A 51117-nucleotide genomic window follows, 5' to 3' on the forward strand; every position below is an offset into this window, starting at 1 on the left:
CCCGGAGCCCGGCCCCGCCAGGGCCATGAGGGGTACCTCGTGGGGGGCGGGGGGGCGGGGCGGCCGGCGGCCGCGCGGCGCCGGGGGGCGGCGGCGGCGGCGGGCCGGTGGGGTCAGGACTTGGCGATGCCGATCTTGGAGAAGTCGACCTCGAAGGCGCCGATGTTGTGCGCCTCGGCGATCCCGGTGATCCACTTCTGGGCGAGGATCCAGTCGTTGTTGTTGGACAGGTGGTAGTAGCAGCCGTTCTTCGTGTATTCCTGCGCGGCCCTCACGTAGAGGCTGGTGTCACCGGTGGCGACGGCCTGGTCGAGGGTCGTGTTGACCGACGGCACGTCGCACTGCAGGAAGTCGATGCCACCGGACTTGTCCCAGAAGACGTGGCCCCACATGTAGGGGTCACCGCCGTCGGGGCCGTTGGAGGCGTCGATGAAGGTGTCCGGGCCCTTGGTGGGGTCCTCGGACCAGGAGAAGACCTGGTCGGTGGTGTAGCCCTGGACCTTCGCGTCGAGGCCGTCCGCCTGCAGGGCCGCGGCGATGATGTTCGCCATCTTCTGGCCGTTGGGCTGGTTGGTCTGGAAGCCGACGGTGAGGCTCTTGTCGGTCGCGGTCTTCGCGTAGGCCGCCATCACCGACGGGTCATAGGTGATGTCCTGCTTGTCCGTGCCGGCGGGGAGCATCCCGCGGGCGTAGCTGGTGGTGGCCGGTGTGGCGAACTTGTCGCCGAGGACCTGGGAGACCAGCTGCTTCTGGTTGATCGACTGCAGGAACGCCATCCGGGCCGGCTGGGTGGCGAAGAAGTCCTTGTTCGGGTTGGTGGTGATCTGCGCGGTCGCCATCATCGGCAGGAAGTAGTTGTCGACCGGGCGGCTCGCGTAACGCGGGATCGCCGAGGACGGCAGCGCGTTGACGAGCAGCTGGACGTCCCCCTTGTCGAAGGCCAGCTCCAGCGCCGAGACGTCGGTGTAGACGGGCAGCCGGATCGTCTTGAACGGCGAGGTGCCGCCCCAGTACTTGGCGTACTGCGTCAGCACGTAGAGCCGGCCGACCTCGGCGGTGGTCAGCTCGTACGGCCCGGCCCCCAGGTCGTGGGTCTTCAGGTAGGTCTGCGCCTGGTCGGTGCCCGCGTGGTCCTTGAGGCCGGTGGGGGAGAGCATCTTCGGGCCGAACGGCGAGGCCAGGTAGTTCAGGAACGCCGAGTTCGCCGACTTGAGGTGCACCACGGCGGTCAGGTCGTCCGGGGTGTCAACCGAGGCCACGATCGCCGCGAGGTAGGCCGGGCCGCCGTTGATCGACGCCATCCGGGCGATCGACGGCATGACGGCCGCCGAGGTGAACGGGGTGCCGTCGTGGAACGTCACGCCCGAGCGCAGGTGGAAGGTGTAGGTGAGCTTGTCGGCGCTGACGTCCCACGAGGTCGCGAGCTGCGGGGCGATCTTCACCTGGTCGGTGTTGGGCGCGTAGGTGACCAGGCCGTCGTAGACGTTCTTCATGATGGCGATGCCGTTGCCGGCGTAGAAGGTCGCCGGGTCGGGTGGCATGCCGATGTCGCCGAGCAGGCCGACGGTGAGCGTGCCGTCGGTCGGCGGCTTGCTGGCCGGGCTGGCCGAGGACGAGCTGCCGCCGCCGCAGGCGGCGAGGGTGGCCGCGAGCACGGCCGCGACCGCGGCGGCCGCGGTTTTGGCCGCGCGCCGTCCGAGGGTGCGATTCATGGGTGAAGGTCCAATCAGACGAGCGGAGGGCGGACGGGCGGGGCGGGTGTCGACGGGCGTTGTCGACCGGGGGCGTGAGGCGGGGTTCAGGGGACGGCGGCGTTCGCAGGGCCGGCCGGGGTCTAGAGGGCCAGGCGTGGGTCGGCGAGGGTCTGGAGCACGTCGACGACGGCGTTGGCGACGATGTAGATGGCGCCGAGCAGCAACGTCACCCCGGCGATCGCGGGGAAGTCGCCGCTGGCGATGGAGTCGCCCAGGTAGGAGCCGATCCCGGGCCAGCTGAAGATCTTCTCTACGACGACGACGCCGGCGAACATCGAGCCGAGCTGCAGGCCGGACATCGACAGCGCCGGCCCGACCGCGTTGCGGGCCACGTGCCGGGCGACGACGGCGCTCTCGCGCAGGCCCTTGGCCCGCGCCGTGCGGACGTGGTCGGCGCGCAGCGTGGTCTCGACGCTGGAGCGCAGGATCCGCCCGATCGCGATGGCCGGGGCGATCGCCAGCGCCAGCGCTGGCAGCAGCAGATGGCGCAGCGCCTGGCCGAACAGCCCAAGATTCCCGTGCAGCACGCTGTCGAGCAGCAGGAACCCGGTCGGCGACGACGTGTCCGCGCCCCGCCCGGCCGCCGGCAGCCAGCCGAGGTCGGCGTAGAACACGACGATCCCGAGCACCCCGAGCAGGAACACCGGCGCCGACGCGGCGACGAGCAGCAGCCCACGGACCGGCGCGCTGCCGCGCACCCGCAGCGCCCCGGAGAACGCGTAGCCGGCGCCGAGCAGCGCCGCGAGGACGAACGCGGCGAAGACCAGCTCCAGCGTCGCCGGGAAGAAGTCCGCGAGGTCGGTGCCGATCGAGCGCCGGGTCCGCAGCGACGTGCCCAGGTCGCCGTGGGCGGCGTGGCCGACGTAGCTGAAGTACTGCTCGAACAGCGGCCGGTCCAGGCCGAGCCGGTGACGGACCTCGGCGATCTGCCCGGGTGACGCCTTGGCCCCCAGGTAGGCGGCGGCCGGGTCGGAGTCGGACAGGTGCTGGAGCACGAACAGCACCAGCAGCAGCAGGAGCAGCAGCCCGACGGCGATCCCGGCGCGGTGCAGCGCGAACCGTCTCATGACCGGCCTCCCAGCAGCCGGCGCAGCGCGTCCCCGCTCAGGTTCGCGATCAGCGTCAGGGCCAGCACGGCGAGGCCCGGAATGATCGGGACCCATTTCTGGCCGAGCAGCTGGTCGAGGGTGCTCGCCGTGTCGGCGCCGAGCTCGGGTGCCGGCTGCTGCTGGCCCAGGCCGATGAACGACAGGCCGGCGAGCAGCAGGATCACGTTGCCGATGTCCAGGCTCGCGGACACCACCGCGCTCGGCACGACCCCGGGCAGCAGGTGGCGCACCACGATCCGGACCCGGCCGACGCCGGCCAGCCGGGCGGCCTCGACGTGGGGCCGGGCCGCGAGCGCCCGCACCTCGCCGCGGATGATCCGGGCGTAGTACGGCCACCAGACCAGCGAGATCCCGATCAGGGTGTGCAGCAGGCTCGGCCCCAGCGCGGAGACGATCGCGATCGCGACGAGCGCGCCGGGCATCGCGAGGAACAGGTCGGTGGTCCGCATCAGCACCGCGTCGACCCAGCCGCCAGCCGCGCCCGCGATCAGGCCGACCGTCCCGCCGACGACCAGGCCGACGGCGACGACGAGCAGCGCCGACAGCCAGCTGGCCCGCATCCCGAGCAGCACCCGGGACAGCAGGTCGCGCCCGATCGAGTCGGTGCCGAGCAGGTGGTGCGGCGAGAGCGGCGCGAGGTCGAGGTCCCCGACCGGCGACACCGGGTTGTAGGGCGCGAGGACCGGCGCGAGCAGCGCGACGAGGGTGACCAGGCCGAGCAGCCCGACGAGCGCCCGGTCGACCCAGTACGAGCGGCCCCGGCGCAGCCGGCCGGCGACGTCGACGCCGAACCGGGTGGGCAGGGTGGCGACCGTGCTCATGCGGACTCCACGGCATCAAGCGGGCGATGATCCAGACGGGGTACGGCGGCGAGCAGCGCCCGAGTGCGCTCGTGCGCCGGCGCGGTCAGGACGGTGTCGGTGGCGCCGGTCTCGACGACCTCGCCGTCGGCGATGACGGCGATCCGGTCGCCCATCAGCCGGGCCACGGCCAGGTCGTGGGTGACGAACACGACGGCCATCCCGAACCGGGCCCGCAGGTCGCGGATGAGATCGAGCACGGTCGCGGCCAGCGAGGCGTCCAGCGCGCTGGTCGGCTCGTCGCACAGCAGCACCGCCGGTGGGACGAGCACGGCGCGGGCCAGGCCGATCCGCTGGCGCTGCCCGCCGGACAGCTCCGCCGGCCGGGCGGCGAGCACCGCGTCGGGCAGGCCGAGCAGCCCGAGGGTCTCGGTGATCCGCGCCGCCGTCTGGGCCTTGCCCAGACGCAGCGGGCGCAGCCGTTCGCGCAGCTGGCTGCCGACCGACAGCCACGGGGTCAGCGACGAGCCGGCGTCCTGGAAGACCATCTGCGCGCCGCCGCGCACGACCGCGGTCCCGTCGGTCGGCTTCGTCAGGCCGGCGATGACGCGCAGCAGCGTCGACTTGCCCGACCCGCTCTCGCCGACGACGGCAACCGCCTCGCCGGCGCGGACATCGAGGTCGACGCCGCGCAGCGCGTGCACGACGTGCTTGGGGCCCCGGCCGCTCTTCGCGGTGAACCGGCAGTGCAGGCCACGGATCTCGACGACGGGCGCACCGGTCGGCTCGGCCGCGAGCGCCGCCTTCGCGGCGGCGGCCGGATGGACCGGGGTGGGCGGCGCGGCCACGATCGGCGCGACGTCGGCCGCCGGGCGCCAGCAGGCCCGCAGGTGGTGCGGCCGGAAACGCTCGATCGGCGGCTGGTCGGTCGCGCACCGCTCGACGACCAGCGGGCAGCGGGTGTGGTACGCGCAGCCGGTGAGCCGGGCGGCGACGTCGCCGGCCTCCGCGGGCAGCGTCCGCAGCGCGCCGGTCCGCGGGGTGTCCAGGTCGAGGCGGGCGCCGAGCAGGCCGGCGGTGTAGGGGTGCGCGGCGTGGTGCAGCACGTCGCCGGTCGGGCCGACCTCGGCGAGCCGGCCCTGGTAGAGCACCGCGATCCGGTCGGTGAGCTGCGCGGCGACGGCCAGGTCGTGGGTGATGAACAGGACCGCGCAGCCGAGCTCGTCGCGCAGCTCACCGAGCAGCGCGAGCAGCTGCGCCTGGACGGTGACGTCGAGCGCGGTCGTCGGCTCGTCGGCGATCACCAGCGCCGGGGTGCCGGTCAGCGCGATCGCGGCCATCACCCGCTGGCGCAGCCCGCCGGACAGCTCGTGCGGGAACGCCCGCAGCCGCCGGACCGGCTCGGGGACACCGACGGCGGTGAGCAGCCGGACCGCCTCGGCCTCGTCGCGGCTGACCTCGGTGATCTGCCGGCCGACTCGCATTGTCGGGTTCAGCGACGTCATCGGGTCCTGGAAGATGACGCCCAGGTTCTGGCGGCGCAGCCGGCGCAGCTCGGCCGGTGAGCCGTGCACGACGTCGGTGCCGGCGACCCGGATCTCACCGTCGACCACCGGGCGGGACGCCGCCGGGAGCAGGCCCATCAGGGCCAGGGCCAGCACGCTCTTGCCCGAGCCGGACTCGCCGACCAGGCCGACGATCTCGCCGGGCGCGATCTCCAGGTCGACGCCGCGCAGCACCGGCGACGTCACCCCGTTGCGGGTCAGCGACACGGTCAGCCCGCGTACGCTCGCCACCGGCCCGGCCGCCAACGTCTCGGCCGCCAGGGTCCCGGTCACGGCGGTCCCGGTCACCGTGGGCTCAGCCATCGCGGCCTCCGGTACCGGCGGGCGGCGGGCACAACGCGGCGAACGCGGCGTGGATCTCACCCGGGCGGGCGAGCCAGGCCCGGTCGCGTCGGGCCGCGATGTGCGCGAGCGCCCGGGTCACCTGGCGCAGCCGGAACGGCACCCCGGAGATGAACGAGTGCAGCACGATGCTCATCACCAGCGGCCCGTCATCGGCGCTCAACAGCTCGTCGAACTCGTCGACGATCATGTCGGCGAACGTCGAGGCGTCGACGTGACGGCCGATCACCGAGCTGGAGTCGTTCAGTTCCAGGGCGTAGGGGATAGACAGCAGCGGGCCGGTCGTGGTGCGCAGCCAGAACGGCCGGTCGTCGGCGCGCAGGTCGAGCAGGTAGCGGTAGCCGGTGGCCGCGAGAAGGTCGATCGTGGCCGGGGTGTGGGTGAGCCAGGGGCTCGACCAGCCGCCGGGGCGGGCGCCCTCCTCCTTCTCGATCCGGCTGGCGACCGCGTCGAGGTAGTCGCGTTCCTGGCCGGCTGGCAGGTCGGCGAGCGAGTCGGAGTTCGAGATCCCGTGCCCGACCAGCTCCGCGCCGGCCGTACGGGCCGCGTCGGTGACCGCGGCGGCCGCGTCGTAGACCTGGGTGTTGAGCAGCAGCGTCGGCGGGATGCCGAGCGAGCCCAGCCGGTCGAGCAGGCGGAACACCCCCACCCGGTTGCCGTAGTCACGCCAGGCGCCGTTGACCAGGTCGGGCGCCGGCACGTCCGGCAGCAGGTCCTCGACGTGGCCCTCGCCCGCCCGGTAGTCCTCCACCCCGATCGCCACGTAGACGGCCAGGCGGCGCCCGCCGGGCCAGCTCCCTGGCGACGGCGAGGTGATCGGGTCGTAGTCGTAGCGGCGTGTCATCGGCTGCCCACCCATCTCGTCATGCCGACGTCGACGGCGGCCGCCTGGCGGACCATCCGCTGGTACGTCGGATACAGCCGTCGCGCTCCTTCGGCCCGGCGGGCGAGCAGGCCGGGACGGGCGGCGGCGAACAGCTCCCTGGCCTCGGCGAGCAGCGCCGCCTCGTCGACGCTGGTGACCGTGCCGTGCTCGGCGACGACGACGCCGTCGACCATGGTCAGCACGACGCTGCCGCCGGACTCGCAGTAGACAAGCTGGCCGGCCAGGTCGTTCAGCGGCGTGAACGCGGGGGAGCGCAGGTCGAGCAGGGCCAGGTCGGCGAGCGCCCCGGGCACGATCCGGCCGAGCTCGCCCCGGCGCAGCATCGCGGCGGCGCCGCCGGTCCACAGCGCGTCGAGCACCTCGGCCGGCGCCGGCCACCGCTCGCTGTCCAGGCCGGTGACGTTGTGGATCAGGCCGGCGAGCTTGACGACGTTCCACAGGTCGGCGGCGTCGTTGCAGATCGCCTCGTCGACGCCGAGGGCCACCGGGATGCCGCGGTCGAGCATCGCCCGCAGCGGCATCACCCCGCTGCCCAGGCGCAGGTTGCTGACCGGGTTGTGCACGACGACCGCACCGGCCGCGGCGATCAGGTCGAGGTCCGCGTCGTCGGTCCACACCGCGTGGATCACGTTCGTGCGGGCGTTGAGCAGGCCCAGGTCGGCGGTATACCGGACCAGCGAGCGGCCGGCGAACCGCGGCTGGGCGTCCGCGAGGACCCGCTGGGTCTTCGTCTCCAGCATGTGCGCGTAGAGCGGGACGTGGTGGCGGGCGGACAGCTCGTTGAGCGCGGCGAAGTACTCGGGGCTGACCCGCTGCGGCGCGGAGATCGACACTGCGGCCGTCAGCCGGCCGCCGGCGGCGCCGTGCCAGGTGTCGAACAGGTACCCGTAGAGCTCCAGCAGCTCGTCGCGCGACCGGGGTCCTGGCGCGTCGAGCGCGGCCCGCAGCTCGGCCGGGGCGAGGCCGTCGAGGAACGGCAGCTTCTCGGTCTCGGCGAGTTCCGGCTGGTCGAGCGCGACGGCGGCGCGAATCCCACAGTCGCGGTAGGCGGCGAGGACCGCGTCGATGATCTCCGGTTCGGGCCAGGGCATGATGAACGCGTCGTCCTGGACGGACGTGGTGCCGGTCCGCAGCATCTCCAGCGCGGCCAGCATCGTGCGCAGGTAGGCCTCGCGCGGGCTCGGCGGTTCCGCGTCGGCCGGCGTCTCGAAGAGCATGAACAGCTCGAGGGGCATGCTCGGCAGGTCGCCTTTGAGATGGTTCGCCGGCGAGTGGAAATGGGCGTTGATCATCCCGGGGATCAGCAGGTGGTGACCGTGACCAGCCACGACGCGGTCCGGGTTCGGGCGGCCCGGGCGGGTCGCGTCGGTGCCGACGGCGGCGATCCGGTTGCCGACGACGAGCACGTCGGTCGGGCCGGTCGCGTGCCCGGGGGCGTCGCGGTCGTAGACGAGCACGTCGCGGAACAGGATCGTGGTCGTCGCGGTGCGCCGGTCTGGCGCGGCGCCAGCCGGCACGGGTGCCGAGGCCGCGCTCACGCGAGCACCGGCCCGAGCCGGTCGGGCGGCGCGTAGGTCGCCACCCGGGACGTCGACAGCCGCTGGGCGAGCAGCCCCTCGACCATGGTGACCGCCGCTGCGACGCCCTCCACCACCGGCACGCCGAGCCGGTCGGTCAGCGGGCCGACGAGGTCGGCGAGGCCCGCGCAGCCGAGCACGATCGCCTCGGCGCCGTCGGCGGCCAGCGCGTCGGCCGCCTCGGCGGCGACGGCGTCCAACAGGTGCAGCGAGCCGCCGTGCACCTCGGCGACGGGCTCCTCGATCGCGCGCACGGTCGCCCGGTGCGCGAGGCCGGTCTCGCGCAGCACCCGGTGCGACTGCTCCCGGGTCCGCGGCGGCAGCGTGACGACGCTGAACCGGGCGGCCAGCAGTGCCGCGGTGAACAGCGCCGCCTCCGTCATGCCGACGACCGGGCCGCGGGCGGTCTCCCTCGCCGCCGGCAGGCCCGTGTCGCCGAAGCAGGCGATCACATAGCCGTCGACGCCGGTGGCCTCGCCGGCCCTGACCTGCTCCAGGACTGCGAGCGCGCCCCACACCTCGTCGGTGTTGCTCTCCACCGACTCGACCCCGCGGGCCGCGGTCGACTCGACCAGCCGGGTTGACGGGCCGGCCACCGCCTCGGCGCCGGCGAGCACCGCCCGGGTCATCGACGCGGTGGTGTTCGGGTTGACGATCATGATCGTCCGCGGCGCGCTCACCGGCTCGCCACCGCCCGGGTGGCGGCCGGTCCGGCGGCTCGGCCGGGCATCGTCCGCATCAGGTCCACGAGGCGAAACGGTATACAACTCGGTGTTTCGGTCGAGAAAAGTTTGGGCTACGTTCCCGGTAGCGCGGGGATCTAGCATTAACGATCATGAAAACGGTATTCCGTCTCACGCCCGGACCGGGCTCTGGCGGGTTAGCGTTGCTAGGCCGGGCTGACCGGTGGCGGCGGTCGGCTGATCGTCCGCCGGCGCGGCCGGGATGCGACCATGGAGCCACCAGGCAGCCTGGGACAGCGGGAGGAGACCCCACACCGATGGTCACGCCGATCACGGCCGACGTGCCCGCGCAGGATCCGGCTGCCCAGGATCGAGTAGCCCAGGATCCAGTGGCCCAGGACCCGAAGGGCCCGGGGGAGTCGCTGTCCCGGCGGATCTACGACCAGCTGCGCGAGGGCATCATCCGCGGCCGGTACCCACAGGGCACCCGCCTGGCCGAGCAGCGCCTGGCCGAGGAGCTCAGCGTCTCCCGGGTGCCACTGCGCGAGGCCGTCCCGCTGCTGGCCGTCGACGGCTTCGTGCGCACGCTGCCCCGCCGGGGCGCCGTCGTGAACACGTGGACCCTGGGCATGGCCCACGAGCTGTTCGACCTGCGGCTGTGCATGGAGGTCGGCGCGGCCCGGTTCGCCGCGCGCCAGGTCGGCCTCGGCCGGTCGGCGCGGCCGCTGCGCGACGTGCTCGAACGCTCCCGCGAGGGCGTCCGGACCAGGGACGCCTACCGGATCGCCGCGGACAGCACCGAGTTCCACGAGGTGGTCGTCGACCTGACCGCGAACACCCTCATGCGCTCGGTCATGCGCTCGGTGACCGGCCGGATGATGTGGCTGTTCTACCTGACCTCAGACCTCGACGCCGACGACGCCCTCGACGGCCACGAGGAGCTGCTCAGCGCGATCGAGTCCGGCAAGGAACGCGTCGCCGAGGCCATCGCGTACGCCCACATCGAGCGCGACCGCGACGAGTCGATGCGCGTCCTCGTCGAACGCCGCGGTATCGCCAACCTGGCGTAACCCCGCTCCCGCCACGCCGGCCCGCCCCGGCCGGACCGGTCCGCCCCGGCGCGGGCCGGTGCGGCCCCCGCCGGGCCGCGGCGGTCCAGCGTGGCCCCGGCCCGGCACAGCCGGCCGGCGGCTGGCGGTGATCGTCTGGCTGGTGGGATCGCCTGGCTTGCCGTGGTCGCCGGCCCGCGGCCATCGTCTGGCTGGTGGTGATCGTCTGGCGGTGGTGATCGGCGGTTTGGCCCTGGCGTGGTCGTGACCAGCGCGTTTTTACAACCACCCGAGGGCCGAAACGGCGATCATGGGTGCGCAGGTGGTGCGCGGTGCGGTGCCGGGCGGCCGAAGGTTGCGGGAGGCCGGCGGGAGGGCTGCGCCCAGGGTCAGCGGGAGGCGCCTTCGATGACGACGAGGGGGATCTCGCGCTCGACCTGGCTCTGCATGTCGCGCATCCGCTGGTTGAAGGTCGCGAGGGCGGTCAGCGGCCGCTCCCGCTCGACGCCCTCGGCGGTCGAGGCCACGGCGGTGTAGCGGTCGACGGTGCCGCTCGCGCCTGGCAGCTCCACGGTCACGACGGGGTTGGCGGCCAGGTTGAGGTACCAGTCGGGGTGCGTCGGCGCGGCGTTGTTGGCCGCCCAGAGCACGATCCGGCCCGGCCCGTCCTCGAAGAACGCCAGCGGCGTGGTCCGCTCCGCGCCGGACCTGGCGCCGACGGTGGTCAGGAGCACCAGCCGCGAGCCTTTGATCATCCCCTCGGTGAGCTGTCCGCCGTTCGCCCTGAACTGCTCGATGACCTCGAGGTTGAACGCTCGCATGTCACTCGGCATCGTCATCGCGCGCTCCTGGCTCTCGTCGCTCGGACGGTAGCCAGGCTACCCGCGGCGGATCAAGGAGCGGCCCGATACGCCCTGGCGCGCACGCGACACCTGCGGCCACCCGCACCCTCGCGACCGGCGGCCATCCCTGCACGGCAGCCGTCCCCTGCACGGCTGCGATCCGCACGCTGGCGGCCATCCCCTGTCCGGCGGTCACCCGCAGTCCGGCAGCTATCCTCTGCGCGGCTGCGATCCACAGTCTGGCGGCCATACGCTTGTCCGGCGGTCACCCGCAGTCAACCAGCCGCGCATGCAGCGGAGGAACCCTCGCCGCCTGCCCCCGTCACGCCTCCATGATCGCCGTTTCAGCCCTGAACTGGTCGTAGGGCAGGCCGGATCGCAACCACTTCAGGGCCAAATCGGCGATCAACTGCCGCCTGAGCCGCCTGAGCTGTGCGGGCCGCGAGAACGGCGCGGGCGGCGTGCTCAGCCGATCCAGTCGCGGAGCCGTTCGACCAGCGCGACGCGGGAGCGATGGTCCGGCGCGAGCGGGGTGACGTTGAGCGTCGTGGCACCCGCCTCGGCATACTCGGCGAGCTTCTCGCGGACCCCTCCCTCAGAGCCCACCAGCGCCGTGGCCCGCAGCAGATCCGCCGGAACGGCGGCCTCGGCTTCCTTCTTCTTCCCATCGAGGTAAAGGTCCTGGATGAGAGCTGCTTCCTTCTCGTACCCATAGCGCTGGGCGAGGCTGTTGTAGAAGTTCTTGCCCTTGGCGCCCATGCCACCGATGTAGAGCGCGAACATCGGGCGCATCAGGTCCAGCCAGCTCTCGGCGTCGTCGCCGATCGCCAGCGGCGCCTGCACGACGACGTCGAGCTCGCCGAGCTCCGGATCGCGCTTCGCCTTCCCGGCCGCGAGCGACGCGCCCCACACGTCGCCGGCCCGCCCCGGGTGGAAGAAGAACGGCTGCCAGCCCTCCGCCTTCTCCGCGGCGAGCTCGACGTTCTTCGGCCCGATCGCGGCGATGAAGATCGGGATGTGGGTCCGCACGGGGTGGTTGATCAGCTTCAGCGGCTTGCCCAGCCCGGTGCCCTGCTCGGGCGGCAGCGGCAGCGTGTAGTGCTTGCCCTGGTACTCGAGCCGGTCCCGGCGCCAGACCGCACGGCAGATGTCGATGATTTCTCGGGTCCGGCCCAGTGGCGCGTCGTAGGGGACGCCGTGGAACCCTTCGATCACCTGCGGGCCGGAGGCGCCGAGCCCGAGGGTGAACCGGCCGCCGGAGACGTAGTCCAGGCCCGCGGCCGTCATCGCGGTCAGCGTCGGGGTCCGGGTGTAGATCGGCAGGATGCCCGCGGCCAGCTCGATCCGCGCGGTCCGGGCGGCGAGGAAGCCGAGCTGGCTGACGGCGTCGAACGAGTACGCCTCGGCCACGAAGACGATGTCCAGGCCGGCCTTCTCGTAGTCCGCGAGCTCCTCGACCGCCTCGGCGAACCCACCGCCGTACGACAGCTGCATCCCGATCCGCACCTGGCCGCGCCTCCCTGCCCAGCTCGGCGCCGTGCACTGCCGCGAACCGCGGCGGCACAGCGATACGAAGCGTCAGCCTAGGCTGATCACCCCCCACCACGCGAGATGATCGGCCCGCATGCGTCATCTGACTGACCTGCGCGGAACCGACCCGCGTGGGCTCGGAGTCGGGCCCAGTCATGCGTTGGGGGTGGGGAACCATCCGGACCCGGGGGCCACCAGGTATGAGTCCAACCTGGCGGCGACGGTGCCCGATGGCCTGTATGTGAGATCCGTCGGAAATGGGGTACTGTTGACATCGACACTGTCGCAGTCGACAGTGGGTCGTGTCGGTATCGGGTTCGTGGTGGTGAAGGCCTAGCGGAGGAGGTGGCCTTTCCTATGCTGTCTCGGCAGGACAGATTCCCGCCGGGGGAGGCCTTCGTGCGATGGCAGGTCCAGGAGGCGAAGCAGCGGTTCGGCGAGATGCTGCGTGCCGTGTCTCGTGACGGTCCCCAGACGATCTCGCAGCACGGTCACGATGCCTTCGTCGTCATCGATATCGATGAGTATCGCCGGCTTACCGGTCGGCGCCGTGACCTGAGGTCGGTCCTGCTGGGGCCGCCCTACTTCAGCGATGAGATGTCCGCGATCATGGATGAGATCGAGCGGGACCGGGGCGCCGACAAGCCGCGTCCTGTCGATCTTCCTGAGGTCGGCGGGGGTGACGAGCGGTGACCTTTTGCTCGACACGAACATCATCTCCGAGACCCGCAAGAGCCGCCCAGACACCGGGGTCGTCGCCTGGATCGGCTCTGTCGAAGCCGACCGCCTGCATCTTTCCGCGCTCACCATCGGAGAGATCGAACTGGGAATTGCCAAGCTGCGCCGACGCCGTGATGATCGGCAGGCCGCGTATTACGCCGACTGGCTGGCTGCCATAGCCGAGGGGTTCGCGGGTCGGATCGTGCCTGTCTCGGTCGAGATCGCACGCCGGTGGGGCCAGACTGGCGAGGTCGACCCCGTGTCCACAGTCGATGCCCTCCTCGGCGCCACCGCGCAGACGTACGGATGGACTCTGGTCACCCGCAATGTCAAGGATTTCGTCTCCTTCGATATCCCAGTATTCAATCCGTTTGCCGGTACCTGATGGTGAGCGCCGCGAGTTGGACGGAGATCGGCATCTCCGCCTGATGGGACGTCCTTCGAGAATGGTTGAGGCGCGCTGGGCCGCCGTGATCGGATGCGCGATGCTCTGGGTCGTGCTGGTAGCGGGTCTGGCCGGGTGCGCGAAGGTTCGGGGGAGTGGGTGCGAGGCGGACCATCCCGTCGTCGCACCGAGGTCGGTCAAGGTCGGCAGCGTGCTCACTGTCACGAGCCTTGACCATCCGTGCGCCCGGGCGACGGCCCCGGGTGGCACGCACCGACTCGTCCTGCGCCAGGTGGGCAAGCCTGACCTCGATCTCGGCTCGGTCCCCATCCGGCCGGACGGCACCTACGTCACGCAGGTCCGGATTCCGGCCGGTGCGCGGCCTGGCCTTGCCTTCATCTCCGTGACCGGGACGCTCCCGGTGCCGTGCGACGACAACGGCGCCGCTTCCTGCGCCGGCTACGTCACCAAGGTCAACCTTGAGGCGCCCTAGGCCGTTCTCACCGGGGCACTTTACGAGGGAGTGCTGACGTCGAGGCGGTAGTAGCGCAGGGCGTCCGCTTCACGGACGAACTCGAAACCGTTCTTGGTCAGCACTCGTTGTGAGGCGACGTTCTCCGTGTCCGTGTCGGCGAGCATGGCGCGCACGCCCGGATGGGACCGGCAAAGTTCCACGAGACGGCCGACGGCCTCGGTCGCGTACCCATGCCCCCGCGCGGCGGGCACGAGGCCATATCCGAGCATGACCTGGCCGTCGTCGTCGGGCGGCCCGAAGAATCCGATGGTCCCGACGGCGACCGAATCCAGGTCGACGCGGTAATTGCCGAACGGCGCCGGGTCCACGCCCGATGAGGCGACGTGCAGAAAGCCGCGCACGCCGTCGCGGTCGTCCTCTCGTGGGAAACCGTCGGCCCACCGGTCCTGGGCGTTCGGAGTCTCGTCGACGATGCGCCTGCTCTCCTCGACCGTAAGCGGATGCAGGCACAGCCGCGGCGTCAAAAGGTCGGTAGCGCGCTGAACCGTCGTCACCGGGCGAGCATATTGGCGCCCGCCAGGCCACAGCCGATGGTCACCGAGTCCGCCCCTCAGTCCTGGCGGGCGCCGCCGACGTGCGCCGGCCGGCCGGCACCTGGCGCCGAGCGGCGTGGCTAAGCCACGCACCGTCGCCAGGCCGGTGAGCGGCATCGCCCAGGTGTCGTGACCTCCCGCCGAACCTCTAGGCTCCCGACGTTCGAGGTCACGTCCCACTTGGCAGTGGCTGACCGTTTCCACTGCGGGTGAGGACAGGACGGCATGACGGCTGGCGCGACACCGACCGACGAGACACCTTCGTCCGCGGGGACGGAGGAACCCGCCAGCGAACGGCCCGACCAGTCGCCGGCCGCCGTGCCCTGGGCCGTCCCGGAGAGCGTGCCCGCCGCCGCGCCGCCCGCCCCAGGGCAACCGGTGCCGGTGCTTGGACAGGGCCAGGCGGCGGTGCCGGGCGGGCCGGTGGGGGCCGAGGCGCCTGATCGAGGCCGCGGGCTGGCTGGCCGTCCGTGGCTGGTCGGGCTGGCCGTAGGTGTGGTCATCGTGCTCATGGCCGCCGCGGTGGTCATCGGCGTCAGGCTGCGCGCCGACGGGGGCAGCTCGGGTGACGTGTCCGCCGCGCTGGCGGCCCCGGCGCGGACGACGACCCCGGCCCCGCCCTCGCCCAGTCCCACCCGGGCCTACGCTCCGGTGCCGGCCGGGGGCCCAGGCCCCGCCTACTCCGGCGCGATGCTCTCGCTGGACGGGATCCAGCCCGAGTACGTGTCGGTGAGCCGGGACGGCGTCCTCTACGTCTCCGGGTACTCCTTCAACCGGTCGACCGTCTACCGGATCGACCCGGACGGCACCGTCACGCCGATCGTCGGCGACGAGAAGGTCTCCTCGGTGGGCGGGGAATCGCAGGCCGGGATATCCGGCGCCGGGCAGGTCGACTGGGACGACGCGGGCAACCTGTACGTCCCGGACATCAACGGCTACCGCATCCGCAAGATCGACACTGCCGGTGTCGTCACCACCGTGGCGGGGGTCGGGCTGGAAGGGGCCTCCGGCGACGGCGGCCCCGCCGTCGAGGCGCAGGTCGGCAGGGTGGAGGACGTCGCGGTGCTCGGCGACGGCACCATCTACTTCGGGGATCTGCAGAGCAACCGGGTCCGCAGGATCACGCCCGACGGAATCATCACCACGGTCGCCGGAACCGGCCAGCCGGGCTTCACCCGCGGCCCGGCGAGCGCGACGTCCGCCAAGCTCGGCGGCCCGAACACGATCGAGGACGGCCCCGACGGCAGTATCTACTTCACCAACATCGCCAGCGGCACCGTCCAGCGGATCAGCCCCGACGGTCGACTGACCACCGTCGCCGGCAGCGGCTACTGGGACATCAGCACCAACGGCCGAACCGGCGAGGGCCGCCGGGCCACCTCGTCGGCGGTACGGCTGACCGTCCCCAGCCTCGGCCTCGGCCCCGACGGATCCCTCTACCTGGTCAGTCCGGGCCGCGCGAACGTGCGGAAGGTCGGCCCGGACGGAGTCATCAGGACGATCGCGGGGACCGGCGGCGAGGGCGCGGACGGCGACGGTGGCCCCGCGACGGCGGCCACCTTCCTGCAGCCCCGGGCCGTCGCCGCCGATGTGACCGGCGCGGTCTACGTCGTGGACGGCGGGAACCAGCAGGTACGCAGGATCGCCCCCGACGGCACCATCACCACCGTCGTCAGGTCCACCGGGTAAGCACCGCGACCCGGGTCCGCGCCACCGCGCGAGACCGCTTGCGTCGGTCCGCGCCGAGCAGGGCGACGAAGCGCGTCAGGGCGCGGCAGTGGTCGGCTGGAGGATCGAGAAGTGGGCGCCCAAAGGGTCGTTGGCGACGGCGAACCGGCCCGGCGGGATGTTGGTGGGCGGGACCGGCACGGAGCCGCCGAGGCGGGCGATCTCGGCGGCGCAGGCGTCGGCGTCCTCGACCTGGAGGTAGACCATCCAGTGGGCCGGGATCTCGGGCGGCCAGACCTCGTTCATCTGCATCAGGCCGCCGAACCGGCGACCGTCGAGCGACCAGTAGACGTAGGTGACGCCGTCGCCCAGGCTCTCGCGCTCCCCGGTCCAGCCGAACACGTCCTCGTAGAAGCCGACCGCGGCGTCGGCGTCGCGGACCGCCAGCTCGGTCCAGCACAGCGCGCCCGGCTCGTCGACGAGCTCGACCCCGGAGTTGGCCCGCGGCTGCCACAGCCCGATCGGCGCGCCCTCGACGTCGGCGAGGACTGCGAGCCGGCCGGCGTCGAGGACGTCCATCGGCTCGACGAGCACCTTGCCGCCGGCCGCCAGCGCCCGCCGCGCCGTCTCGTCGGCGTCGGCCACACCGAGGTAGGTCATCCAGACGTTCGGAAAGCCGGGGAAGGCGGGACCCGCGCCGGCGACCCGCCGGCCGCGCAGCGCCAGTTCGGTGTACCCGCCGGCGGCCGGATCTGGCGACCGGCGGGCCTCCCACCCGAAGAGCGTGGTGTAGAACGCGACGGCGGCGTCGACGTCCGACGTGGTGACGTCGATCCAGGCGGGCGTGTTCGCGACGGCGGTGCTGACCTCGGCCATGGCGTGCTCCCTCGGGCGGTGGGCCGTGACCCGGTCACCGTAGCGGCGGCCTGCGACAGAACGAGGGCGGCAGCTCCGAGCGGCTCAGGGCTCGACGGCGAGGCGGAGCCCGAAGCCGATCAGCACAAGTCCGGTGACGCGGTCGACCCAGCGGCGGACCGGCCCGTCGGACAGCCAGCGCGTCACCGGCCCAGACAGGGCGAGCAACGCGACGTAGTAGCCGGCGGTCAGCACGACGAAGATCCCGCCGAGCAGCAGCGAGGTCGCCGCGACCGGGGCGTGGGTCGGAATGAACCCGGGCAGGAACGTCATGAAGAAGACGCCGACCTTCGGGTTCAGGAGATCCGTCAGCAGCCCGGACGTGAACCCGGTCCCCACCAGGCCGCCGCGCCGTCCGCGCGCGGGTTCACCGGCCGGGCCTTTGTGGGGGCGGGCGCGCAGGGTCACGAAACCCATCCAGCCCAGGTAGAGCGCGCCCGCGACCCGCAGTCCGAGGTAGGCGTCGTGGCTCGCGGTCAGCAGCGCCGACAGGCCGAGTGCCGCCGCGACGACCCATACGACCAGCCCGGTCATCACACCGAGCGACGCTCGCACGGCGGCCCGGCGTCCGCCCGCCATCAGGTTTCGCACCACGATGAGGGTGTCCGGCCCCGGCAGCAGCACGATGAGCACGGAGGCGACGGTGAACGTGGCGACGTCGACGAGCACCGGGAAAGCGTACGAGGCGTCGAAGCATGCAACTACCGGATTTCAGGGCCTCGCGGGCCTGTGCCAGGCCACGGTCACGCCTGGGGCGCGAACGACGGATCGCGGCCGATGAAGGCGAGGAGGCGGGTCTGCGCGCCGGAACCGGCCGGGACCTCGACCCGTGGGCCGTACTGGCCGGAGTCCCGAAGCAGGCCCTCGATCGGTTCCATCCCGGCCAACAGGACCGCGCACAGGTCGGGGTCGAGGCTGTCGTCCTGACCGGTGGCACGGGCGAGATCCCAGGTGTGCATGAAGATGTCGACCGTGTAGAACTGGTCGACCGCGGGGGCGAGCGGGTGCTCGCCGACCATCGGATGACGAAGCTTCCGGTCCGTGGTCGCCGGATCGTCCAGCAACGCCTGGACAGCGTCGGCGTGTACCTGCCAGGCGGCGACCGGGTCCTCGTCGACCGAGGGACCCTGGGCCAGCTCGATGCCGGTTCCAGCCGCCAGGAACCCGGGAAACCACTCGCACAGGTGGCGTACGACGTCGCGCGCGGTCCACTCCGGCACCGGCGTGGGAGCGTCCCAGTCCTTGGTGCCTAGAACACGGTCGGTGAAGCCCGCCGCGACCGCGCGGTGGCGTTCGGCTGGCCGGTCCGCCAGCGCCGCGAGGGAGCCGCCGGTGCCGGCGTCCTGTGGCTGACCGGTCCGGTTCGTGTCCTCGCGCCGGTCTGCTGCGGTGGATCGTCCTTCCGCCATGTCAGGCGTCCAGGGCGCGCAGGAGGGCGTCCAGCTTGAGGTAGCCCTGTTCGACCCCGGTCTCCATGCCGCTGTTCAGGAACGCGTCACGGCTCTCGAAACTGTCGACCAGCGACTGGGCGTGCAGGCGGGTGCGGCCGTCTCCGAGGTCCTCGAACCACATCGTCTCGAGCGCCACCTGGTCCGGCGCACCCTCGTAGGTGAAGGTCTGGATCAGGCGCGCGGGACCGACCTCGTGGAACGACCCGTGGAAGGCGTGCTCGACGCCGCCCCGGGCGCCGACGTAACGCCAGCTTCCGCCGGTGCGCGCGTCCCAGTAGTCGATCGTGGTCTCGAAGCCGTCCGGGCCGACCCACTGGGTGAACAGCGCGGGGTCCGTGTGGGCGCGCACGAGCTGCGCGGGTGTGGCGTGGAAGTCGCGGGTCATCCGGACGAGCGGCACGTTCGGGTCCGCTTCGATCGTGACCGTCTTGGTGGTGGCCATCAGGCTGTCTCCCTGCTCAGTTGGTCGTCGTTCTGCATGGGCGTCTCTTCGGCGGAGTCGCCGGTCATGGCGGCGAGGACGGCGTCGAGGCGTTGGTAGCGCCGCTCGGCCTCGCGGCGGTAACGCTCCAGCCAGGCCGTCGCCAGGTCGAAGACCTGGGCCTCCAGGTGCACCGGGCTGCGGTGCGCGGCCCCCGCCCGGCTGACGAGCCCGGCCTGCTCCAGCACCTTCAGATGCTTGGAGACCGCCTGCACCGACACCTCGTAGGGCGCCGCCAGCTCGCCGACCGTCGCGTCACCGTCGGTGAGCCGGGCGACCAGGTCCCGCCGGGTCGGGTCGGCCAGCGCCGCGAACACCCGGGAAAGCTGGTCCACAACCCCACCTCCTCAACCACTCGGTTGACGAAACCCTCTCGCGCTTCGACGCGCATGTCAACCATCTGGTTGAGATCGCCGGAACGCCGCTGTCTCGGCCCCGCTGGGATGGCCTGATCGGGCCAAGATCGCTGTTTCGGCCCTCGGAGGGTCGTGTTCGACGCCGGATCGCAGCCACTCCAGGGCCGAACCGGCGATCATCCTGGCGGCTGGCGGCTGGCGGCTGGCGGCTGGCGCGAGGGTGCGGGGTCGTCGGCGGGGGAGTGTCGGCTTCGTCGGGCTGAAGGTCGACGCGAGAGCGGCCCTCTCGGCTAGCGAGAGGAAGCGTGGCAGTCCAAGGGGCCGGCCGTTTCGGACACGCTGGACGTACTGGTTAGTCGCCACTAACCTGACGCGGGTTGGTGGGACGAGGTGGGAGGCGGGTGAGCGGTGGACAAGGTGGTGGCGGCCGCGGCCGACGCGGTGGCGGACATCGGCGACGGGGCCTCGCTGGCAGTGGGCGGGTTCGGCCTGTGCGGCATCCCCAGCGTGCTGATCGACGCGTTGCACGAGGCCGGGGTCTCCGGGCTGAAGACCGTGAGCAACAACTGCGGCGTCGACGGCTGGGGCCTGGGCGTCCTGCTGCGGGCTGGCAAGATCGCGCGGACGACAGGCTCCTACGTCGGGGAGAACAAGGAGTTCGAGCGGCAGTTCCTCGCCGGTGAGCTGGAGGTCGAGCTCGTCCCGCAGGGCACCCTGGCCGAGCGGCTGCGCGCCGGTGGCGCCGGTATCCCCGCGTTCTACACGCCCGCCGGCGTCGGCACCCAGATCGCCGACGGTGGCCTGCCGCTGCGTTACGACGGCAAGGGCGGTGTCGCGCTCGCCTCCGAACCGAAGGAGACGCGGGCCTTCGACGGCGTCGACTACGTGCTGGAGCGCGCGATCGTCACCGACTTCGCGCTGGTGCACGCCTGGAAGGGCGATCGCCACGGCAACCTCGTCTACCGGGAGAGCGCCGCGAACTTCAACCCGCTGTGCGCCGCCGCAGGGAAGATCACCATCGCCGAGGTCGAGGAGATCGTAGAGCCCGGCGAGCTCGATCCCGCCGAGATCCACACCCCGGGCATCTTCGTCCAGCGGGTCGTGCACGCGCCGGACATCGTGAAGCGCATCGAGAAGAGGACGGTGTCGGCATGAGCCTGTCCCGTACGGAGCTGGCCGCCCGCGTCGCCCAGGAGCTCAAGGACGGCCAGTACGTCAACCTCGGGATCGGCCTGCCGACCCTCGTGCCGAACTACCTGCCCGCGGGCGTGCATGTCGTCCTGCACTCGGAGAACGGCGTGCTCGGCGTCGGCCCCTACCCGACCGAGGACGACGTCGACCCGGACCTGATCAATGCCGGCAAGGAGACCGTCACGGTCCTGCCCGGCGCGTCGTTCTTCGACTCCGCGACGTCGTTCTCGATGATCCGCGGCGGACACGTCGACGTCGCCGTCCTCGGCGCGATGCAGGTCTCCGCGACCGGCGACCTGGCCAACTGGATGATCCCCGGCAAGATGGTCAAGGGCATGGGCGGCGCGATGGACCTCGTCCACGGCGCCCGCAAGGTCATCGTGATGATGGAGCACACCGCCAAGGACGGCAGCCACAAGCTGGTCGACACCTGCTCCCTGCCGCTGACCGGCAAGTCCTGCGTCCACCGCGTCATCACAGACCTGGCCGTCCTCGACGTCGTCCCCGGCACCGGTTTTGTCCTGCGCGAGCTGGCCCCCGGCATCACCGTCGACGAGGTCCGCAAGGCCACCGGCCCCGAACTGACGGTCGCCCTCGACTGAGGTTCGCGAGGGCGGCTCTCGATGGCTACCGCGATCCGAACGGCTCGTGTCGCACTGAAGGCGACATCGCCGCGCGGAGCACCGCAACTGTCATTCCGTGACCGAATTGCGCCTTTTATCAACCGGCGCCGGGGTGGGGTTCAGCCGGCGGCGGGTGTGGGGGAGGCGTTGGCGGTGTCGATCGGGACGCGGACCTTGGGGCCCGCGCCGATCGAGTTGCGGGCCTCGATGTAGACGGTCACCCCGGCCGCGCAGTCGGCACCGTCGGCGGCAGTGGCGCAGTTCAGGAGGAAGGTCGGCGAGGTGCTGGTGGTGACAGTGGTGGCCGTGCCGTTCCCGGTCACGGCGATGCGGTAGTCGACCTGGCTGTCGCCGCCGAGGTCCGCGGGCGGGTCCCAGGTCAGGCGGCGGCTTCCGGGGCCGGGGGTGGTCTGGACGACGTTCCTGACCTGTCCTGGCGCCACGCAGCCGACGGCGTCGACGGGCGCCGACGGGGTCGAGCCGCCGGGGCCCACGGCGGTCACCGTGAACGAGCGGCTGGCGCAGTCGGGCACCTTCACGGCGACGGTGGTCCGCCCGGCGGCGACGGTCCTGGTCGCCAGGCCGGTGGCGGCGATCTGGTAGCTGGTGACGGAGCCGCCGTCGGGCTGGGTGATCGTCAGCGACACCGCGCCAGACTGGGCCGTCGCCCGCAGGACCGGCTGCGCCGGCGCGCCAGCCGACGGCGAGGCGGTCGCGGTCGCCGACTGGGTGGGCGACGACGTGGGCCTCGCCGAGGCGGACGGCCTGGGCCCGGGGTTGCTCGACCGGTCGCCGGGCGCGCTCGCCGATGGTTCGGGAGTGAGCCCGAACGTGGGTCCGGACTCGGCCCCGGTGTCGTTCGCGGGATTACCGTGTCCGGCGGCCCGCAGCGCGACCGCGATACCCGTGCCGGCGAGCACCAGCACGACGATGGCGGCGACCAGCAGCATGAGCCCGCGGCGCGACCGGTCGGGACGCCGCCGACGGCCGGTGGCACCCGGCGGCAGGACCCGATCCGGCGGCGGCGCCGAGCCGGGGCCGGAACCTGGGTGTTGGCCAGCGGCCGCCGGCTCCCGGACCCGGGCGTCCGGCCGGCGGCTGGCCGGCAGGTCGGTCCGGGTCTCGGCGACCGCGTCGTCGGCGAGGAAACGGTTGAGCAGGGTGGGCTGCGCGCCGTCGTCGTCGAGCCCACCGGGCACGTGCGTCGTGAGGTTGCGGTCCCAGTCCGGCGTCAGGCTCCACGTCGGCACGGACTCGTGGGTCCGCGGGCCCGACGTCGACGAGTCCGGGCGGCCCAGCCGGGGCAGCGCGGGCAGGCCGGAGAACGTCGGTTCCAACGCGGTCAACGTCGCGATCGCCTGGGACGCGGTCGGGCGGTCCCCGGGCTGCTTGGCGAGCATCGCGGCGAGGAGGTCCCAGAGCTGGTCGGACAGGTCCGCGGGCCGCACGGGGGTCTCGTTGACGTGGCGGAGCAGCACGGCGATCGCGGGGCCGCCGACGAACGGCGGCTGGCCCGCGAGCAGCTCGTAGAACAGGCAGCCGGTCGAGTAGATGTCGACGGCCGGGGTCGTCGGCTGGGCGCTGGCCAGCTCGGGGGCCAGGTACGACGGCGTTCCCAGAATTCCGGTGCCGGTCGTCAGCGACGGGCCTTCCAGCTGGCGGGCGATGCCGAAGTCGGTGAGGACCGCGTCGTCGCCGTCGAGCAGCACGTTCTCCGGCTTGACATCGCGGTGCACGACGCCGGCCTCGTGCGCCCGGCGCAGGGCGACCAGCACCTGGCCGGTCAGCCGGCCGGCGTCGGTCGGGGTGAGGGTGCCACGGCGGCGCAGCAGGCCGCGCAGGTCGCCGTCTGGTAGGTAGTCCATGACGATGCCGACGCGGTCGTCCTGGGCGATGAGGTGCCGAATCCGGATGATGTGCCGGTCGGCGAGCCGGGCGACGACCGAGCATTCCCGCAGCAGCCGGGCGACCACCTGGTCGTCGTCGGCCAGTTCCTGGCGCAGCAGCTTGACGGCGACCAGCTCGCCGTTCGGGGTGACCGCTCGGCGGACCTCTCCGGTCGCGCCGCGACCGAGCACCGCGCCGATCCGCAGGTCGCCGAGGGCGAACTCGTCCTCGGCGGTCATCCCGCCCAGGCCCGCGCCCGTCCAACCGCCGTCCATCGGTCCCGCTTCCCTTGTGTCAACCCGCCGATCCTCCCATAGGCCCGATCCGGGCCTGGAGAACCGGTCGGCCGGGACCGCTGCCAGGGCGTCCGCCGGCCACGCCCGGCGCCGGCGCGCGGCGGGACCGTACTCTGCGATCAGGTGGGAGTCGTCGTGAGCGGAGGGTCCATGCAGACACGGCCGTTGGGCACGAGCGGGCCGGCGGTGTCCGTCGTCGGGCTGGGCTGCAACAACTTCGGGATGAAGATCGACGCCGCGGCGACGGCGGCGGTCGTGGGTGCCGCGCTCGACGCCGGGATCACCCATTTCGACACGGCCGAGATGTACGGCGGCGGGAGGTCGGAGGAGTACCTCGGAGCGGCCCTCGGGTCCCGGCGCGACGAGGTCATCATCGCGACCAAGGTGCTGCCCCGCCCGGCGGACGAGCCCTACGCCCCGGGCATCCTGCGCCGGCGCATCCTGGCTGGCTGCGAGGGCAGCCTGCGTCGGCTGGGCACCGACCGGATCGACGTCTACTACCAGCACTATGTCGACGCCGACGCCCCGAACGCCGAGGCGATGGACACGTTCGACGAGCTCGTCAGGGCGGGCAAGGTGCGCCACCTCGCCTGCTCCAACGTCACGGGGCCGCAGATCGAGGAGCGGACTTCCTACGCCGACGGGCACGGGGTCGCGCCGTTCACGGCGGCCCAGATCGAATGGAGCCTGCTGTCCCGGAGCGTCGAGGCGCAGATCGTGCCGGCGGCGGTGAAGGCTGGGATGGGGATCGTTCCCTACTTCCCGCTGGCCTCCGGCTTGCTTTCCGGCAAGTACCAGGCGGGGGTGCCGTTCCCGGCGGGATCGCGGCTCGGGGACCTGCCGTTCTTCGCCCGGACCGCGACTGCGGAGAACTTCGCCTACATCGACGCGCTGACGGCGTTCGCCCGGGAGCGGGGCCACACGATCCTGGAGCTGGCGATCGCCTGGCTCGCGGCCCAGAACGGCGTCTCCAGCGTCATCGCCGGGGCGACCAGGCCCGAGCAGGTCGCCGCCAACGCGGCGGCGGCCGCCTGGGAACTCACCGCCGCCGACCTGACCGCCCTCGACAGGATCCCGCCCCCGGCTTCGCCCGCCTGACGCCGGGCTGGCTCGGCGAGCGCTGCCTGGGCGGCACGTTGGTGGCTGTGATCGCCGTTTCGGCCCTGACATGGTCGTAGAAAGCCGCTGGTAACAACCACGCGAGGGCCCAAGCGGCGATCATGGCCCGGGTGCCGGGTGCCGGGTGCCGGGTGCCGGGTGCCGGGTACCGTCAGCCGGCGGCGGCGGGGCTCGGCTGGGGGGCTACTTCTCGACCCGGGCGGCGAACACCGCGGCCTGGGTCCGGCTGGTCAGTTCCAGCTTGACCAGGATCGAGGAGACGTAGTTCTTGACCGTCTTCTCGGACAGGTGGATCCGGCTGGCGATCTGCCGGTTCGTGAGGCCCTCGGCGACCAGGTGCAGGATCTCCCGCTCGCGGGTGCCGAGGGCTGCGAGCTTCGGGTCCTGCGTCGGTCCCTCGCGCAGGCGGGTGAGGACGCGCTGGGTGACGGCCGGGTCGAGCAGCGACCGGCCCGCGGCGATCGTGCGGATCGCGCCGATCAGGTCGGTGCCCTTGATCTGCTTGAGCAGGTAGCCGGCCGCGCCAGCCATGATCGCGGAGAACAGCGCGTCGTCGTCGTCATACGACGTGAGGATGAGGCAGCCGATCTCCGGGTGGGCGGAGCGGATGTCCCGGCAGACGTCGATGCCGCTGCCGTCCTCCAACCGGGCGTCGAGAACGGCGACGTTCGGCGCGGCGGCCGGGAGGCGGCGCAGCGCCTCGGCGGCGGTCGAGGCCTCGCCGACGACCTGGATGTCGCCGGTGTCCTCGAGCATCTCGCGGATGCCACGACGCACGATCTCGTGGTCATCCAGCAGGAACACCCGCACTTCGCTCATGATCCATACGATACCCGGTTCATCCAGCTCAGAACGGCCTCACCGGTTCGTCCCTGCCGTTCGGACCAGCCGCGACAGGCCGCGCGGCGGGCCGATCGGCCCGGTCGACGGCCCGCTCCCACAGGCCGAACCGACCCCCGGCCGTCCTGTCCTTTAGGCGCGAAGGCGCCTCGTCCGCGCGACCAGGGCAGGTCGAAAGGTCATGGCAGCGACCACACCATTGGCCGACCCCGTGCCCGGGAACTGCGCCGCGGCTGACGCGAGCGTCCATCGGGCCGGCGGAGACGGACGCGCCCGCCGGCACTATCCACCGGGCCGAAGGGGGCCGGGTTGGTGGACGAGTGTCGACGGGCGCGTTCGCCTCTGGCCCGCGCGGCGGGGTGAGGAGCGCTCGGTGGCGTCGCTCAGGCGCTGACGCGGACCTTGACGGCGTCGGTGGCGGCGGCCCGCGAGGCGTGGAACAGCGGCTGGAACTCCGCCAGCGCCGGGTTGACGCCCGAGAGGGTCATGTGGACGTTGACGAACTCGACGTCCTCGGCGCCAAGTGCCTCAACGACGTGGGTCAGGTACGGCGTCACGTGGTCCCAGCCGTCCTTCGGGGTGCCCGGCGCGTAGGAGCCGCCCTGGGAGGTCACGATGGTGATCTTCTTGCCGCCGAGCAGGCCCGGGTTCGTGCCGTCGGCGAGGGTCAGGCCATGGACCATGATCTGGTCGATCCAGGCCTTCAGGGTCGAGGGGATCGAGAAGTTGTACATCGGGGCGGTGAAGACCACCTCGTCCGCGGCGGACACCTCGCCGATGTAGGTCCCGCGTGCTTTGACGGCCTCGGTCTGCTCGGGGCCACGCTGCTCCTCGGGGGTCATCCCGGCGGAGACGGCGGTCCAGTCCAGGTGAGTCGGCGGCTGGGCCGCGAGGTCGCGGTAGGTGACGACGCCGTCGGGGTTCCGTGCCTGCCACTCGGCGACGTACTCCTTGGCGACCGCGCGGGAGACGGAGTTGTCGCCGGCGAGGCTGGACTCGATGTGCAGCAGGTGGGCCATGGTGACACTCCTCGTAAGGACGTTCGGGGCTCGGGCCGCCGTGCGGCTGCCCCCAGGTCGGCTATCCGGCAGATCGTCTATCGAACAGATTAGTTGCTGCGCCGCTCATCGTAAACACTGACGAACGGAAGTCATTCCGGGGTACCCTCGTGCGATGGCGCAGCTAACAGGAGCCGGGGCCGACCAGGCCCTCACCGGCCCGTGCGCCCCGGAACCCGACTGCCCGCCCGCCAACGTCGACGCGCTGGTCACGGACGACATGGCCAAGGACCTCGGCTGGCTGGTCGGCCAGATCCAGCACGGCTACCTGGCCGCGGCGTCCGCGGCGGTCGACTCGGTGCCGGGCGGCCTGCGCGGGCTGTATGTGCTGGGAGCCTCGCTCTGCGGCCGGGCGCCCAACCAGATCGAGGTCGCCCGCCGGTTCGGGATCGACCGGACGGTCATGGTTCACCTCATCGACCAGATGGAGGACGCCGGCCTCGTCGAGCGCCGGCCGGACCCGGCCGACCGCCGAGCCCGCATGATCGTTGGAACCGACCACGGCCGGACCGCCTACGACGCGGCCCAGGACCGGCTGCGTCTCGTGGAGGACCACATCCTCGCCCCGCTGGCCGAGGATGAGCGGGGCTCGTTCGCCGCGATGGCTCGCCGTGTCGTCGAGCACCTGGTCTCCATCGATCCCACCCAGGCCGAGTCGGCCTGCCAACGTGCCTCCGGCGAGCTGGACAAGCACACTCCGCTCACCTGACCCTGGATCTTACGGCTGCCCGCCCGCGCTCGCAGGCTGTTTCGCGCGACGGAGACGCCCCTTTCTGGAGCGCAGATACTGGCTCGCGTGAGTGATCGCGCCCCGGCGCCCCTTGCCGCCGACAAGGACGGGAACCTCCTGGTCGCGTTCCACGAGATCGGTGAGGACGCCGACCTCCGTGACGCCCCACTGCCCGCATCCCTGGTCGCGCTCTGGACCGACGAAGGCCGCCTACTGCTGGTGTTCGACCGCCGTCGGCAGCAGTGGGAGCTGCCCGGCGGGATGATCGACACGGGCGAGACACCGCGGCAGGCGGCGGTACGCGAGCTGCGGGAGGAAGCCGGCCACCAGGTGGAAGGCGACCTGTTGTTCGCCGGCTTCGCGCGGTTCGCTCTGGGTCCCGAACGTCGTGCCGAATACGCGGCGGTCTACGCCGGACGTGCCGCGGCGGGTGACACCTTCGTCCCCAACGACGAGGTGGCCGCGATCACCTGGTGGGACGGCACCGCGCCCCTCGCGGGCCGCGTGCAGCCGCTCGATGTGCGCCTGGGACAGCTCGCACGGTCATGCCTCGATCGACGCGACCTCGGCCGGGTGTTCGACGAGGTGCCGGAGCTCTACGACCGGGTGCGCCCGGGATACCCCGACGAGCTGTTCGCGGACCTCGCCACCATCACTGGTCTGGCCGAAGGGTCGACGGTGCTGGAGGTGGGCTGCGGCACGGGCCAGGCGACACGAGGCCTGGCGGCGCTGGGTTGCCCGGTGACCGCCGTCGAGCCCGGCGCGGGAATGGCGGCGCTCGCCCGCCGGCGGCTGGCCGCGTTCGGCGACGTCGAGGTCGAGTCGTCGACGTTCGAGGACTGGGATGACCGCGGTCGGCGCTTCGACGTCCTCGTGGCCGCGGCGTCGTGGCACTGGGTCGACCCGTCGGTCGGCTGGCGGCGCGCGCACGAGGTGCTCCAGCCCGGCGGTTGGATGGCCCTGATCGGCAACATCGTCGTCCGCCGGCCCGGGGAGCCGGAGGTGTACGCCGAGACCGCCGACCTCCACGAACGGCTGTCCCCCGGGAACCCTGACTGGGGGCATCCGCCGCTGGAGGAGGACGTGCGCACCACCACCGAGGGCTGGGGACTGGTCCGCGACCCGGGCGCCTTGTTCGGCCCGACGACGGTGCGCTGGTACCCGATCGTCCAGTGGTTCGACGGGGCCGGCTTCGCCGATCTCCTGCGCACGCAGTCGATCTACCGGAAGCTCGCCCATGAGGTCCGCGAGCCGCTGCTCGACGCCATCGCCACGCGCATCCGCACCCGGATGGGCGACCGGGCGCCACGCCGCTACCTGGGCGTCCTGCGCGTCGGACAGCGCACCGACTAGACCTAGGACTAGAAGCGTGGGGCCCCGAGGCGGCCCCGCGGCCTCGGCCCCACCGCGCCGAGGCTGAGCGGCTCGGCCTGCGCCGCCCCGATCGTCGTCCGGGCTTGTCGTCGTCTGGCCTGAGTCCACGGGGGCGCCGCGAGTTGTCCACCCCCGTGGACTCAGGCCTGCTCTGGGGTCGCCTCGGGCTCGGCGCTCTCGGCGGCCTGCTCCGGCCCGTCGGACGCGGGGCTGACCGCGAGGCGGACGAGGTCCTCAAGGCTCAGCCCGTCGTCGAGGTGGTCGAAGCAGGCGACGAGCAGGGCCAGGGCCGCTGTGCCGAGCAGTGAGGTGCGCCGTTCGTGGTCGAAGACCCGGCCGTCGTCCTCGACCATCAGGCGCACCTGCATGCCCTCGGTGACGGCCGTCATGATGAAGTTGAGGTCCTCGATGGTCAGGCCGGCGCGGGGCTTGAGGCCGCGGGCGGCGGCCGCCTTCTCGTAGGAGTCCTGCCAGGCCTGGGTGCTGATCCGGTACATCTCCTGCACCGTCGAGCGGGCGATCTCGTCCCGGGCCGCCATCGCCGCGCCGATCAGCCACGTCCGCATCGCCGGGCTGTTCTGGCTGACGATCAGGTCCTGGTAGGCGGCGTCATGGACGGCGCGGACGACGTCCTCGGCGTCGGCGAGGCGGTCGCGGGCCTCCGCGGTGCGGTCGGCGATCTCCTGCCAGTGCGCCCCGCGCAGGCTGTAGGACAGCACGTCGCGGATGAAGTCCGGCTGGTAGGGCCAGCGGTCGCGGAACGTGCCCTCGGAGCCATGCAGCCGCTCCCCGCTGCGGGTGACCTCGTCGATCACCGCGCGCTGCGACAGCCAGCGGAACAGGGGCCGGTCCTCGGGGTCGGCCCCCTCGGCCGGGCCGAGCTGGGCGTCGATCAGCCGCCGTCCCGCCTCCAGGTACTCACGCGTCAGCTCGTCGTTGGCGAGCACCTTGCGTCCGGCGTCGGTCTTGCGCCGGGCGGCACGCATGAGTCCGGACAGGACGGGGGACAGGTCCTCGTCGGGCGCTTCCGTCACGACCGCTCTCCTTGGGCGAGGGCGCGGCACTATCACAGCGAGCACAGCCTAACAACGTCTCGGCGGCCGATGACGGCACATCCTCGGATATCCGAGGACGGGCGTGGGAGCACGTCGCTGAAAGGACGCGGCCGCGAGCTGGCTCGGCCTTGCGGACTACGAAAGGCTTAACCCCGACAACAGGGCGTGGGTAGCCCGCCTCGTTGTTGTGGGCGCTGGGGGGTGTCCACGCAGGGAGGGCCTGCCGGGGACAGCGGCTCAGACCTTCTACGGGGGGGATGGTCTGAGCCGCTGTCCCCGGTGGCTCGAAACGCGCACAACCTTGATCCCCGCCGGCTCCTGGCGCCCGGCGGGGATCAGTCGTCTCTGGGGGCTGGTCTCCGGGGGCTCCGGCCCGCCGTGCGGGCGCCCCGAGGACCTACAGGGCCGACTCGGTGACCTGGCCGGCCTCGACGTGCAGCCGGCGGGTGACGCGGACGGCGTCGAGCATCCGGCGGTCGTGGCTGACCAGCAGCAGCGTGCCCGGGTAGGTCTCGAGCGCGGACTCCAGCTGCTCGATCGCCGGCAGGTCGAGGTGGTTCGTCGGCTCGTCGAGCACGAGGCAGTTGACCCCGACGGCCTGCAGCAGCGCGAGCCCGGCCCTGGTCCGTTCGCCGGGGGAGAGGGCGCCCGCTGGCCGGGTCATCTGGTCGGCGGCCAGGCCGAACTTGGCGAACAGGGTGCGCACCTCGGCCATCACCCAGCCGGTGGCCTCCTCCGCGATCGCGAGCGTCGTCTCCTCGCCGCGGAACCGGTCCCGGGCCTGGTCGACCTGGCCGACGCGCACGCCGGAGCCGAGCGTCGCCGTCCCGGCGGCCAGCGGCACCCGGCCCAGCAGCGCGGCGAGCAGCGTCGACTTCCCGCCGCCGTTCGGCCCGGTGATGACGACGCGGTCCGCCCAGGACAGGGTCAGGTCGACCGGCCCGAGCCGGAAGCCGCCCGCCGTGGCGGCCGGCTCGGCCGGGTACGCGACGACCGCGCCGGCCAGGGTGGCGACCACGTCGCCAGAACGGGGCGCCGCGGCGATCGTCATCCGCAGCTGCCACTCTTTGCGCGGCTCGTCGACCTCCTCCAGCCGGTTCAGCTTCGTCTCCAGGTTGCGGACCCGGGACGCGCTCTTCGTCGCCGCCTCGATCTTGTAGCTGCGCACCGAGCGGTCGTTGTCCGGGACCTTGCGCTTGGCCCGGATCGCGCCGCGCACCGACTGCTCCCGCTGGCGCTGCACCTGGGAGACCAGGCCGGCCCGGGTGTCCGCGAAGTCCTCGTAGCGTTCGCGGGCATGGCGGCGGTCGATGTCCCGCGCCTCCAGGTAGGCCTCCCAGCCGCCCGCGTAGTGGGTGACGTCGCGGCGGTGCTGGTCGATCTCGGCGACGCTGTCGATCACCCGGTCGAGGAAGGCCCGGTCGTGGCTGACCACGACCAGCGCGCCGGAGATCCCGGTGACGAACCGTTCCAGCCGTTCGAGGCCGTCGAAGTCCAGGTCGTTCGTCGGCTCGTCGAGCAGGGTGATGTCGAAGCGGGACAGCAGCACCGCGGCGAGTGACCCGCGGGCGGCCTGGCCGCCGGACAGCGCGGTCGTCGGCGCGTCGAGCGCGTCCGCCGGCAGGCCCAGCTCGGCGCAGACCTGCTCGGCGCGCACGTCGAGGTCGGCGCCGCCGATCGCCAGCCACCGTTCGAGGGCCACCGCGTAGGCGTCGTCGGCGCCGGCGCGGCCCTCGGTGAGCGCCTCGGTGGCCTCGTCGAGGGCGGCCTGCGCCGCGGCGACACCGGTACGCCGCTCCAGGAAGGCGCGCAGCGTCTCGCCGGGGCGGCGGTCCGGCTCCTGCGGCAGCAGGCCGACGTTGGCCGACGGCGGCGAGAGCTCGACCCGGCCGGCGTCCAGTACCGCCTGGCTGGCCAGCGCCCGCAGCAGCGTCGACTTGCCGACCCCGTTGGGGCCGACGACGCCGACGCGGTCGCCCGGCGCGACGGTGAGGTCCACTCCGTCGAGGACCACCTGCCCTCCGCGGACGACGGACAGGCCAGAGGCGACAAGGGTGGCGGACACGCTCCTATTCTGCTCGCCGCCGGGACGAAGCCCGACGGCCCGGACCAGGGCAGTGGGCTTCCTCCCGGGGCAGCGATCGGGCGAGGGGCTGTTGCGGGGCTCGGCTGGAGGCTCGACGCCGCACAAGGCGCAGGCTGGCCGGCAGACCGCGGATCACCGGAAAGCCCACAAGATAGTCAACGCTGTTGACGTGCGCCCAACTCCGATGTTGATCTTTAGGTCCAGAGAACCGCATAAGGCCCCTACGGGGCTCACCAACAAACAAAGGCACCTGGACTTCGTCGGCCGCGTGGACCGCCCCCGATCGCTGCGCCGGGAGGATGCCCACTGCTCTGGTCCGGGGCCGGCGGACCTCCGCCGCGTCGATGAAGGCCGTGGTTGCCGCTGCGCGCCAGCAAGCCGCCACCCGCCGCTGTCGCGTTGTGGGCGGGTGGCGATTCGCTGGCGCGGTGGGGTGGTCAGCCGATCCTGATGGGCGGCGGGGTGACGTCGTCCTCCTGCTCCCCGTGGAGGGAGTCACGCCGGCCCTCGACGCCTGGTCCGGTCTCGTCCTCCCGCTCTTCGTCGTCCTCGTCGTCGAGGTCGACGAATGGGTCCAGCGGGTAGTGCAGGACTGGCTGGGCGTCCTGGGGCAGGACCCAGCCGGGCTCCCAGGGCAGGTTGCCGGCGGGGTCGCACCAGACGACCTGGAGCGCGTCGACGGGTGGGCCGTCGGTGGGCTGGTAGCGGCGGTTGGCGGCGACGAGGAGGTCGGCGCTGTTGTCGGGGTCGACGTCGAGGAGCGCGAGGCGGGGCCAGCCGGGGAAGTCTGCGCACTGCTGGCGGGTGCCGAGGCGTTGGCCGTCGCGCACGTGGTCGCACAGGACATTCAGGATCCGGGCGGCCACGTTGGACCGTAGCCCCGTGATGATCAGTTCGGGATGCCCGTCGTGGGCGGTGAGGCCGACGGTGTACGCGAGGCGTGGCCTGCCGTGGTGGGCGGGGGCGGTCTGCAACGCCCAGCCGTGGATGGCGATGGCCTCGTCGATCAGGGCGTCGTACCGGGTCTCGAACTGCTCGCACAGCTCGTCGAGGAGCCGCTCGGGGTCGACGAGTTGGACGGGCCGACCGGCGCCGCCGGCCGGGCGGCGTTCCGGGCTGGGGAAGGTGGTCGTCGGTCGGGGGTGCGGGCGGGGGCCGGGGTCGCGGGTGGTGGTCATGGCGTCTCCTGCTGTTGGCGGGAACGCCCCCAAGTGGCGCCGGCGGGCCGGCTGCGGTTCGTCTGCGATGTCTGCCGGCCGTCTGGCCGCGGGGTGGTGCCGTGGTCCTCCGATGGGTCACCGTAGTCGCTGGTGGCGGGGCCGGGACGCTGGCTGTGGATACCGGAGCGCCAGCCACAACGATGGCCGCCGTCGGGCCGGGACTGGGGTCCCGGTGGGCCCGCCGGCCGGCGTGGGTGACCGGACTGGGCCCAGGTATCTGGGAGCGGGCGCGGCGACCTGCGAAGCGTTGCCCCCTATGGCTTTCGGCCGGGACACCGCTCGGACGAGCTGGGGGGATGGTGCCTGGTGCCGCCTCCGGCGAGGTTCGCCCGCTCCGGCGACCCCATGATCGCCGTTTCGGCCCTCGGGTGGTCGTATCCTGCGCTGTCGCGTAGCCACCAGAGGGCGTAGTCAGCGATCATGGCGACGGGCAAACGTCACCGGCTCTGGCACGGCGTCCACCGCGTTGGGCGGGTGGCCGTGATCCTGGGCTCGGCTCCGTTGAGTCCTACCTGATGCCGTTCGCGCGGATGTTCTGACGGCCAGGAGGTATGACCGGCCTGCTCCGCTTGGCCAACCTGGCCGGGAGCGGCGCCAGATCACCAGCAATGCCAAGGGCTGTGACAGTCCTCGGCGGTGTCTGGCTCTGGCCCTGATCGAGCCAGAGCCAGAGCGGGCGCCGGTGGTTCAGCTTTCGGTGGTGGGGTTCAGGTCGAGCGCGAGGCTGTTCATGCAGTAGCGCTGTCCGGTGGGCTGGGGGCCGTCGGGGAAGACGTGGCCGAGGTGGGAGCCGCAGCGGCCGCAGCGGACCTCGGTGCGGACCATGCCGTGGGTGCTGTCATCGACGAACTCGACGGCGTCCGGGGTGAGGGGCTCGTAGAAGCTGGGCCAGCCGGAGCCGGAGTCGTACTTGGTGTCCGAGGAGAACAGCGGGTTGCCGCAGGCGCCGCACTGGTAGGTGCCGGTTTCCTTGCTGTAGGTGTAGGCGCCGGTGAAGGGCCGCTCGGTGGCGGCCTGGCGCAGGATCTGGTAGCGGGCCGGGTCGAGGACGGAGCGCCATTCGGCGTCGGTGCGGGTCACCTTGTCGGCCGTGGCCGGCTCCGCCGTCTGGGCGGTCGCCGGGGCGGCGGGGTCGAGCTGGTCGCTCATGGTGTTCCTCCGTTCGGCGGGGTGGGTGGCGGCGGAGAGCCGCCGGAAGGGCCGGGTCCGGCAGCCCTGGGCGGTGTGAGCCTGGGTTGTGGCTGGATTCCGGTCGCTGAGCGCATGGGATGTAGCGGCGGCGGCGCGGGTGGCATTCCCGCGGGTCGGCTGGGTGACAGTCGGGTCGGCTGGGTGTGGGCGTCAGGGGGTGACGTCGCCAGGGTCGGGGTCTGCGAGGACGGGGAGCGCGGCGGCGGCCGCGCCGGCGCCGAGGAGGGCGGCGAGGGTACCGGCGGCGGGGGAGAGGTCGCGGCGGGCCGTGGCGGTGGCGAGGACGGTGGCGTCGACGGCGTCGGCGATCAGGCCGGCCCAGACCCAGCTGTCGGTGGGCTGGCGGCGGCTGAGGGCGTGCAGGAGGCCGGCGCCGAGGGCGAGGTCGCGGCCGCCGAGGAGGCGGGCGGTCCAGGCGGTGCGTTCGGCGGTGACGCGGTCGACGCCGGTGGCGCGCAGGGCGGTCACGGGGCGTGTGAGGGCGGCGATGCCGAGGCCGCAGCGGGCGAGGGCGAACAGGCCCAGGTAGGGGCGGACACCGATACGCTGCGTGATGGCTGACATCGGATGGACACGCGGTATGGCCACGGTCTCGTTACCGACCCTTCCGTTGTGGGAACGTCTCGGCTGGCCGGGTCGTTCAAACTGCTGAGACACGGGTAATCGACAACGCTCGGAGGGGTTTCTATGGGCGAACGCGTTCTGCGGGGCAGCCGTCTCGGCGCGGTGTCCTACGAGACCGACCGCAGCACGGAGCTTGCGCCGCGGCAGACCGCGTCGTACGACTGTCCGAACGGTCACCAGTTCACCATGCCATTCGCGGCTGAGGCCGAGGTTCCCTCGGTCTGGGAGTGCCGTGTCTGTGGTGAGGCCTCGGTGATCGTGGACGGGGAGCGGCCGGAGCCGAAGAAGGCCAAGCCGCCGCGTACGCACTGGGACATGCTGATGGAGCGCCGGACGACCGCGGACCTTGAGGAGGTCCTTGCGGAGCGGCTGGCCGTGCTGCGTGGCGAGGACCGTCAGGCTAGCTGAGCCTGGGCGAACCCGCCTGGGGACTAGGACACGCGACACGAAAGAGGGGCACGGCTGCGGCCGTGCCCCTCTTTCGTGTCGGTTCGGTGCCATGACAGCGAAGGTCAGGCCGGCGGAGTGATCGCCGTTTTGGCCCTCAAGTGGTCGTGAATCGGGTCTTTTCGCAACCATCGGAGGGCCAAAACGGCGATCATGTTCGGGGTTAGGAGCGGGCGGACGTTGTCGGAGGCGGCGCTAGCTGTCGCCGGTGGCGCTCTGCTGGACGGGTGTGTCGACGGTGGTGGCGCCGTTGGGGCTGACGCCGTTGGCCGTTGCGGGTAGTGCGACGCTCCCGGCCGATGTGGCCTTGGTCACCTGCGGGGCGGGCGCTGTCGGGGTGACGAGGGCCGGTTCGGGGGTCGGCGAGGGTACTTTCACCGGCGGTGACGGCGTGGGCCGCAGCGTTCCCGGGCCGCGGCGGCCGGAGGCGACGGCCCATAGGGCGGTGCGCCAGAACGCCTCGACGATGATGGAGCGGCTCATCTTGGACGCGCCGCGTTCGCGTTCGACGAAGGTGATGGGCACCTCGGCGACCTGGAAGCCCTGGCGCCAGGCGGTCCAGGCGAGGTCGACCTGGAAGCAGTAGCCCTGGGACTGGATCTGGTTGAGGTCGCGGGCGCGCAGCACGTCGGCGCGGTAGGCGCGGTAGCCGGCGGTGGCGTCGCGCATCGGGATGCCGAGGGCCGCGCGGACGTAGAGGTTGGCGCCGCGGGACAGGATCAGGCGGCTGCGCGGCCAGTTGCGGACCTGGCCGCCGGGGACCCAGCGGGAGCCGATGACGACGTCGGCGGTGGCGAGCCGGGCGAGCAGCCGGGGCAGCTCCTCGGGCTGGTGGGAGCCGTCGGCGTCCATCTCGACGACGACGTCGTAGCCGTGGCGCAGCGCCCAGGAGAAGCCGGCGACGTAGGCGGAGCCCAGGCCGGACTTGCCGGCACGGTTCAGGACGTGGATCTGGGGGTCCTCGCGGGCGAGCTCGTCGGCGATCTGGCCGGTGCCGTCGGGGCTGTTGTCGTCGATGACGAGCAGGTCGACGGTGGGGTTGGCCTCGCGGAGCCTGTGTGCCGTACGGGTGAGGTTCTCCCGTTCGTTGTACGTGGGCACGCAGACAACTACCCGGTGGGCGTCCACGCCGTTCCTTTCCTGTCCGCGGCCGTCGGGCCGGTGGCCTGTCCGCGGGTCGGCCTGGGGTCCGCGCGCGTCGTGCGGCGCGGGGGAGGCGTCTCGCGGGGTGCCGTCGTGGTCAGGGCCGGTGTGCCGCGGACCGGTGGTGGTCGCTGGCCGTGGGCGCCGGCGCCCGGTGGCGATTCCAGCAATAATGGCCGCCGCTCCCAGGGCGGTCGCGACCGCCTCCGGGATGGCGCCGACCCGGTCGGCGAGGGTGCGGGCGGTGCGTAGTGGCAGTGCGGCGGAGAGTATGCCGGGTTCGTAGAGGCCGGTCTGCGCGAGGACTGTGCCGTCGGGGCTGATGATCGCGCTCTGGCCGCTGGTGGAGACCTGGATGGTGGCGCGGCCGTGCTCGACGGCGCGGATCCGGGTCATGGCGAGTTGTTGCTGGCTTTCGCCCTTGCGGCCGAACGACGCGTTGTTCGTCTGGACGACGAGGAGCCGGGCGCCCTGGTCGACGGAGGCGCGGACATTGCCGTCGTAGGCGACCTCGAAGCAGATGACGTCGCCGATGACGGTGTGGGCGGCGGGCAGGACGGCGGGGCCGGTGCCGTGGACGAAGTCGTTGGGCATCTCGTCGGCGAACCGTTTGATCAGTTTCTGGAGGACTGACCGGCCGGGGAGGTATTCGGCGAACGGGACGGGCCGGTGTTTGACGTACATCTCGCCGCTGAAGCCGGTGGGGGTCCACAGGAGGCCGGCGTTGCGGACGTGGCCGCGGCCTGGTCCGTCGAGGACGGCGCCGACGAGGATGTCGGTGCCGACGGCCTGGGCGGCCTCGTTGAGGAGGTTCGCGGCGTCGGGGTTGAGGAACGGGTCGACGTCGGAGGAGTTCTCGGGCCAGACGACGAGGCCGGGGGCTGGGATGTTCCCGGCGCCGACCTGGGCGGCGAGTTTCAGGGTCTGGTCGACGTGGTTGCTGGTGACCTGGAGGCGCTGGCCGAGGGCGTCGTAACCGCCGGGTTCGTGGACGCCGCCCTGGATCGCGGCGACCCGCAGGGTGCCGTCCTGGGCGCCGGTGGGCAGCGTGACGGCGAGGCCGGCGACGGCGAGGGCGAGGATGCCGACGGTGGGCAGGAGGGCGCCGAGCGCGAGCAGGCGGCCGGTGGGCCGGGCGGCGGGCGGCGGCTCGTCGGCTGGGAGGGCGCCGGGGACGCCGAGGTGGCGGTTGAGGGTGGTACGGCCGGTGGCGGCCAGGGTGGTGAGGGTGAGGGCCAGCAGGGCACCGGTGGCGGCTACGGCGAAGGTGAGGGTGGGGGCGCCGGCGACGGCGGCGAGTGGCGTGTAGGGGGTGTGGGGCTGGCTGAACGCGAGCCGGCCCCAGGGGAAGCCGCCGAACGGTTCGCGGCCGCGCAGAGCTTCCTGGCCGATCCAGACGCAGCCGACGGCGGCCCACGCGTACCAGGGCTTCAGGCGCAGCGCGAGGGTCGTCGCGGGTCCGACGATCGCGAGGATGGCGGCTTCGCCGGCGGCCAGGACGATCAGGGCGTCCAGGCCGACGTAGTCGACGAACCGCAGCAGCGGCAGGAAGAACCCGAGGCCGAACAGGAGGGCCAGGCCGTATGCGCCGCGTAGGCGGCGGCCGCGGACGAGCAGGGTGAGCCCGGCGACGGCGACGGGGGCGAGTGGCCAGGCGCCGACCGGGGGGAACGCGAGGTAGAGCAGGAACCCTGCGGCGAGGGCGGCCGTGGCGCGCAGTGCGGTGGCGGGCCGGGGTGGCCGCGGCCGGTGGCGGCGGGCGCGGGCTGGGCCGCCGGGGTCCGGGCCGTCCGCGGGCGCGCCGGGGGTCGGCGGGGCGCCGGGCGCCGCCATGGCGGGGGTCGGGCCGGTGGGCGCTGGGGCTGCGGACGGCGGTGTCACGGGTCCCAGTTTGCTAGAGCCGGGGGCGGCGGTGTGCCGGAGTGTCCGTCCTGTCCGCGTGGGCCGGTCGGGAGAGGCGGCGGATGTGCCTGGGGGTGCGGCTGTGGGGGCGAGTTGGCCGGGTCGGGGTGGCCTTCGTTACGGCCCTGGCCGCCGCCCGCCGCCCACCCTGGCAGTCACCTCATGATCGGGTGGATTCGGGGTCGTCGGCGCTACCCCGAATCCACCCGATCATGAAAGCGGGCGGCGCCGGTTGGGGTGGTGGTGTCAGGCGTCGGGGTCGTCGTGCAGGACGGTGCCGGCCAGGACGGTGCGGACGCAGCGGGGGTCCGGGCCGGTGAGGTCGGGCAGGGCGGGGTCCCCCGGCCCGGCGGGGCCGGTGGGCCGGCGCCAGACGGCGAAGGTGGCGGGCTGGCTGGGGGCGAGGGTGCCGTCGGTGGTGGCGCGGGCGGCGTGCCAGCCGCCGCGGGTGGCGGCGTCGAACGCGGCCGCGGGGTCGAGGCGGGCGGTGTGGGTGTGGTGGCCGGTGGCGGCGCGGATCGCGCCCCAGGGGTCGAGTGGGGTGACGGGGGCGTCGGAGGACAGTGCGACGCCGACGCCGGCGGCGACGAGGGCTGCGAGGGGGTTCATGGCGGCGGCCCGCGTGGCGCCGAGCCGTTCGGCGTACATGCCGTGTGGGCCGCCCCAGAAGGCGTCGAAGGCGGGTTGGACGGCGGCGACGGCGCCGAACCGGGCGAGGGCGGCGATCTGGTCGGGGTGGACGAGTTCGCAGTGCTCGATCCGGGGCCGGGCGGCGATGACCCGTTCAGGCCCGGCCGTGGTGGCGGCGGCGACCAGGCCGGCGAGGACGGTGTCGACGGCGGCGTCGCCGATCGCGTGGAAGCCGGGCTGGCGGCCCGAGGCGACCGCGGTCAGTACGGCGTCGCGGACGGCCGTGGCGTCGAGCATCGGCGGTGGACGGTGGCCGGGCCGGTCGGCGTAGGGGGCGCGTAGGGCGGCGGTGTGGGAGCCGAGGGAGCCGTCGACGAACAGGTCCCCGCCGATGCCGACGGCGAGCCGGCCGTCCGGGTCGAGGCCGGCGAGGTCGGCCGGGTCGCCGGCCCAGTAGCCGGCGATCGCGGGCCCGGGTTCGGCGGCGGCGTGGGCGAGCAGCGCGGCGAGGTCGTCGGCGGAGGACACCTCGGGGCCGGCCATCTCGTGCATCGCGACGATCCCGAGGCCTGCGGCGGTGGACCGCAGCCGCCGCCACGCGTCCTGTCGCTGGCCCGGGGTGATCGTGTCGTAGGCGTGGACGCGGGCGGCGTGGTGGGCGTCGTCGCGGACGAGGCCGTCGCCGAGCCAGCCGGGCCGGCCCGCGGCGCCGGCCGCGGCGGCGAGCGGGTTGGAGATGACGGCGGTGTGGCCGTCGACGCGGGCGAGGTAGACGAGCCGCCCGGGGGCGGCGCGGTCGAGCTCGGCGGCTGTCGGCGGGCGCCGCTGGGGCCAGCGGGTCTCGTCCCAGCCCGTGCCCAGCAGGGTGGTGCCGGCGCCCGCCCGGGCAGCGGCGCTGACCGCGTCGAGCGCGGCGCCGAGGGTCGGCGTGGCGGCGAGGTCGAGGCCGCCGAGCGCGAGCCCGGTGGCGGTGGCGTGCAGGTGGGCGTCGACGAACGCCGGGGCGACCCAGGCGCCGGCCAGCTCGACGACCTCGTCCGCGTCGCCCGGGACGGGGTCGGCGTCGGTGCCGAGCCAGGTGACGCGCCGGCCGACGGTGAGCAGCGCGGTGGCGCCCGGGACCGCGGGGCTGTGGACGTGGCCGCCGCGGTAGAGCACGGCGCGTTCCCGGCACGGTCCGCCCGCCGTCGGTCTGGCTGGCGCCGGGCGGACCGGCCGGGGTGGGCGGTGTGGTGGGCGGCTCACGGCTGCGAGTCTGCCGAACGGCCGGCCGGGATCCCCGCCCACCCGCCCGCGGTGGCGCTGGTCGGTCGGTCCGCCCGGATTCGGATCGGCTGGCGTCTCATCGTGCGCCGGATCCTGGGCGTCTGGACTGAGCACGGGTGCGGTGGTTCGGGCGAGGGTGCGGAGGCGAGGGTGCAGGGGGGATGACGAACGGGCGGAGGAGTTCATGGCCCGGACGGCGCGGCGGCAGCTGCTGCGCGCGGTCCTGCTGACCGGCGGCGACTGGGCGTCCGCCGAGGACCTCGTCCAGGGCGCGTTCGAACGCGTCTACCTGCGCCGGACGCTGGTCAACAGGGCGACGAGCCGCTGGCGGCGGCTGCGGGTGCGGGTCGACGAGGTGCCGCTGCTCGTCGACGGCGAGTGAACCGCCGACCTCCCCGAGGCGGCGGTCGACGCCGCCGACCGGCTGGCCCAGCGCGACGGCCTGCTGCGCGCGTTACGGGCGCTGCCGCCGCGCCGGCGCGACCCGCAGTCCGGGCTCGATCCCGCCCTGGCCCACCAGCTGCGTTTCACCCTGGTCGCGGGCGGCTGGAAGGTCACCCGGGAGAGCTACTGCGCGGGCATGCACCAGGTGTTCCCTGGCTGCCCGGTCAGTCTCTGACGGGCGTCACAGGGCCGGGGGGCGGCCCTCGTAGGGGGTGGACAGGACGACGAGGGTGCGGGTGGAGACGTTCGCGGCGGCGCGGACCTGCTGCAGCAGCGTCTCCAGGTCGGCGGGTTCGGCGACGCGTGCTTTCAGCAGGTAGGACTCCTCGCCGGCGACCGAGTGGCAGGCCTCGATCGCGTCGAGGTGCGCGAGCCGGTCGGGCGCGTCGTCCGGCTGCGACGGGTCGATCGGCTTGATCGAGATGAAGGCGGTCAGGGGCAGGCCGACCTTCGACGGGTCGACCTGGGCGCTGTAGGAGGTGATCACGCCCCGTTGCTCGAGCCGACGGACCCTCTGGTGGACCGCGGAGACGGACAGGCCGGTGGCGCGGGCCAGGTCGGTGAAACTCATCCGCCCGTCCGCGCACAGCAGCCGGACAATCTGCCGGTCGAGATCTTCGAGCACAGTGCGGAGATTATGGCCTGATCACCGACCGGTTCCGGGGTGATCGGCGCAGTTGTGCACGGGACTGGTCACTGAGCGCGTCGGTATGCCCGACCGGCGCGGGAAGTGCCACCGCCGAATGGCACGAAGGGGCCCTGTTGCCTGGCTGTGGGCCTGGGAGTGGGTAACGCTGGCCTTTTCCTGCCGCCCCGGGGGCGTGTCGGCCGGCTGTTGCCAGTCCGGGCCATGGTCCGGCGGCCTGGGTTGGCGGCCGGGACTGTCGGCGGGCCGTGCCAGGGTGGGCGGGTGAGCGCAGGAACGAGTGAGACCGCGTCCGAAGGGCCGGCGCAGCCGGTCCGCCAGCAGCCCGCGGAACCGGCCGCGCCGGCGGAACCGGGCGGCGGGCTGCTGCTGGTGGACACGCCGTCGCTGTACTTCCGGGCGTTCTACGGTGTGCCGCGGTCGGTGACGGCGCCGGACGGGATGCCGGTGAACGCGGTGCGCGGGCTGCTGGACGTGCTCGCGCGCCAGATCACCGACCTGCGCCCGGCGCACCTGGTGTGCTGCTTCGACGGGGACTGGCGCCCGGCGTTCCGCGTCGAGCTGGTGGAGTCGTACAAGGCCCACCGGGTCGCCGACGTGCTCGACCCGGCGGCCGTGCCCCCGTCGGTCCCGGTCTCGGCGGCGGCGGCGCCCGGGCCGGCCGGCACCGGGGAGGACAGCGCGGCGGGCGCGGTGGCTGTCGAGGAGGTCCCGGACGAGCTGACCCCGCAGCTGCCCGTGATCGACGCGGTGCTGGACGCGTTCGGGATCTGTCGCGTCGAGGCGGCCGGGTTCGAGGCCGACGACGTGATCGGCACGCTCGCGACCCGGTTCCCGCACGGCGACGCCGCCGGCTGGGCGGCCCAGGACCACGGCGAGGCACCTGTCGGCGGCGGCCCGTTCACCGGGCCGGTGGAGATCCTCACCGGCGACCGTGACCTCTTCCAGCTGGTCCGCGACGACGTGCCGGTCCGGGTGCGGTACTCGGTGGAGAAGTTCGCGGCGATCGACGAGGCGGCGGTCAGCGCCCGCTACGGCGTGCCCGGCCGGGCCTACGGGGACTTCGCGACGCTGCGCGGGGACCCGTCCGACGGGCTGCCCGGCGTGGCGGGCATCGGGGCGAAGACCGCGGCCGCGCTGCTGACCCGGTTCGGGTCGCTGCCCGGCGCGCTCGCGGCGCTCGACGCGGGGCAGACCGACGGTTTCCCCGCCGGGGCGCGCCGCCGGCTGGAGGCGGCCCGCGACTACCTGGACCGGGCGGAGATCGTCGTGCGGGTCGTCCCCGACGTGCCGCTGCCGGCGCTGGCGACCCGGCTGCCCGCCACGCCGGCGCACCCGGACGAGGTCCTCGCGCTCGCGGAACGGTTCGGCCTCACCGGCGCGGCGACCCGGCTGACCCGCGCTCTGACGGCGGCGGCTGCCCGCCCGGTGTGACCGCCACGGTCGCCGCGCCCCGGCCGGGCCCGTGGCCGAGCGGCGTCGCCGCGGTCGGGAGATCTGGCCCACATCGGGGCAAACCCGGCCGGCCGGGCGCCGACGCCGTCGCCGGGCGAGGCGGGCCTCCCGGACGGCCGGGCGGCGACGGTACAGACTGCGGGTGCTGGGCTCGCCGGCGGCCGGTACCGGGTCGGCGGCCAGCGGCCGGCCGGTTCGCCCCGGCCGGGTGCTGGCCGCGCCAGATGGCCGAGCCGGTAGTTTGACCAGTCATACTCCGGCCTGGGCGGCGCGTGCGCGTGAACGTTTCGGCGAGGACACCGCTGTAGGTGTCCGGTCATCGCCTACCGTTGCCCAGCGGATGTCAGTGGTGTAGTGGTCGCGGAGGTGGACGGGTGGGGCTGCGGGAGCGGCTCGCGGGCAGGCGTGTGTTCCTGACCGGGGTGACGGGGTTCGTCGGGGAGGCGCTGCTGGAGCGTCTGCTGTCGGACTTCCCGGACACCCGGGTCGTCGCGCTGGTGCGTCCCCGCGGCGGGCAGGACGGAGCGGCGCGGTTGCGCCGCCAGCTGCGCAAGCCCGCGTTCGCGGCGCTGCGGGAGACGCTCGGCGACGGCGCGGTGGACCAGCTCGCGGCGCGGGTGGAGGTGCTGGCCGGGGACCTGGCGTCGATGCCGGACCTGCCGTCCGACATCGACCTGGTGATCCACTGCGCGGGTGAGGTGTCGTTCGACCCGCCGATCGACGAGGGGTTCGCGACGAACCTCGGCGGTCTGCAGGAGCTGCTGCGCGCGGTCCGCGCCGGTGGCGCGTCGCCGCACATCGTGCACGTCTCCACGGCCTACGTGGCGGGCCTGCGGTCGGGCCACATCGCCGAGGGGCGTCTGGCGCACGACGTCGACTGGTCGGTCGAGCAGGCGTCCGCGGCGCGGGCCCGCCAGGCCGCCGAGGACGGGTCGCGGGCCCCGGAGCAGTCGGCGGCCTTCCTCGCCGAGGCGCAGGCCAAGCACCTGCGGGCCGGGGCGCAGACGGTGTCGCGGGACGCCGAGGACCGCCGCCGCGAATGGGTCCGCGCCCGGCTGGTGCGGGCCGGGGCCGAGCGGGCGCAGGTGCTGGGCTGGACCGACAGCTACACGTTCACCAAGGCACTCGGTGAGCGGTACCTGGAGGACGACCACGGCGACCTGCCGCTGACGATCGTCCGCCCGTCGATCATCGAGTCGGCGCTGCACCGGCCGTACCCGGGCTGGATCGAGGGCTTCAAGATGGCGGAGCCGCTGATCCTGGCCTACGGCCGCGGCGAGTTCCCCGACTTCCCCGCGTCGCCCGACGCGGTCGTCGACATCATCCCGGTCGACCTGGTCGTGAACGCGATCCTCGCGGCCGCGGCGGCGACCCCGCCCGTCGAGACGCCCGCCTACTACACGGTCTGCTCCGGGTTCCGTAACCCGCTGCTGTTCCGGGAGCTGTTCGAGCACGTCCGCGCCTACTTCCGGGCGTTCCCGCTGCCGAAGCGGGGCCGCGGCGAGATCGCGGTGCCGGACTGGGCGTTCGCCGGCGCGCGGGCCGCCGAGGCGAAGCTGCGCAACGGCGAGCGGGCGGCGGCGGTCGCCGGCCGGCTGCTGGAGCACGCGCCCCGCTCGGAGAAGGTCCGGCGGTTGGCGACCGAGTTCGACCGGTTCGAGTCCCGGGTCGGGTTCCTGCGCCGCTACTCGGACATCTACCGGGCGTACACGAAGGCCGAGCTGGTCTACGTCGACGACGCGACGAAGGCGCTGCACGACGCCCTGTCGGACACGGACAAGGAGCTGTTCGGCTTCGACCCGGCCTGCTACGACTGGACGCACTACCTCGAAGAGGTCCACTTCCCGGCGGTCACGTCGATCCTGCGCAAGCCGCGGGACCCGGCGCCGCCCCGGCGCGCCGGGGTGAACCTGGCCGCGAACCCGGCGGCGCTGGCCGTGTTCGACCTGGACGGCACGCTGGTCACCTCGACGGTCATCGAGTCGTACCTGTGGCTGCGCCTCGCCGACGAGGCGCCGGGCGGGCGGGCGCGGGAGCTCGCGGGCCTGGCCGCGAAGCTGCCGAGCTACCTGCGGGCCGAGCGGACCGACCGGGGGCATCTGATCCGCTCGGTGTACGGCCGCTACGAGGGCGCCGACCCCGAGGAGCTGGCGCGGATCATCGACGAGGTGGCGGGCGACATCCTGCTGCGGCGGGTCAAGCCGGCGGCGATCCGCCGGGTCCGCGCGCACCGCGACGCCGGGCATCGCACGGTGCTGCTGACCGGATCGGTGGACTTCCTGGTCCAGCCGCTGGCGCCGCTGTTCGACGAGATCGTGGCCTCCCGGCTGACCGTCGGCCCGGACGGCCGGTTCACCGGGAAGCTCGCCGCGTCGCCGCTGGTCGGCGACGCGAGGGCCGCGTTCCTGGACCACTTCGCCGGCCGCGTCGGCGCCGACCTGGGCGCGTCGTGGGCGTACGGCGACTCGCAGTCGGACATCCCGATGCTGCGCGCGGTCGGCAACCCGGTGGCGGTCAACCCGGACCTGTCGTTGTTCCGCACCGCGAAGGCGAACGGCTGGGCGGTCGAGGAGTGGCCGTCGACGACCGGGGAGCCACGGGCGGTCGCGCCGTCGCTGCGGGAACGGGGCCTGTTCCACGCGGCCCGTACCGCGGCCGCCCAGACCCGGGCGGCCGTCACAGGTGTGGGAGGTGCGCGGTGACCCGCGGGCTGGAGCTGTATCGGTCGGTGCCGCGATACGCGGCGGCGCGGGTGCTGTCGAGCAGGCTGCCGTCGCTGGCGGGTGCCGCGGCGACGGCGGCCGCGCCGCTGCGCCTGGTCGACCACGGCGACCCGGCGCCGCCCGGGCCGGACTGGGTGACGGTCCGCCCGCAGCTGTCCGGGATCTGCGGGTCGGACCTCTCGACGGTCACCGGCCAGTCGTCGTTCTACTTCTCCCCACTGGTGACGATGCCGTTCACGCCGGGCCACGAGGTCCTCGGCGTCCTGCAGTCCGACGCGGCCGCCGCCGACGGGACCCCGCTGCGCGCCGGTAGCCGGGTCGTCGTCGATCCGGTGCTCGGCTGCGCCACCCGCGGGCTTGAGCTGTGCGGGAACTGCGCGGCCGGGCACCCGTCGCGCTGTGACCGGGTGACGGTCGGGCACGTGGCGCCGGGCCTGCAGACCGGTCACTGCAAGGACGTCGGTGGTGGCTGGGCGCGGGCGATGGTCGCCCATCACAGCCAGCTGCACCCGGTGCCCGACGACCTGTCCGACGAGCGGGCGGTGCTGATCGAGCCGCTGGCGACCGCGGTGCACACCGCGGGCCGGGCCAGGGTCGCCCCCGGTGACCGTGTGCTGGTCATCGGCTCAGGCGCCATCGGCCTGTTCACGCTGCTGGCGCTGCGGGCCTACACCCCGGCCGCGCACATCACCGTCGTCGCCAAGTACCGCCGGCAGGTGGAGCTCGCGAAGGCGTTCGGCGCCGACGAGGTGCTGTCCCCGTCGGACACGCTCGGCGGGGTGCGTCGCGCGACGCGGGCGCTGCGGGCCGAGCCGGAGTTCGGCGGGCCGTTCCTGCTCGGCGGGGTGGACATCACGCTGGACTGCGTCGGGTCGTCGTCGTCGCTGTCGACGGCGCTGCGGGTGACCCGCGCCGGTGGGCGGGTCGTGCTGTCCGGGGTGCCGTCGGGGGCGGTTGACCTGTCGCCGCTGTGGTACCGGGAGCTGGAGCTCGTCGGCACCTACGCCTCGTCGGGGCGCGCCGTCCGGTCAGCCGACGAGGCGGCGCGGCCCGGTCTGGAGCCCGCCGGTTCGGCGGCGGCGGCGGGCCTCGACGGGCCGTCCGGCGCGCGGTCGGACTTCGGCCGGGCGTTCGAGCTGGCCGCGTCCGCGCCGCTGGACGGCGTCGTCTCCGCGGTCTACCCGCTGGACCGGTGGCGGGAGGCGCTGGACCATGCGCTGTCCGCCGGCCGCCTCGGCGCCGTGAAGATCGCGTTCGACCCGACCCAGACGACATGATCGTGACAATCGGCGGGGGTGCCGCGATGGACATCGCGGACGCCACCGCGTACACCACCACCAGGTCTGCCTGTCCGCGGGTGCGCGGCGCGGCCGGGGTGGGCAGGGCAACGACAACGGCAACAGCCCGCGACGGCGAAGCTCCGTCCGGGCCCGCGACGAGGGGAACGTGGCTGTGAGACCGGGGTTCGTGCTCGAGGTCGACGAGCGGACTCCCCCGCTGCTGGTGCACCAGGGTGAGGGCCTTCTGCTGGAGCAGTTCCCGCTGGGGACGCGGGTCGTCTACCCGCCGGAGTCGCTGCCCGGGCTGCCGGACGTCGACGCGGCGATCGCCGACGCGCTGGAGCATCCGCGCAACAGCGAGCCGCTGCGGGAGCTGCTGTTCCCCGGGATGAAGCTGACGATCGCGTTCGACGACCTGTCGATCCCGCTGCCCCGGATGCGCCGTCCGGACATCCGCCAGCGGGTCATCGAGCAGGTGCTGACCCTCGCCGCCGAGCAGGGCGTCGACGACGTCGAGCTGATCGTCGCGACGGCGCTGCACCGGCGGATGACCGCCGCGGAGATCGAGTACGTCGTCGGGGAGCGGGTGTTCCGGTCGTTCTGGCCCGAGCACCTGTACAACCACGACGCGGAGGACAAGGACAACCTGACGCACGTCGGGCTGACCGACCACGGTGAGGACGTCGAGGTCAACCGGCGGGCCGCCGAGTCGGACCTGCTCGTCTACGTGAACGTCAACCTCGTCGCGATGGACGGCGGCCACAAGTCGGCCGCGATCGGCCTGGCGTCGTACAACTCGCTGCGCCACCACCACAACAGCCACACGATGCTGCACTCGACGTCGTTCATGGACCACACCAGGTCGGCGATGCACTCGTCGGCGTGGCGGATGGGCCGGCTGCTCAACGAGCACGTCAAGGTGTTCAACATCGAGTCGACGCTGAACAACCAGGCGTTCCCCGAGAAGTACGGGTTCCTGACCAAGCGCGAGTGGGAGTGGACGCGCAAGGACCAGGCGATGGCGTACGGCACGACCACGGCGCTGCCGAAACTCCCGAGCCGCCAGCGGCACAAGTTCTTCCAGGGCATCGTCGCGGACTACCAGGTCACCGGGGTCCACGCCGGCGAGACCGAGGCCGTGCACGAGAAGACCCTGGAGACCGTGCACCGCCAGCAGCTCGTCGAGGTCGAGGGCCAGTCCGACGTGCTGGTCTTCGGGCTGCCGTACCTCGGGCCGTACAACTCCGACGCGGTGATGAACCCGATCCTCGCGACGTGCATGGGCCTGGGCTACTTCTTCAACATGTACCGGGGCAGGCCGCTGGTCCGGCACAAGGGCGCGCTGATCCTCTACCACCCGGTGGCGCCCGAGTTCACCCAGCTGCACCACCCGTCGTACGTCGACTTCTACGAGGAGGTCCTCGCCGAGTCGACCGACCCGGCGACGATCGAGGCGAAGTTCGAGAAGCAGTACGCGACCGACCCCTGGTACATCCACCTGTACCGGACCTCGCACGCCTACCACGGGGTGCACCCGTTCTACATGTGGTACTGGGCAACGCACGGCATGGACCACGTCGGTGACGTCGTCTGGGTCGGCGGGGACCGGAAGGCCTGCGCCCGGATGGGGTTCCGGGCCGCGTCGACGCTCGCGGACGCGCTGGAGATGGTGTCCGGGTCCGTCGGGCGCCACCCGTCGATCACCTACCTGCACTCGCCGCCGCACGCCATCGCGGACGTGCGGTGAGCGGCGTCGCAGGGAAGTCCGGCCGGGCGCTGCGGGTCGGCTCGCCCGCGCCCGCGCGCCGCCACCCGGGCCTCGGCCTGGGACAGGTCGCCCGTGGGTTCCGCTGGAGCGGGCGGCCGCTGGTCCCCGCGTCGGCGCAGCCGTTCCGCCCGCCGATACCCGGCCGGGAGTTCCCGACGGCGTGGGCGCGGGGCCCGGTCGCGCGGGCGACCCGGGCGGCGTTCCTCGGTGGGATCATGGACCCGCTGCTGCACTCCCAGCTGACCTGGCGGATCGAGGGCGCCGAGGTGTTCGCCGATCTCGGCGAGCCGGCGCTGATCGTCGCGAACCACGCCTCGCACCTGGACGCGACGGTGCTGCTGTGCGCGCTGCCGGCCGCGGTGCGTGAGCGCACCGTGGTGACCGCGGCGGCGGACTACTTCTTCGAGTCGACGTGGCGGGGCCTCTCGACGGCGCTGGCGTTCGGCACGGTGCCGATCGACCGCAGCGGTGGCGCGCCGTCGACGACCCCGGTCGACCTGCTGCGCGAGGGCTGGAACCTGGTGATCTTCCCGGAGGGCACCCGCTCCCCGGACGGCGCGCGCGGCAGGTTCAAGCTCGGCGCCGCGTTCCTCGCGCTCAACGCCGGGGTTCCGGTCGTGCCGGTCGGCCTGCGGGGCACGTTCGCGGCGATGCCCCGCGGCCGGTCCTGGCCGGTGGCGGGCCGCCCCGAGGTGTCGGTGCGGTTCGGCCGGCCGCTGCGTCCCGGTGCCGGCGACGACGTGCGCGGGTTCACCGCGAAGCTGGTCGCCGAGGTGGACCGGCTGGTCGCCGAGGGGGAGACGTCCTGGTGGGCGTCGCTGCCGCGGCCGGACGGCCCGACGGTGTCGGCGCGGGCGGCCCGCCCGGCGCCCGGCGGCGGTGAGCCGGCCCGGTGGCGCAAGGTGTGGGCGGCGACCGAGCCGCCCGCGCCCACCCGCCCCCGCTCGCCCTGGTCGTAGCCTCACTCCGGCCGTGGCGTTCCGGGCCCGGCTTGCGGGTCCCGGATTTTCGGCAGTCCGCTCCAGGCCTGGGGCTGGTCATGCGTGGTGGTTCTCATGATCTGGTGGATTCGGGGTAGCCCAGGCGACCGTGAATTCACCCGATCATGAAAGCAGTCCCGGGATCCGGACACGGTCTGTCAGCGTTCGGCGGATGGCCGGGCGCGGCTTGGGGACCCGTTCTCGCGGTGTCTGGCGTCCCTGATTCACCCCGCCCACCAGTGTGAGATGGGTCACATCAAGATCAAGATGTGGATAAGCCTGTCCACGACACGGTGGGTAACCGGACGGCGGCTGGGGACCGCGGTGGGTACGGCTGGGGATTGCCTGTGGGGCGGGCACAACCCAGCCGACAGGCCGAATGTCAAGGCATTGAAGGACGCCCGTCGGTAGGTATCACTGGGTGCATGGCCCTCCTGCACAGGCTCCGCCGCCCCGACGAGACGTTCGCCGACGACCTTGCCGCCGGCCTGGCCGTCACGGCCCGTGACCTCGCTCCGGCCGGCCTCGTGTCCGCCGGGCCTGCCCCGGCCGGCCGTGTGCCGGGCGGACGTCTGTCTGGCGGGCCTGTGCCGGCCGGCCGTGTGCCCGCCCGCGTCACCGCCGCCCGCCCGGTCACGGCGCCGGCCGCCGGCGGGCCGCCGGCTGGCGACCGCGGGCTTGCCGCCGCGCGGCGCGACGTGCCCGCGCTGCCGCCCAGCGTGGCCCGGGTGGCCGCCCGCACCCGGCTGTCGGCCGAGCTGCTCGCCGCGATCCTGGAGGTCGACGCCCGGCAGCGGGCGACCCTCGACGACATCGAACGCGCCGACGCGCTCGCGCGACGACTGCTCGCCCGCCGCGCGGACCGCCAGCGCGCCGCTGCCTCGGGCCGCCCCGGCTCCCAGCCGCGGGCCCGCCGCGGCGCCGCGGCCCGGCTCGCCGGCTGACGAATGGCCCGCGGCATCACCCACGCCCGCGCTGCCAGCCGGTCGGACCGGCGCGACAGACCGGGGTGGGCGGCGGTCCGGGACCCCCTGCGGTTCGGGACCGCTTGCCGTTCGGGATCCCCTGCCGCTCGGGATCCCTGTGGACGCGACGGCGCTGTCCACAGCGGCGGGCGGCCGCCGGACAGGCCGGTCGGATCGGGTGACGCTCTGTTCCGCCTGCTGGGCGCGGCCAACGCCGTCCGCGGCCAGGAGGCTCCGCCGGTCAGGCGGCGGTGACGGACCAGGGCGAGGGGACATGGCATGACGGACTGGAAGCGGCGCGGCGCGCGCCACACCCTGGGCGGGGGTGCGCGGTGAGCGCCGCCGGACTGCCACCCAAGACGGTGGGTGGTGCGGCGCGGCGCCCGGTGGTGACGGAGGAGGGCCCGGCCGATGTGCTGCACCTGAAGGTCGAGCAGGACGCGGTACCGGCCGGGGTGTCGCTCGGCCAGGGCAGGGCGCTGCTAGCCGGGATGGCCAGGCTGCTGCAGGCGGCGGCGATGGCGGTGATCGGCCCGGCGCCCCGGTTCGCCGGCCGACGGCCCGACGTCGTGAAGGCGTTCGTCGAGCAGGACGTCCGTTTCGCGCACACCGACGCGGCCGGCTCCCTGCTGGCCGTGTTCATCCGCCTCGACGACGACCCGCCGGCCACGCCGGGCGAACCAGGCCGGCGGGCCGCCGCGAACTGGCCGGCGGGCCCCGCGGCGGTGCGGCTCGCCCCGTTCCAGCGCCGCGCCGGCGTCCTGACGGCGGGTGCCCTCGTCGCGGTCACCGAGGCCGTCGGCGAACATCGCGCCGGGCGGCGACCCACTCCGCCCCCGCCTCCCCCCCCCGCCAACGCCCCACACGCCCCACCCTATCACCCCCCCCCCCCGGCCCCCCCGCCCCCCCCCGGGCCACTTCCGGCAGCTGTGGATCACCCGCATCAACGCGGCCGCCCGCGCCAACGGCATGACCTACAACCGCTTCATCCAG

The 51117-nt window shown here is 73.3% G+C and carries 43 protein-coding genes and 2 pseudogenes; 19 read left to right on the forward strand and 26 right to left on the reverse strand.

What is annotated here, in order from left to right; translation table 11 throughout:
- Positions 1-113 precede the first annotated feature (113 nt).
- From I6A60_RS23985 to I6A60_RS24015, 7 genes are all read right to left on the reverse strand, one after another.
- Complete coding sequence (locus tag I6A60_RS23985; RefSeq protein WP_203021422.1) at positions 114-1712, reverse strand: ABC transporter substrate-binding protein; 1599 nt, start codon at positions 1710-1712, stop codon at positions 114-116.
- A 122-nt stretch (positions 1713-1834) separates the two neighbouring features.
- Positions 1835-2821 (reverse strand): ABC transporter permease, encoded by a 987-nt coding sequence (locus I6A60_RS23990; protein WP_203021423.1) that lies wholly within the window; start codon positions 2819-2821, stop codon positions 1835-1837.
- A complete protein-coding gene (locus tag I6A60_RS23995) occupies positions 2818-3684 on the reverse strand; it encodes an ABC transporter permease (RefSeq protein ID WP_203021424.1) in 867 nt (288 codons plus the stop codon). The genes I6A60_RS23990 and I6A60_RS23995 overlap by 4 nt, the downstream gene beginning before the upstream one ends.
- Positions 3681-5531 carry an ABC transporter ATP-binding protein gene (locus I6A60_RS24000; protein ID WP_203021425.1) on the reverse strand — a complete coding sequence of 617 codons (1851 nt, stop codon included), beginning with the start codon at positions 5529-5531 and terminating at the stop codon, positions 3681-3683. The genes I6A60_RS23995 and I6A60_RS24000 overlap by 4 nt, the downstream gene beginning before the upstream one ends.
- Positions 5524-6414, reverse strand: coding sequence for a polysaccharide deacetylase family protein (locus tag I6A60_RS24005; protein ID WP_203021426.1), 891 nt, complete (start codon positions 6412-6414; stop codon positions 5524-5526). Before I6A60_RS24005 ends, I6A60_RS24000 begins: the two co-directional genes overlap by 8 nt.
- Positions 6411-7994 carry an amidohydrolase family protein gene (locus tag I6A60_RS24010; protein ID WP_203021427.1) on the reverse strand — a complete coding sequence of 528 codons (1584 nt, stop codon included), beginning with the start codon at positions 7992-7994 and terminating at the stop codon, positions 6411-6413. The genes I6A60_RS24005 and I6A60_RS24010 overlap by 4 nt, the downstream gene beginning before the upstream one ends.
- On the reverse strand, positions 7991-8713 hold the full coding sequence (locus I6A60_RS24015; RefSeq protein WP_307873836.1) for an aspartate/glutamate racemase family protein: 723 nt from the start codon (positions 8711-8713) through the stop codon (positions 7991-7993). Before I6A60_RS24015 ends, I6A60_RS24010 begins: the two co-directional genes overlap by 4 nt.
- A gap of 320 nt (positions 8714-9033) precedes the next feature.
- On the opposite strand from I6A60_RS24015, the gene I6A60_RS24020 reads away from it, so the two are divergent.
- Complete coding sequence (locus tag I6A60_RS24020) at positions 9034-9786, forward strand: GntR family transcriptional regulator (protein ID WP_203021428.1); 753 nt, start codon at positions 9034-9036, stop codon at positions 9784-9786.
- Positions 9787-10154: 368 nt separating this feature from the next.
- On the opposite strand, the gene I6A60_RS24025 is transcribed toward I6A60_RS24020, so the two are convergent.
- Together I6A60_RS24025 and I6A60_RS24030 are read right to left on the reverse strand one after the other, a co-directional pair.
- A complete protein-coding gene (locus tag I6A60_RS24025) occupies positions 10155-10604 on the reverse strand; it encodes a nitroreductase/quinone reductase family protein (RefSeq protein ID WP_203042681.1) in 450 nt (149 codons plus the stop codon).
- 468 nt (positions 10605-11072) lie between these two features.
- Positions 11073-12113, reverse strand: coding sequence for an LLM class F420-dependent oxidoreductase (locus tag I6A60_RS24030; RefSeq protein WP_203021430.1), 1041 nt, complete (start codon positions 12111-12113; stop codon positions 11073-11075).
- A gap of 423 nt (positions 12114-12536) precedes the next feature.
- On the opposite strand from I6A60_RS24030, the gene I6A60_RS24035 reads away from it, so the two are divergent.
- From I6A60_RS24035 to I6A60_RS24045, 3 genes are all read left to right on the forward strand, one after another.
- Positions 12537-12830: a type II toxin-antitoxin system Phd/YefM family antitoxin gene (locus I6A60_RS24035; RefSeq protein WP_203021431.1), complete on the forward strand. Its 294-nt coding sequence runs from the start codon at positions 12537-12539 to the stop codon at positions 12828-12830.
- Positions 12817-13242 carry a type II toxin-antitoxin system VapC family toxin gene (locus I6A60_RS24040; RefSeq protein WP_203021432.1) on the forward strand — a complete coding sequence of 142 codons (426 nt, stop codon included), beginning with the start codon at positions 12817-12819 and terminating at the stop codon, positions 13240-13242. Before I6A60_RS24035 ends, I6A60_RS24040 begins: the two co-directional genes overlap by 14 nt.
- Before the next feature lie 211 nt (positions 13243-13453).
- Positions 13454-13735: a hypothetical protein gene (locus I6A60_RS24045; RefSeq protein WP_203042682.1), complete on the forward strand. Its 282-nt coding sequence runs from the start codon at positions 13454-13456 to the stop codon at positions 13733-13735.
- Between the two features lie 20 nt (positions 13736-13755).
- Here I6A60_RS24045 and I6A60_RS24050 read toward each other — a convergent pair whose 3' ends face one another.
- Positions 13756-14271 (reverse strand): GNAT family N-acetyltransferase, encoded by a 516-nt coding sequence (locus I6A60_RS24050; RefSeq protein WP_203021434.1) that lies wholly within the window; start codon positions 14269-14271, stop codon positions 13756-13758.
- Positions 14272-14535: 264 nt separating this feature from the next.
- On the opposite strand from I6A60_RS24050, the gene I6A60_RS24055 reads away from it, so the two are divergent.
- Positions 14536-15999 carry a hypothetical protein gene (locus I6A60_RS24055; RefSeq protein WP_203021435.1) on the forward strand — a complete coding sequence of 488 codons (1464 nt, stop codon included), beginning with the start codon at positions 14536-14538 and terminating at the stop codon, positions 15997-15999.
- Positions 16000-16074: 75 nt separating this feature from the next.
- On the opposite strand, the gene I6A60_RS24060 is transcribed toward I6A60_RS24055, so the two are convergent.
- From I6A60_RS24060 to I6A60_RS24080, 5 genes are all read right to left on the reverse strand, one after another.
- A complete protein-coding gene (locus I6A60_RS24060; protein ID WP_203021436.1) occupies positions 16075-16854 on the reverse strand; it encodes a VOC family protein in 780 nt (259 codons plus the stop codon).
- Between the two features lie 84 nt (positions 16855-16938).
- The gene (locus I6A60_RS24065; RefSeq protein WP_203021437.1) at positions 16939-17562 is read right to left on the reverse strand and encodes a LysE family translocator; all 624 of its coding nucleotides are present in this window, start codon (positions 17560-17562) and stop codon (positions 16939-16941) included.
- 74 nt (positions 17563-17636) lie between these two features.
- On the reverse strand, positions 17637-18302 hold the full coding sequence (locus I6A60_RS24070) for a TIGR03086 family metal-binding protein (RefSeq protein ID WP_203021438.1): 666 nt from the start codon (positions 18300-18302) through the stop codon (positions 17637-17639).
- 1 nt (position 18303) lies between these two features.
- Positions 18304-18786, reverse strand: coding sequence for an SRPBCC family protein (locus I6A60_RS24075; protein ID WP_203021439.1), 483 nt, complete (start codon positions 18784-18786; stop codon positions 18304-18306).
- The gene (locus tag I6A60_RS24080; RefSeq protein WP_203021440.1) at positions 18786-19160 is read right to left on the reverse strand and encodes a metalloregulator ArsR/SmtB family transcription factor; all 375 of its coding nucleotides are present in this window, start codon (positions 19158-19160) and stop codon (positions 18786-18788) included. Before I6A60_RS24080 ends, I6A60_RS24075 begins: the two co-directional genes overlap by 1 nt.
- Positions 19161-19589: 429 nt before the next feature.
- On the opposite strand from I6A60_RS24080, the gene I6A60_RS24085 reads away from it, so the two are divergent.
- Both I6A60_RS24085 and I6A60_RS24090 read left to right on the forward strand, forming a co-directional pair.
- The gene (locus tag I6A60_RS24085; protein WP_203021441.1) at positions 19590-20336 is read left to right on the forward strand and encodes a CoA transferase subunit A; all 747 of its coding nucleotides are present in this window, start codon (positions 19590-19592) and stop codon (positions 20334-20336) included.
- Positions 20333-20974 carry a CoA transferase subunit B gene (locus I6A60_RS24090; RefSeq protein ID WP_203021442.1) on the forward strand — a complete coding sequence of 214 codons (642 nt, stop codon included), beginning with the start codon at positions 20333-20335 and terminating at the stop codon, positions 20972-20974. The genes I6A60_RS24085 and I6A60_RS24090 overlap by 4 nt, the downstream gene beginning before the upstream one ends.
- A gap of 140 nt (positions 20975-21114) precedes the next feature.
- Here I6A60_RS24090 and I6A60_RS24095 read toward each other — a convergent pair whose 3' ends face one another.
- Positions 21115-23157 carry a serine/threonine-protein kinase gene (locus I6A60_RS24095; protein WP_203021443.1) on the reverse strand — a complete coding sequence of 681 codons (2043 nt, stop codon included), beginning with the start codon at positions 23155-23157 and terminating at the stop codon, positions 21115-21117.
- Between the two features lie 171 nt (positions 23158-23328).
- On the opposite strand from I6A60_RS24095, the gene I6A60_RS24100 reads away from it, so the two are divergent.
- Positions 23329-24276: an aldo/keto reductase gene (locus I6A60_RS24100; RefSeq protein WP_203021444.1), complete on the forward strand. Its 948-nt coding sequence runs from the start codon at positions 23329-23331 to the stop codon at positions 24274-24276.
- Positions 24277-24480: 204 nt separating this feature from the next.
- Here the strand turns inward: I6A60_RS24100 and I6A60_RS24105 are convergent, their stop codons facing one another.
- A complete protein-coding gene (locus tag I6A60_RS24105; RefSeq protein ID WP_203021445.1) occupies positions 24481-25116 on the reverse strand; it encodes a response regulator transcription factor in 636 nt (211 codons plus the stop codon).
- Positions 25117-25520: 404 nt separating this feature from the next.
- Positions 25521-26156: an FMN-dependent NADH-azoreductase gene (locus tag I6A60_RS24110; RefSeq protein ID WP_203021446.1), complete on the reverse strand. Its 636-nt coding sequence runs from the start codon at positions 26154-26156 to the stop codon at positions 25521-25523.
- A 154-nt stretch (positions 26157-26310) separates the two neighbouring features.
- On the opposite strand from I6A60_RS24110, the gene I6A60_RS24115 reads away from it, so the two are divergent.
- On the forward strand, positions 26311-26904 hold the full coding sequence (locus I6A60_RS24115; protein WP_203021447.1) for a MarR family winged helix-turn-helix transcriptional regulator: 594 nt from the start codon (positions 26311-26313) through the stop codon (positions 26902-26904).
- 87 nt (positions 26905-26991) lie between these two features.
- A complete protein-coding gene (locus I6A60_RS24120; protein ID WP_203021448.1) occupies positions 26992-28278 on the forward strand; it encodes an NUDIX domain-containing protein in 1287 nt (428 codons plus the stop codon).
- A gap of 161 nt (positions 28279-28439) precedes the next feature.
- On the opposite strand, the gene I6A60_RS24125 is transcribed toward I6A60_RS24120, so the two are convergent.
- From I6A60_RS24125 to I6A60_RS24145, 5 genes are all read right to left on the reverse strand, one after another.
- A complete protein-coding gene (locus tag I6A60_RS24125; RefSeq protein ID WP_203021449.1) occupies positions 28440-29333 on the reverse strand; it encodes a hypothetical protein in 894 nt (297 codons plus the stop codon).
- Between the two features lie 418 nt (positions 29334-29751).
- Entirely contained in the window at positions 29752-31419 is a 1668-nt protein-coding gene (locus I6A60_RS24130; protein WP_203042683.1) for an ABC-F family ATP-binding cassette domain-containing protein, read from the reverse strand.
- A 458-nt stretch (positions 31420-31877) separates the two neighbouring features.
- Complete coding sequence (locus tag I6A60_RS24135; RefSeq protein WP_203021451.1) at positions 31878-32618, reverse strand: DUF4262 domain-containing protein; 741 nt, start codon at positions 32616-32618, stop codon at positions 31878-31880.
- 729 nt (positions 32619-33347) lie between these two features.
- Complete coding sequence (gene msrB / locus I6A60_RS24140) at positions 33348-33809, reverse strand: peptide-methionine (R)-S-oxide reductase MsrB (RefSeq protein WP_203021452.1); 462 nt, start codon at positions 33807-33809, stop codon at positions 33348-33350.
- Positions 33810-34001: 192 nt separating this feature from the next.
- Positions 34002-34415 carry a hypothetical protein gene (locus I6A60_RS24145; RefSeq protein WP_203021453.1) on the reverse strand — a complete coding sequence of 138 codons (414 nt, stop codon included), beginning with the start codon at positions 34413-34415 and terminating at the stop codon, positions 34002-34004.
- Positions 34416-34538: 123 nt separating this feature from the next.
- Between I6A60_RS24145 and I6A60_RS24150 the strand changes: the two genes are divergently transcribed.
- Positions 34539-34883, forward strand: a complete 345-nt coding sequence (locus tag I6A60_RS24150) for an RNA polymerase-binding protein RbpA (RefSeq protein ID WP_013424776.1) — start codon at positions 34539-34541, stop codon at positions 34881-34883.
- Positions 34884-35117: 234 nt separating this feature from the next.
- Here the strand turns inward: I6A60_RS24150 and lnt are convergent, their stop codons facing one another.
- Complete coding sequence (gene lnt / locus I6A60_RS24155) at positions 35118-37946, reverse strand: apolipoprotein N-acyltransferase (protein WP_203021454.1); 2829 nt, start codon at positions 37944-37946, stop codon at positions 35118-35120.
- A gap of 267 nt (positions 37947-38213) precedes the next feature.
- On the reverse strand, positions 38214-39755 hold the full coding sequence (locus tag I6A60_RS24160; protein WP_203012047.1) for an amidohydrolase: 1542 nt from the start codon (positions 39753-39755) through the stop codon (positions 38214-38216).
- A gap of 292 nt (positions 39756-40047) precedes the next feature.
- Here I6A60_RS24160 and I6A60_RS24165 point away from each other — a divergent pair.
- A pseudogene (locus tag I6A60_RS24165) lies at positions 40048-40344 on the forward strand (SigE family RNA polymerase sigma factor); the annotation flags it as partial.
- Between the two features lie 144 nt (positions 40345-40488).
- On the opposite strand, the gene I6A60_RS24170 reads toward I6A60_RS24165, so the two are convergent.
- Positions 40489-40932 carry an Lrp/AsnC family transcriptional regulator gene (locus I6A60_RS24170; RefSeq protein ID WP_013424782.1) on the reverse strand — a complete coding sequence of 148 codons (444 nt, stop codon included), beginning with the start codon at positions 40930-40932 and terminating at the stop codon, positions 40489-40491.
- A 285-nt stretch (positions 40933-41217) separates the two neighbouring features.
- Between I6A60_RS24170 and I6A60_RS24175 the strand changes: the two genes are divergently transcribed.
- The 7 genes and pseudogenes from I6A60_RS24175 to I6A60_RS24210 all read left to right on the forward strand — a co-directional run.
- Positions 41218-42387: a 5'-3' exonuclease H3TH domain-containing protein gene (locus tag I6A60_RS24175; RefSeq protein ID WP_374113324.1), complete on the forward strand. Its 1170-nt coding sequence runs from the start codon at positions 41218-41220 to the stop codon at positions 42385-42387.
- 395 nt (positions 42388-42782) lie between these two features.
- Positions 42783-45110, forward strand: coding sequence for an HAD-IB family hydrolase (locus I6A60_RS24180; protein WP_203011727.1), 2328 nt, complete (start codon positions 42783-42785; stop codon positions 45108-45110).
- On the forward strand, positions 45107-46408 hold the full coding sequence (locus I6A60_RS24185) for a zinc-binding dehydrogenase (protein WP_203011729.1): 1302 nt from the start codon (positions 45107-45109) through the stop codon (positions 46406-46408). Before I6A60_RS24180 ends, I6A60_RS24185 begins: the two co-directional genes overlap by 4 nt.
- A gap of 169 nt (positions 46409-46577) precedes the next feature.
- Positions 46578-48158, forward strand: coding sequence for a lactate racemase domain-containing protein (locus I6A60_RS24190; protein ID WP_203011738.1), 1581 nt, complete (start codon positions 46578-46580; stop codon positions 48156-48158).
- Positions 48155-49138, forward strand: a complete 984-nt coding sequence (locus tag I6A60_RS24195; protein ID WP_203055698.1) for a lysophospholipid acyltransferase family protein — start codon at positions 48155-48157, stop codon at positions 49136-49138. The genes I6A60_RS24190 and I6A60_RS24195 overlap by 4 nt, the downstream gene beginning before the upstream one ends.
- Positions 49139-49584: 446 nt before the next feature.
- Positions 49585-50103, forward strand: coding sequence for a hypothetical protein (locus tag I6A60_RS41950; protein ID WP_238436112.1), 519 nt, complete (start codon positions 49585-49587; stop codon positions 50101-50103).
- 930 nt (positions 50104-51033) lie between these two features.
- Positions 51034-51117: pseudogene (locus tag I6A60_RS24210) on the forward strand (50S ribosomal protein L20); the annotation flags it as partial.

Source organism: Frankia sp. AgB1.9 (assembly GCF_016786355.1).
Taxonomy (GTDB): domain Bacteria; phylum Actinomycetota; class Actinomycetes; order Frankiales; family Frankiaceae; genus Pseudofrankia.

Excerpts from the sequence above, each read along its gene's own strand:
- I6A60_RS23985 (WP_203021422.1), bottom strand. The coding sequence starts at position 1,712 with ATGAATCGCACCCTCGGACGGCGCGCGGCCAAAACCGCGGCCGCCGCG.
- I6A60_RS23990 (WP_203021423.1), bottom strand. The coding sequence starts at position 2,821 with ATGAGACGGTTCGCGCTGCACCGCGCCGGGATCGCCGTCGGGCTGCTG.
- I6A60_RS23995 (WP_203021424.1), bottom strand. The coding sequence starts at position 3,684 with ATGAGCACGGTCGCCACCCTGCCCACCCGGTTCGGCGTCGACGTCGCC.
- I6A60_RS24000 (WP_203021425.1), bottom strand. The coding sequence starts at position 5,531 with ATGGCTGAGCCCACGGTGACCGGGACCGCCGTGACCGGGACCCTGGCG.
- I6A60_RS24005 (WP_203021426.1), bottom strand. The coding sequence starts at position 6,414 with ATGACACGCCGCTACGACTACGACCCGATCACCTCGCCGTCGCCAGGG.
- I6A60_RS24020 (WP_203021428.1), top strand. The coding sequence starts at position 9,034 with ATGGTCACGCCGATCACGGCCGACGTGCCCGCGCAGGATCCGGCTGCC.
- I6A60_RS24025 (WP_203042681.1), bottom strand. The coding sequence starts at position 10,604 with ATGACGATGCCGAGTGACATGCGAGCGTTCAACCTCGAGGTCATCGAG.
- I6A60_RS24055 (WP_203021435.1), top strand. The coding sequence starts at position 14,536 with ATGACGGCTGGCGCGACACCGACCGACGAGACACCTTCGTCCGCGGGG.
- I6A60_RS24060 (WP_203021436.1), bottom strand. The coding sequence starts at position 16,854 with ATGGCCGAGGTCAGCACCGCCGTCGCGAACACGCCCGCCTGGATCGAC.
- I6A60_RS24070 (WP_203021438.1), bottom strand. The coding sequence starts at position 18,302 with ATGGCGGAAGGACGATCCACCGCAGCAGACCGGCGCGAGGACACGAAC.
- I6A60_RS24075 (WP_203021439.1), bottom strand. The coding sequence starts at position 18,786 with ATGGCCACCACCAAGACGGTCACGATCGAAGCGGACCCGAACGTGCCG.
- I6A60_RS24090 (WP_203021442.1), top strand. The coding sequence starts at position 20,333 with ATGAGCCTGTCCCGTACGGAGCTGGCCGCCCGCGTCGCCCAGGAGCTC.
- I6A60_RS24095 (WP_203021443.1), bottom strand. The coding sequence starts at position 23,157 with ATGGACGGCGGTTGGACGGGCGCGGGCCTGGGCGGGATGACCGCCGAG.
- I6A60_RS24100 (WP_203021444.1), top strand. The coding sequence starts at position 23,329 with ATGCAGACACGGCCGTTGGGCACGAGCGGGCCGGCGGTGTCCGTCGTC.
- I6A60_RS24105 (WP_203021445.1), bottom strand. The coding sequence starts at position 25,116 with ATGAGCGAAGTGCGGGTGTTCCTGCTGGATGACCACGAGATCGTGCGT.
- I6A60_RS24110 (WP_203021446.1), bottom strand. The coding sequence starts at position 26,156 with ATGGCCCACCTGCTGCACATCGAGTCCAGCCTCGCCGGCGACAACTCC.
- I6A60_RS24115 (WP_203021447.1), top strand. The coding sequence starts at position 26,311 with ATGGCGCAGCTAACAGGAGCCGGGGCCGACCAGGCCCTCACCGGCCCG.
- I6A60_RS24135 (WP_203021451.1), bottom strand. The coding sequence starts at position 32,618 with ATGACCACCACCCGCGACCCCGGCCCCCGCCCGCACCCCCGACCGACG.
- msrB (WP_203021452.1), bottom strand. The coding sequence starts at position 33,809 with ATGAGCGACCAGCTCGACCCCGCCGCCCCGGCGACCGCCCAGACGGCG.
- I6A60_RS24145 (WP_203021453.1), bottom strand. The coding sequence starts at position 34,415 with ATGTCAGCCATCACGCAGCGTATCGGTGTCCGCCCCTACCTGGGCCTG.
- I6A60_RS24150 (WP_013424776.1), top strand. The coding sequence starts at position 34,539 with ATGGGCGAACGCGTTCTGCGGGGCAGCCGTCTCGGCGCGGTGTCCTAC.
- I6A60_RS41950 (WP_238436112.1), top strand. The coding sequence starts at position 49,585 with ATGGCCCTCCTGCACAGGCTCCGCCGCCCCGACGAGACGTTCGCCGAC.